Genomic DNA, 57671 nt, shown 5'->3' with positions numbered 1-57671 from the left:
AATGAAACTGATCCAAACTACGATGTAAAACAACTTGCATTGGAATGTGCGACAAAAAGAATGTATCCAGATATTTTAAATTATGATAAATTAGTTGATTTAACGGGAAGCTTTAAAGTACCAATGGGATGTCGTTCTTTCTTACAAGGATGGAAAGACGAACAAGGAGAAGAAATCAATGTTGGTCGTATGAACTTAGGCGTTGTTACTCTAAATCTCCCTAGAATTGCTATGGAAGCTCATGGTGATGTGGATAAGTTCTGGACACTTCTTGCTGAACGCTTAGAAATTATGAAAGATGCGTTAGTTTACCGAGTTGAACGCTGTAAAGAAGCAACACCTGCCAACGCACCGATTCTCTATATGTATGGAGCATTTGGTAAACGTTTAGCTAGAAAAGACTCTGTAAACGAATTATTTAAAAATAAACGTGCGACTGTTTCGTTAGGATACATCGGCTTATATGAAGTCGCTTCTGCTTTTTATGGCGGCGAATGGGAGTCCGATCCAAAAGCCAAAGACTTTACGATCTCAATTTTGAAAGATTTAAAAGCACATGCAGATAAATGGGGCAATGATTACGGTTATCACTTTAGCGTTTATTCAACTCCAAGCGAAAGTTTAACGGATCGCTTCTGTCGCTTAGATACTGAAAAATTTGGTGTGATTGAAAATATCACAGATAAAGAATATTATACAAATAGTTTTCACTATGATGTACGTAAAAATCCAACACCGTTTGAAAAGCTAGATTTCGAAAAAGATTATCCACAATATTGTTCTGGTGGTTTCATCCATTACTGCGAATACCCAGTTTTACAACAAAACCCGAAAGCATTAGAATCCGTTTGGGATTATGCCTATGATCGGGTTGGTTATCTAGGAACCAATACACCAATCGATCATTGTTATGAATGTAACTTTGAAGGAGATTTCAATCCAACCGAACGCGGTTTTGAATGTCCACAATGCGGCAATCACGATCCTAAATCATGTGATGTTGTCAAACGTACCTGTGGCTATCTTGGCAATCCACAAGCAAGACCCATGGTTCATGGTCGACACAAAGAAATTTCGTCACGTGTAAAACATATGAAGTAACATGTAAACAGGAGACAGAATCGAGAAAACGATGCTCAATGCAGCACCTTGCAGGCATCGTTTTTAGTTGAAAGGATGACTAAAATTGAGAAATCCTAAACCACAAGAATGGTTAGCAGATGAGCTTAGTCAAAATTATATTGGTGATTATAAAGCGTTTAACTTTGTAGATGGTGAAGGCGTACGAAATAGCTTATACGTCAGTGGCTGTTTATTTGCTTGTGAAGGTTGCTTTAACCAAGCAGTTCAAAATTTCCGTTACGGTAAACCCTTTACCAAAGAATTAGAAGATAAAATCATCGAAGATCTATCTCATGATTATGTTCAGGGACTGACTTTATTAGGCGGAGAACCCTTTTTGAATACAGCCGTTTGTTTGACCGTTGTAGATCGAGTTCATGAGGAATTTGGCTCTAAAAAAGATATCTGGTCATGGTCTGGCTACACATTTGAAGAGTTATTATTAGAATCTAAAGACAAGCTGGAACTGTTAAATAAAATCGATATTCTCGTAGATGGACGATTTGAATTATCAAAAAGAAATTTAAATCTCCAATTCAGAGGTAGCAGTAATCAACGAATTCTTGATGTCAAAAAATCTCTAGCCTGTGGCAAAGCTGTGATTTGGGACAAATGCCACGATGCCGAACAAGCGTATGAACAAATAAAAAAAGGAACGTTGATTTAAAATCAATGTAATGCTGATTAAGAAATGATGCAAGAACCAGTGATCAAGTTTCTTAATCGGCTTTACTTTTTCTGGAATCAAGTTTTTATGTGAACGAAGCAGAATATCTACTTTATTATTAAAAAATAGAGCAAGACAACACTAAAAAAACGAGTGTTGTCTTGCTCTATTCTTGTCTAAATGGAGCTTTCTTTAAAAAAAGCAAGAATTTCTGAACGAATTTTACTATGATCGACAATAGGAGTCGGATAATCGTCACCTAGAGAAACCCCAGAAGATTTTTGAATGTCAACTGGCATCTTATTGGGTTCATGAATATATTTATTTGGTACATTTTTCAATTCCGGAATAAACTGACGAATAAACTCTCCATAAGGATCAAATTTTTCACCTTGTGTCGTAGGATTAAAAATTCTAAAATAAGGTACGGCGTCTGTTCCTGTAGATGCTGCCCATTGCCATCCGCCAATGTTACTTGCTGCATCATAATCAATCAATTTTTGCTGGAAATATTTCTCCCCCATCCGCCAATCGATCATTAAATCTTTTGTCAAAAAAGAAGCGACGATCATTCGCAAACGATTATGCATCCATCCCGTTTGATTAAGTTGTCTCATACCAGCATCAACAATTGGGTAACCAGTTTGTCCATTTTTCCATCTCTCAAAGAATGGTTGATTATAACTCCATTGTAATTGTCGATACTGGTCTTTTATTTCTTGTGTTTTTTGTTTAGGATTTTCAAAATAAATCATATTATAAAAATCACGCCAGCAAAGTTCTGAAATAAATGTCTGCCGACCATCCGAATCAGGTTCAGCATTTAGCGCATGCCATACTTTACGAATTGATAATTCACCCGTTCTCAAAAATCTTGATAATTTACTTGTTTGGTCTGAAAAAGGGTAATCTCGTCCTTTTTGATAATTATGTAGATGATGCTTTATGAATTCTGTTAAATACTCCTCAGCCACGGTCTCACCACATTCATAATCAAAGGGCAAGTCTATTTTTTTTATGATTTGCTTAAACTGATTTTCTCCTTCACTAAATAATGGATGTGTAAGCTTTGCAAAAGATCTGTTAAGCTTTGTTGCTCTTTGATACGGTCGCTTAGGCATTGTCAGCCATTTACGAAAATAGGGCGTAAATACTTTATAGTTTTCACCTGTCGGTTTTTTAATCTCCTCTACACCATGCAAATGACTATCTTGATAAGAATAAACTTGAATCTGATGCTCTTCAAAAAAAACAGTCATTTCTTGATCTCGTTGTCTGCCAAAGCCGCGTTCATCTTGATTAAAATATACTGTATCCCAATCTTGAAAGGTCTTTTTTAGGACTGTAAAATTTTCTTTTATATTTCCATATAAAAAATGAATCGCAATATTATGTTTTTTAGCATGCTCATAAAAAGTAAATAAACTAGAGAAAAAAGCATCCTGATTGTAACTGTTTTCCAAAAATTGTAATGGATTTAATTGAAAAAGGCAGATGAGTTCATCTGTATCTTCACTATTTTCTATCATCTTATCAAAAGCGGTGTTGTCGTCTAAGCGAAGATCTTTACGAAACCACATAATTGTTTTGCTCATTGGCTTTTTTCCTTTCTTATTTATTAATAGGTCATAGTGTGCGTACCAATTTATCCTTAAAATTTAAAGCTGTTTTTTTAGACCAACTAGTTTCAATTCTATCGTTTAATTCTTTAATGTTTCACCTTCTTCAGGCTTTTGTTTTTCCCACAAAGGTAAAACCATATTCTCATAAGCCATTGGATCAAGGTTCGTCAATGTAATCCCTAACAATCGAATCCCTTGTTCCAAACCAAGAATTTCTTCCCATATCAAATTTGCTTGATAATACAATTCCTCTTTTTTAGAAATATATTCTGGAAGTGTTTGACGTTTCGTTACAGTTGTATAATCTGCATATCGGACTTTTAAAACAACTGTTTTCCCGTGTTTTTGGACTCGTTCTAGTGATTCTTCTACGCGTTCAGCCAACTGGCGTAGCTGAGCAGTTACTTGTGCTTCTGTTGTCAGCGGCGTGCCATATGTATGTTCTTTTCCCACAGATTTACGATCTCTTGTTATATTTACAGGAGAATCATGGATTCCTCGTACTTTTCGATAAAGTGAATAGCCCATCTTACCAAAATTACGGATCAATTCCATCTCATCTTTACTATACAAGTCTTCACCAGTAAAAATGCCTAAATCATGCATTTTTGGTACAGTCTTTTTCCCTACTCCGTGAAATTTTTCGATAGGTAAAGCTTTCAAAAATGTTTCAGCTTCATCTGGCATCACAACAGTTAAGCCTTTAGGTTTTTGAAAATCAGAACCTAATTTTGCCAAAAATTTGTTATAACTAACACCTGCTGAACAAGTTAAGTGAAGTTCATTCCAGATGTCGTATTGTATCAATTTAGCGATCTTGATTGCTGATTTACTGTTTATTTTATTTGTCGTTACATCCAAATAAGCTTCATCTATGGAAACAGGTTCTATTATATCTGTATAACGATGGAAAATTTCCCTTATTTGATGAGAAATTTCGGAATATTTTTCGTAATTGCCTGGCTTAAAAATCGCATCGGGACATAATTCATAAGCTTTCTGGGCACTCATTGCAGAATGAATACCAAATTTACGCGCTTCATAATTTGCAGTAGTCACAACACCTTTACCACCTGTGTCGCTAGGATGACGAGCAATCACTAAGGGGTGCCCCACTAGTTCAGGATGATCACGCTCTTCCACAGAAGCAAAAAAAGCATCCATATCAATATGAATAATCTTACGTGATGTATCCTTCTTTAAGGGAAAACGTAACTCACTGATCATAATTCCCCTCCTCCTTTCAACTATGTGCGGTGTGTCGTTTGAGACTTACTCAACTTTAAGAAAAATTCCCTTTTTGCTATCATCAAGCAGTTTATCGATCTTTATTTTAGCAGTTTTCGAAACAGTTGATACTGAAACGATTTTATCGGACAATCTTACCAGGGGGTCGACAAATCTGATTTTCTTCTTTTGCTGGATATCATAATCTTCCTCGCTAGAACAGATACTGTATTTCGGCGGTCGATCCATCTTCATCAGTAATTGCCTAATTTCTGTCGAACCTGCTGATTTCAGTTTCTTAAGAAATGCTGAATCTGTCATCATCAAATCAGCCCGGGTAATATCTTTACTTGCTAGACCAATTTGGATGGCTTTTGACATCCACTCATAGCTGCAAATATTTTGAGGATCATAAAAAAAATCGATTACTATTTTTCGATACTGTTCTATAAACCAATTGGCCTGATCAATCGACTCTAAAACAATTTGGTTCTCAATGATTTTGATTGATTTCAAAAAACACTGAATTTCTTGTAATGGAACAGAAAAATAACGATAAACTTCTCGCAATGTGTAATCAATCCGATCACAACATAATAATGGCGCTTTTCGCTCTAATAATTCCCATTGTTCATCATCAAATAAAATCTGACGATAATCAAATTCATATTGTTTTAATAAACCTGGAATTGCTGATTCTTCAATCCATTGGGCTTTGATTTGCTCATGATAATCGTCTGATTTATTCAACAACGCCATATCGATCACATGTGAAAATGCAGTGTGGGACACATCATGTAGTAAGCCTGCGATCTGTTCTTTTACTGTTCCACCGAGCTTCCTGATTAACAACATAACACCGATAGAATGTTCGTACCGCGTTTCATTCCAAGTTGAATTTATCAAAAATGCTGGTCCTGCCATATGAACATCCTTTAAACGCTGCATCTCTTTTGATAAAATCAATGTCGCTAGAACTTCTTCAACTTCATATGAACCATATAAAACATCATGAACAATCATTTTTTCTCCTTCAAAAATCAAGTATTTTATAAATATTATATACGAACGTTTGTTCATTTACAACTAAATTCATTCTATTGCAATTGCTATCTTTTTTGCATTGATCAAAGATATTTAATGCGTTATCATAAGGGTTGGTTGAAAATTATTGTTAGGGGGAAATCAATATGAAAAAAATGGTATTCGTTACTTTGGGTTTAATTTGCTTCTTATCTTTGAGTGCTTGTTCAGATAAGAAAGATACGACAAAAGAAAGTACTGGCAGTACAACTGTAGAGGAGAAAATAACAACAGATAACTGGCTTCTCGTCGGTAATTATCGTTCAGATGTTTTCACAGAAACAGATGCTATGAAAGATCTAGCTAGCTCCGCTAATTATACGGCGCCGCTAAAAGACTCTACTGAATTACTTTTAATGAATAGTGACAACACCTTCTCAATGTATGCTGTCAGCAATATTGAAAAAAAAGTTGAAGTGAATGGTCACTATATCGAAAAAAATGGTGTTTATAGTTTGACTTATGATACGTATAAATACATTTCTTCTTTTGATCCGGATACTATTGTTGATAAAAGTGATACTATGAAAAATAGTTTTAATTATTTTGTTGAACAAGATTATCTCTATGCTTTTGGGTCTTCAAATGAACAACCAAGTTTTACTGTCATTCAAAAGTACACAAAAATATCTGAAGACAAAGCGTCTGACCGTATTAAAGAAATTGATGCTGCATCATTTGAGTAACTGTATTTATAAAAAATAAAGAAGTAACCTAGCTTTTAAAGTTTAGCTAGGTTACTTCTTTTCATGTCTTTAAATCGCATTTGCTCCTCTTTCACCGGTTCTGATTCGAATCGCTTCTTCAACATGATAAACAAATATTTTGCCGTCTCCTACTTCTCCAGTTTGGCAAATAGCTAAAATCAAAGAAATAATTTCTTCTACTTCTTCATCTAAAACAACAAAACTGACTTTTACTTTAGGCAACAATGTCGTGATGATTTCTTGACCACGTACATATTCTTTCAGACCTTTTTGATTCCCAAACCCTAAGACTTGGCTTACTGTCATACCTAGTGCTTCAAAACTGTGGTCCATTCTGACTTTTAATTCTTCTAATTTTTCCTGCTGAATGATTGCCTCTACTTTTTTCATCTCTCTTCCTCCTAAGAATCTAGCCCCATAAATGTTGGATAAGCCGTTTCATCATGTTCGATGCGATCCAAGCCCAATGCTTCTTCTTTTGCTGAGACACGGATTGGCATAAACAATTGAATTGCTTTGATAATAATAAAACTAGCTGCTCCAGAAAATACGATCGTAAAAGCAATACTAGCAACTTGAGCTACAAATAATTCAGTCCCGCCATAAATCAGTCCAGTTTTTCCTCCCACAGCTGGATCTGCAAATATCCCAGTCATGATCCCACCAAAAATTCCCCCGACACCATGACAACCGAATGCGTCTAGTGCATCATCATACCCAAATTTATGCTTAACGAACGAAATAAAATAATAACAAAACGGGCTTACTAATGCTCCAAGAACAAAGGAGCTCCAAAGAGAAACAAAACCGGCACCTGGTGTGATCGCAACTAATCCTACGACAGCCCCCGTACAAGCACCAACAACTGTGGGTTTTCCAATCGCTAACTTTTCAATCAGCATCCAAGAAAGCATACCGCTTGCTGCAGCCGTATTCGTCGTAAGCATTGCATGGATCGCCAATCCATCAGCCGCCAGTGCAGATCCTGCATTAAACCCAAACCAGCCGAACCAGAGTAAGCCTGCGCCTAATACCACAAAAGGAATATTATGAGGTCGGTATTCTATTTGTCGATATTCACGACGTTGTCCTAAAACGATCGCCAATACAAGACCTGCAATCCCCGAACTAATATGAACGACATTTCCACCTGCAAAATCGATCGAGCCTATTTTATCTAAAAAACCTCCGCCCCACACCATATGAGCCATCGGATAATAAACAACGATTGACCAAATAGCTATGAACAAAAAGATCGCGGAAAATCGCATCCGCCCAACCACAGCACCTGTGATGATTGCTGTGGTGATCAGCGCAAACATCATTTGAAATCCAGCAAACAATCCTTCTGGAATCGTTTCTCCGGTTGTCATTGAAACATGATTAAAAAATAGCTTATCAAAATTTCCAACAAATAAATTTTCTCCACTAAAGGACATAGAATAACCCAGAATGATCCAAAGTACTGACGCTAATCCCATTACACAAATCACCATCATCATTGTGTTAAGAATATTTTTTCTGCGCTCCAACCCTCCGTAAAAAAATGCTAAGGCTGGTGTCATCAAAAAGACCATTGCAGAACAAATCATAATAAATGCAATATTTCCTGTTTTCATAAAATCCCTCCAATTCAAAAATAAAGCCAACCTTCATTTTAGCTTTGTCGGTAATTTTAGCATCGTTTTTTGAATTATCCTAACAAAAAAACCTTGATTCAGTAAAATAATTTCATTTTTCTGACAATTCACGTTATAAAAAATAACATCTATACCAATAGAACGTTTCCATTACCTTGTAGACTGTTATTGACTAAACCGATTGCAAAAAAATAAACTGACTTTTTAACATCAGCTTATCTTTCACTAATCAATCCACATGAAATTCTTTATAAACAGCTTGCTTTTTCAACCCACGAAGCTTTGCAACTTCTTTGATTGCTTCTTTTGAAGAACTACCTGAATTCATCAATATTGCTATATGTTCCTTGATAGGAAGTTCTAAATCCGCATTTTCTACTAATTCTGTTCCATCTGCCCCCTCAACTAAAAGACAACACTCCCCTTTTAGCGTGTTTTCAGCCAAGTAATCACTTAATTCTGACAAAGTTCCTCTAAGATATTCTTCATGAAGCTTAGTCAATTCACGACAAATCACAGCCTTTCGATCTTCACCAAAAATTTCTGAAAAGTGCTTTACAGTCGCAGCAATTCGATGAGGAGATTCATAAAAAATCTGGGTCGGGATTGCAGTCTTCAGCTGTTCTAAAATCTCAACTTGCTCTTTTTTCTTTCTAGGTAAAAAACCATAAAATGTAAACGGCTGTGGAACAAGACCCGAAGCAATCAATGCTGTCAGCCCCGCAGTAGGACCAGGCAAAGCAATCACTTTGATTCCAACTTCGATACAGGCTTCAACCAATTCATGACCTGGGTCACTAATTGACGGCATTCCAGCATCACTCACTTGTGCAATTATCTCACCAGCCTCTAAACGTTCGATAAATTGTGGTATTCTTTCCTTATAATTATGTTCATGAAAACTAATTTGAGGCGTTGTTATTTCAAAATGATTCAGTAATTTTTGTGTGTTTCTTGTATCTTCACTCGCAATGATCGTTGCTTCTTTCAAAATCTTGATACAACGAAAGCTCATATCTTCCAAGTTTCCGATTGGGGTCGGCACTAAATATAGTTTTCCATCATTAGATGAATCAAAACTTTTTTGTTTTTGCATAACGGCTCCTTCTAAACGCTAAGATTGATTATTGTAAAAAGGCTGAGACAAATTTTGTCACAGCCTCTCAATTTGATTAAACTTTATTTGTATCTCTCTCCATAAATAACATCTAAACAAAAAGCACATTCTTCATCATTTTCACGACGTGAACCATATAAAATATTGCAGACATGAAATCCTTCTTCATAAAGCTTTTCCAAATTCATACGAGATTTAGAAAGTTCCTGCTTAGCTGGATCATTTGGATCGCTAGCTAATTTAGTCAACTCCTGCAAATGTTCACGTAAGCGTTGATTTTCGATTTCAAGAGTTGTATTTTTTTCAACTAACTCATGAAGTGCTTCTTTAATCTCTGATAATTGTCCCAAAGTTCCTTGTAGATCCGTCTCTAAAGAACTCAGACCATCATATAAAGAACGTTTATCCATTGTGATCACCTTTTTCGGCTTGAGCTTTTTCTGTTGCTTCTTTGATTTCTTCATAATCATATTCTACTGCAATTTCACGTCCAACTAAACGAACTTTGACGATACGGCTCAATAAATTCAACCCGACTACTCGCCCCTTGCCATCTGGTGTGATCACTTCTTTACCATAGTCTGGTAATTCTTTCTTCGCAGCTTCGTATTCATCATTTTCGTATTTCAAGCAACACATCAAGCGCCCGCATAAACCAGAAATTTTTACTGGATTTAATGATAAGCCTTGATCTTTTGCCATTTTGATCGAGACTGGCATAAAATCACCTAAAAAAGTCGAACAGCATAATTGTCTGCCACAAGGACCGATTCCACCTAAAATCTTCGCTTCATCTCTCACACCGATTTGGCGTAATTCGATTCTTGTACGAAAAATTGCTGCTAAATCTTTTACTAGTTCACGGAAGTCGATTCGACCATCTGCTGTAAAATAAAAAACCATTTTGCTGCGGTCAAATGTATATTCAACACGAATCAATTTCATCTCTAATTCATGCGCTCGAATTTTCTCTTTGGCCACACTTAGTGCAGCTTTTGCATCATCCACATTTTTTTGTTCTTTCTCTAAATCAGTTTCTGATGCTTTATTTAAAATGGGTTTTAAATCCTCGGGTAAGTCTTCCGGATCAATAGATTTTTTCGGTATCGCAACTGTGGCAAGCTGTTTAGATTGCTGTGATTCCACAAGCACTTTATCATTGTAAAAATACTCTGATTTTCCAGGAGCAAAATAATAGATATGACCTGCTTCACGGAAGCGAACTCCTACTACTTCTACCATTTTCATCCTCCTATTTATGTTTTAGGGTGAATCATACGTAATACTAATTGTTCGCAAACACTTTGAAAACTAACATTAGCTTCCCACTTTTGTCGCGCTTTTAAAATCAGTTCAACTCTCTGTGCTTGTTGTTCTATTACACGTTTAAGCTGTTCTTGCGCCACACTTTCAGTGAGTTGTTTACGGTAATAAGCAAGTAATAAATCAAAACTCAACGCTTGTTGATCTTTTTCTTTAAAGACTTTAATCAGCCTTTTTTGAACATAGACAAAAGCCTGTAAATCATCTTTTATCATGTAATCAAACCACTGTTGAGTAATTTCCCTAGCTTCATTAAACCATTCATCTTGAGAGATTTCAACTGCTTTGTCAAAACTATTTGTCAACTCTGCCAAAAGATTTGCTGTATTTTTATTGATTCCTGTTTCTGTCAAAGCATGAACTAATTTTTCCTTAACTAAAGGTTGAAAATGAAGAACCTGACAACGCGATTGAATCGTCGGTAAAATCTTGGCTAAAGAAGTTGTCTCTAAAATTGCTAAAACTTTACCTTCCGGTTCTTCTAAAAATTTTAACAAGCTATTTGCTGCACCAACACTCATCTTATCCGCTTGTTCGATCAAAAAGACTTTCTGAGCTGTTTCCACGCCGCTTTTACTAAACTCTGCTTTCAAAGCTCTAATCTGATCGACTTTGATTGTTTGACCATCTGGTGCGATTTGTAATACATCTGGATGTTCATTTTCATTGATCCGCAAGCAATTATTACACTGATTGCAGGGATTATTGTCAGTCAAATTTGTACAGAAAATGTGTTTTGCCATCCATGAACCAAACTCTTTTTTACCAGTTCCTGTATCGCCTTCAAAAAGATAAGCATGGGCAAGACGACCATGCTCAAAACTTTTTTGAAGTTGCTGGTAAAGCAGCGGCTGCTGTTCACTTAAAACCTGTGCTTCATTCATCTTAATATTGATGGAACCCTTCTACTGGGAGAACAAAGACTGTTGCCCCTCCTACCTCAACCTCGACAGGATAAGGCACTTGTCCATCCATCGTAATATCTAGTGTTACAGGAGTTGACACATATTGTTTACGAGATTGACATGTTTTTTTGATCAATTCCAATGCTTCTTCTACACGATCATCATCGATCCCAACGATAAATGTACTATTTCCAGCTTTTAAAAAGCCGCCTGTTGATGAAAGTTTTGTTGCACGAATATTAGCATCAATAAATTCATTGGCTAAACGGTTACTATCTTTATCTTGGACAATTGCTAAAATAATTTTCATATTCGGTCACCTTCCTAGTTTCTAAAATATTCTGGATAACGTTTTACGATTGCTTGAAAGGTTGCTTCTACAACATCTTCCAAACTCATTCTGGCATCGATTTTCGTGATTCTTTCTGGGTTTTCTTCTACCAATTTCAGATATTCATGACGAACTCGTTGATGAAACTCAAGCCCTTCTGAATCTAATCGGTCGATTTGTTGTTGGCGATTGTTTTTAATACGATTCAATCCAGTATCAGAATCTACATCAAGATAAATCGTAAAATCAGGTACCGTCCCTTCAATTGCAAATTCATTGATTGCAGCAATTGCCTCAACACCAATACGTCGCCCAGCACCTTGGTAGGCTAATGAGCTGTCTACAAATCGGTCACATAAAACGATTTTACCTTCTTCTAATGCAGGTAAAACCTTTTCCATCAAATGCTGACGTCGAGCAGCTGCATAAAGCAACGCTTCTGTCCGCTCATCCATCTCCTGATTTCTCGGATCTAAGATAATTTGACGAATTTTCTCAGCAATGGGAATACCGCCAGGTTCTCTTGTTTTAATAATGCTTCTTTCTGCTGCCAGATCTAATCTTGGGTATAACTCATTCAATACGCTTGTTTTCCCTGCGCCATCTGGTCCTTCGATCGTTATAAAAATACCTTGCACTTTACTAATCCCCTTACTTACTTTGATTCCTTTTATCTATTATACTTTATCTGTCACAATCAGTCTAATTGAATTCCTCATAATTAATATTTTCCTGATGAATAAATAAAACTGAGATGAAAAGCCTAACAGACTTCACCTCAGTTTTTACATTTTACTCATTCAAAACGTTTTAAACTCTCTTACTTCTATCCAAAAGAATAGTACCACTGATCCCTAGACAAAGACTACCGAATAAAAATAAGTAGTTCATTGCGTTTTCCCCAGTTTTAGGTAATATTCTGTCATTAGATTGGTTCCCATTATTTTTCTTTTCGTGGCTTTCATTACTGTTCTTTTTTGATGGTTCCGTTTTTTCTTCTTTTTGATTTTCAACAACGACTTCTACTGGTTCAGTTTGATTCGACGTTATTTCAAAGAAAATTGGTTTTTCATTTAGTATATATCCGTTTAATGCTTTCGTTTCTAGAAATTGATAGTTGCCTGGTGCTAACCCCTGAACGAAAAGTTGACCATTTTCGTCTGTTATAAGCTCCTTCTGTAATGGATTGCCCCTATCATCTTGAAGCTCAAATACGACACCTGCCAATCGTTCTTTCGTTGTTTGATCCACCTTGATCAGCCGAACTGATCCAACTGTCTGTTCAGCTATATTTATCACTTGTTTAAAAGCAATCTTGTTTTGAAAATCATTTTGGGATACTTTTATTGGTGTAGCATCAAGAATGAACCCAACAGGTGCTTTTGTTTCTATTAAAGTATAATCTTCTTGCAGCAAATCATTTATTTCACCTAAGCCTTGATCATTTGTGCTAATTTGACCGATACGTTCGTTCGTTGAATCTTTATAAACATCAAATTCTGCACCAGCTAAAACACTTCCCTCTTCCGAAGTTTTCATTACTTGAATAGAAAATACTTCCCCTGTTCCGGTACCACTTCCATCGGAGTATTGGGTATTTACTTTTTTAGAAGCAATTGTTGTTTGATTGCTTTCTAACGTAGCAATATTAGAAAATTCTTCTTGATCTTGGGGTTGGTGATCGATTGTCGTGTCATAAGAAATAAGATAGCCTATTCCTTTAGGCATATCACCAAAATCTACTGTAAATCCATTTGGAAGATAATCGACTGTCACTTGACTGGTAATATCAACTTTATTGATTGGATTATCAAAAATTCCTTTATCCCCATCAGGAAATTCCGCTGAAATCACTTTGATCGATCCTGGAACTAATGTATAGTTATCTGTTTGAAAAGTATCGGTAACCACAGCATTAGGAAACTCCTGTCCACTTGCATTTACTCGTACTTCCCAAAAAAGGGTACGTGAATCTGATGAAAACCACGACCATTTATTGATCACTTCATTCGGATCATCTGTGGCTTTTTCAACTTCTACTTCGGTTGAAACTTCGTTTGTTTTATTGATTGGAAACACCAGCTTGATCGTGCCATATTCATCAATTATTTGTGTGTCAAATCGACTTAAAAATTGCAGTGTACCTTTTACATTTGAATGGGTTTCTACAAATTCGGTATACGTCAGCAAAACTGTTTTTGATTCCTTATCTGCAACTGCAATAGCCACAACAGATCCACTTTCATCCAACACATCAAAGGTCAAACTATTCACTAAATCTAACTCAACAGGTAAGTCGATCAACGTCGTATCACCTTTTTTGGCGCTTCCATTTGGAATACTCCAATCCATATGAACTTGGATGATGTCCCACGATTTGAAAGAGGTTTGGTCTTCTCCTTTTTCATTAGTGATTTTTACATTTTGAATTGTATCATTAAGTTCTTTTGCTTCAGTCGTCATTGTAGATAGTTTCATTGAGCCAAACACGACCAAAATAAATGCAATACTTAAAACTAGTAATTTAATGGACGTATAAAATTTTTTCTGCATTTTCCCCACTCCTACTATGAATTCATTTTTTTATCACCTAATTATATGATATTTTTTTCAAATAAATGTCTTTATTTTTCCGGAAAATATCATTTTTGAAACACTTCCTTTAATTAAATGCAAATAGATGTTCTTTATAGTGAAACAAGAGGTATAATTATTTTAGAAGTACCAATAAAAAACTAGGAGTGAGTTATTTGGAAAAATTATTTGCAGCAGTTGATGATTATTTCATTGAAAAGTTAGTGGAAAAAGACCCCATTTTTGATCAAATCCTTGCTAATAACCAAAAGCACCAATTGCCTCCCCATGACGTTTCACCTTCTCAAGGAAAATTTCTTTATCTTCTTGCACGAATCAAAGGTGCCAAAAGAATTCTAGAAATTGGAACACTTGGAGGCTATAGCACTCTTTGGTTTGCTAAAGCACTAGACAAAGAAGGACAGGTTATCTCTCTTGAATTCGACAAAAAGCATGCTGAGGTTGCTTCGGAAAATTTAGCCCTTGCTGGTGTTTCTGCTAAAACAACGATTTTAATTGGTCCTGCTTCCGATAGTTTAAAAAGCATGGTAAAAGATCAGACACCACCTTTTGATTTGATTTTTATTGACGCAGATAAAGAAAATAACTCAGTTTATTTAGACTACGCCTTACAACTAGCTCGCTCTGGAACCATTATTATTGGGGATAATGTGGTGCGTGATGGTGCAGTCATTGACCAGAATAGTATTGACAGTAGAGTATTAGGAGTTCGATCTTTTGTAGATGATTTATCTACTTCATCTAAACTGACTTCGACAGCGATTGAAACAGTTGGAGTAAAAGGGTATGATGGTTTTACCATCAGTATTGTAGAATAGTAAAAGAAGATGGCTCAAAAGTTTAAAAACTTTTGAGCCATCTTCTTTATATTTAAAGTTCCCGACGTCCCTCTACAGCTTTTAATAGAGTGACCTCATCCGCATACTCGATATCACTGCCGACTGACAAACCATGAGCGAGCCTTGTTACTACAATCCCTGCTGGTTTGATCAAACGTGAAAGATACATCGCAGTCGCTTCACCTTCTGTCGTGGCATTTGTAGCTATAATAACCTCTTTGACCTCATCATCATGAAGACGTTGAATCAATGATGCAATATTGATATCTTCTGGACCTGTGCCTTCCATTGGAGATAATACACCATGAAGTACATGATAAAGACCATGATATTCCCGCATCTTCTCCATTGCCATGACATCTTTTGGTTCTTCTACAACTAAGATAATACTACGATCTCTTGTCGTATCCTGACAGATTTCACAAGGATCTTCTTCTGTGATATTACCGCAAATACTGCAAAAATGCAGATCACGTTTCACACTGATCAACGCTTTAGCAAAAGCATTAACATCTTCTTCTTTCATATCAAGTGTATAAAAAGCCAAGCGTACGGCTGTTTTTTGACCGATACCTGGTAATTTCATATAACTTTCGACTAGTTTAGCTATGGGTTCTGGATAATGCATGGCTTTCAAATCCTTTCAAACACAGACCATTCTTGGTTGGTTTTAAACTATGTATTCATTACGAGACTAAAGTTTATTATACCATTTTTTATAGATGATTTTATAAAAATTAGCTTTTTAACTTCTTTTAAAACAGATTTCCAATTATCTAGAAAAAAAGAAGACTGTCATTAACAGATTGCTTATCAGAAAAGGTAAATATTCTTTATTTAAATGATTAAAGGCACGATTTTTGATATACATCATCAAAAATCGTGCCTTTTAAAACTACTTGAATAGAAATAATTTCTATCCTAAAATCCTGGCATTCCTTTAGTATATTTACCCATTGTCGCCTCTGTTTCTTTTTCTACTTTAGTCAATGCATCATTCACAGCCATAATGACTAAATCTTGCAGCATTTCTACATCTTCTGGATCAACAACCTCTTCTTTAATTGCGATATCTTTCATTTTGCGATCGCCAGTAAAAGTTGCAGTCACCAATTGATTGGTAGCTTCTCCCACAAATTCACGTTCATTTAATTCCGCTTGTGCTTTTTCCATATCTTTTTGCATTTTTTGAACTTGTTTCATCATTCCTTGCATATTTCCCATGCCTCGCATCATAACTATCGTCTCCTCTTAATCGTTTATTACTTCAACGAGCGCTTCGCCAAACATTGCGATTGCTTCGTCTACTACTTGGTTATTGACTTCTGCTGTTGGTTCTTCTTCTGCTAACAAATGATTTTCTTCATTATTAACAAGTCGATCTTCATTCGATTGTTCTCCTGAAGTTTCTTTGTTTTGGCTGATGAATGACTGACGTAGTTTCGGCCAGCTTTCTTTTGTGATACAAATCATATCAGGCGCGTAATTGTTCACCAAACGGCTTAAATTATTATGAACCGCTAGCTGCATTTCCTCATCTTCCATCGCTCGACCACAAACGATCTCATACTCAAAGGCAATCACTAAACCATTGGGCCCTGCTGCAACTGGCTCACTGGCTTTCAGCATCGCTCTTTGTGTTACCGACATCATTTGTAATAAGTCATCCCAGACATTTTTTACATTCATCAAATGATCTTTAGTCGCTTCATTCAATACTTTGTAAACAAGCTCTGTTGGAATCCGCAATGTATTTTTACTGCTCGTTGCACGTGTTGTTTTAACAGGTTCAGCTTCTTTAGCTACAACACCGTTTTTCTTCAATTCTGATAGTTCTTTTTGTAAGTGTTCGATTTGTTGCTGTAACATTGACATCTCAGCAGTTGCGACTGGTTGCGCCCCATCCAAAACTTCCACAGTTTTTTTTACAGATTTTGCCAGTTTCACCGTAGCTACTTCAAGGTAGATATTCGCATTGTTCGTAAAACGGATATCATTTTGCGTATCACTTAAAATTTGGATCATTTGATAAATTTTCTCAGCCGCAGTTTGGCCTGCTAACACTTTGAAATTTTCTGTTAGATTACCGACTTTGTCAGTTAGCAAATTAGGTGCTTGTTGAAACATAAGCAAGTCCCGACAATACAATAGTAAATCTTCTAAAAATCGTCGTGCTTCTTTACCGGAACTAAGGATGCTCTCCAATACTTCCAGCGCTTGTTCGACATCTCCTGAGACACAGCTAGAAATATATTGATCCATCATTTCATAGGTCAGACTACCTGTCACTTGCATTGCGTCAGTCAAAGTAACTTTTTCATCGCTGAATGAAATCGTCTGATCCAGAATACTTAAAGCATCCCGCATCCCGCCTTCGGCTGCACGTCCAATCACATATAAAGCCTGCTCTTCAAACTCAACATTGATTTGTTTTAGAATAAAGCCGAGATGATCAACAATATCTTGCGTACTGATTCGTTTGAAATCAAAACGTTGTGTTCTAGAAATGATCGTCAACGGAATTTTGTGAGGTTCTGTCGTCGCTAAGATAAAAATAACATTTTGCGGCGGTTCTTCTAAGGTTTTTAGTAATGCGTTAAAAGCACCCGTCGACAACATATGTACTTCATCGATGATATAGACTTTATATTCTGCTTGTGTCGGTGCATATTTTGCTTTATCACGGATATCACGAATTTCTTCTACTCCGTTATTACTCGCCGCATCGATCTCGATTACGTCATTCAGACGTCCTTCGGTGATCGCAACGCAAGTTTCGCATTCATTACAAGGTTCTCCATCTATGCTATGTTTACAGTTGATTGCTTTGGCAAAAATTTTCGCCGCACTTGTTTTTCCGGTTCCTCTTGGGCCGGTAAACAAATAGGCATGCGAGGTTTTCTTTTGGATGATCGCATTTTTTAACGTCTGCGTAATTGCTTTTTGTCCAACAACATCATCAAAACGCTGTGAACGCCAGACTCGATACAAAGCTTGATAAGCCATAATTTACCCCTCCCTCGAAATTTCACTATCTTCTATTATACGTGATTTTTATGGATAAGGCATTAAAAAAAGCGAACTCATTAAAAAATTCTTTCAAAAAAAAAGCCCTGACTCTCGTCAGGACCTTTAGCATACATTAAATATGTGTATCTGTTTCTTCATTTTTTACTAAACCATCATTGGCACGGAACATTTGATTGTAACGTTCTTCATCTTCTTGATTGTCTCTGATCACTTTTGAAAGTGTAAATGATGAAGATATCAATCCAACTGACCCCATTAAATAGTAGCCTTTAACCATCAATGGTTCTTTTAGTGTGTACAACCCAATCAACATCAATGCCACGAAAAAGGCAAAAGATCCCCAACTTAGAAAGACAAAAGCAGGTGTGTTTCTGTAAGCTTTCTTTTTCATAATTCTCTCCTTTAAAATTAATAATACTTTTTTAGTATAGCATTACTATTTATTAAATGACAATCCTTATTTTCATTTCAAAAAAATAATTGACTTTAAAAACCAATTAAAATAACAAATCAAACATTTAAATAAGCAATATCTTTGGGTAAAACAAGTCGTCTTTTATCAATGTATTTTCGTAAATCCGTGATATTTTTAAATGACGGAATATCTTCTACGATCATATTAACTTCTTCATCGACCGCTTCAATCGCATAATTTGATACATACAAGTCATAATTTTGATCAGAGCTATTTATCAATTGATCATAAAAATGACTTTCTTGAACCGATAAATTCACTTTGTTTCGGAAGTTTTCTTTTAGGATTGTGCTAAGAAGCTGTGCATGTTCTTTCCCTAAATCGCTTAAGACTAGAACAGATAACTGATGCCTCATCTCATCAGTGAGTTTACCTAGATCTTGCCAGCGAATCGCCATCTCATGAAGAATACCATCCAAATACATTGATTTCCACGGAAATTTCATTTTGACTTCCAGCACACCTAAAGCCTTTTTAACAACTTCTGTAAAAACAATGAAATTCTGCTTGATTGCTCGACTTGAGTAAAGATAGCGATCATACACCATAAATTTTTTATACGGGAACATCTTATGTTTGGCATAGATATACTCAATCAAGCGAACAATGCTTACTCTGCTTTGTTCTGAAATAGAGATAGAGAGTGCTTCCTTGATCGTTGTTACTAAATTTTCTGCTTGATGGATAACATTGACTTTCTCCTGCTCATTGTCCCAACCAAAATCCCACCAAAAAATAGAATAACAAAAATCTTCGTACCAATTATCAGGAATAACCACATTTAATGGTGCAGCTATTTCTTCTACATCTGCTTGATATTTTCTTACATCTATCGTCGTTTTTACAAAACTATTGATTGGATCTTTTCGATTCTGAATTAAAAAGCCTTGTCGCTCTCTAATAATTGTAACAGCGATCGAATAAGCTAAATGAACGATTTGACTATCATTCAGTTCTAATTCAAATTTTTTATTGATCTTATTGGATAACTTAAATATTTTCTCTCTATCTAGATGAAAAGGCCACTCTCGAATACCGTAAACCTCAATAAAATAGCAAGTAAAGAAGTAGCGAATCTGGCGTTCATCTTTTCCATGAACAAAATACGGTGAACGACTCATCTGAATATTTCGATCTTTCAATGCTGAACTGATTACATTAGACAAACGATATAAACTAGAATTACTTAAAAATAATTTTTTCTCCCAAAATGCAGCCGGCTGCATTGGTTCAAAAAAAATTGACTCTAATAAAGAAAAAGCATTCGATTCTTGCATGATTTCAATATAAATTTCATGGATCGACCTATGCGGTGAAGCAATCAGTCGAATTCCATGTTTTCTGGATGTCTCTATTGTCAGATAATCTGACCATCGATCTTCTATGTACTGACAATCCAACATGATTGTTTTCTTTGAACAATCAATACTTTCAGCAAGATAATCCGAGGTGATCCAGCTATTTGGTCCATTCAATAAGTTCAACAACAACACTCTTCGATGCATAGATGGCGATAACAATCTCTCCATGACTTCTCCTCTTTTCACCTTTATTCTATTTATTCTTCAAATTTTTCCTCTAGTTGAGAATTTTTTGAAGAAATCCCCGTTTAACAATAATTATAGCATCTTCTAACCCTTTTTTGAATTAATCTAAAGCGCAACTCAATTGGTTTATTTAAAAACCGGTCTTATTATAAAAATATAAAAACGCGGATTTAAAATTTATCGATAAATGGAAAGTCTCACCACACATTTTGGAGGGATTCTACATGAAAAAAAACACAATCAAACACACCATTATCATCGGCTTCATCAGTATTTTAGGCGTTGCTTTATTTATTGGCGGATACATTTTCACTGATGCGTCTAGTAGAGCAAACCAATTAGCTAGTACACCTAAAAAAGCCAAAGTCACCTTAGTAAAAAATGTTCCGACAGATAAAGAATTGGCTAAACTTGCAGCTGTTCCTAAGAAAAAACAAACGAAAGAAAAAATTGTTGCTGTGAACACTACTCAAGATACCATTGCGCCGAAGATCAATGTACCTGAAGAAACTGTTGAACAAAATTCTCAAGTCAATATTTATGAAGAAGTCACTGCCACTGATAACAAAGATGGAGATATTACAGCCAAAGTAGCAGCAGACGAAACGCTAGATACATCTGTTGTCGGCACACAGACTATACATTTTACTGCAACTGACAGCAGTGGTAATACAGGAACTGCTGATAGAACATTTCATGTTGTACCTAAGAGTGAACCTGTAGAAACTCCGGTTCCACAACAAGCCGAAGCTCCCGCAGCACAAGTAAATGTTCCTGCTGAGCCCTCTCAAGCTACACCTGCTAGTGCGCCTGTTGCACCAGCTGAACCCACTTATGGAGCGATGACCATCACAATGAACGGTCAAACAATTCCTTATCAAAACGGCGGGCAAGGTAGTGGACAAAGCGTGATTGATTCTAACCCTGGTGGTGTTGCCTCTACTTGGGGAGGTGCTGCTGTTCAATCAGGCGATGACGGACAAAATACTCATTTTATCGGTCATAACCCAGGAGCATTCTCAACAGTCTTTTCATTGGGAGCTGGCAGTCAAATCGTTGTAACGGATGCAAATGGCACCCCGACTACTTATACAGTTAGTACCTTGTTGCAATTAGATGATTATGGAACTGAAATAGGTTCTGGAACAAATTACTGGGATCTTACAGTCGGCACTGACGGCGGCGAAAGAATTACTCTTCAAAGCTGTATCAATGATGATGTCAACTTGTTTGTTATCGCTTATAAATAAAAAAGAGCATCAACGGATTTATTTCGTTGATGCTCTTTCTATTAGTTCAGTAGCAATCGTTATTTTTCTTGCTACAGGTGTCTGTTCGTGAATTAATGAGAGTATCGTCTCAACTGCCAATTCACCCATCCACTCTGTATGGACTTTTATTGTCGTAAGTGGTGGACTAACGTATTTCGCCACACTTATATCATTGAACCCAATTACAGAAATATCCTCAGGCACTTTAAGTCCTGCTTCTTGAATCGCTTTTAAAGCCCCCACAGCTAAGGCATCACTCGACGCAAAAAAAGCACTTGGATAGTCATTTGGATACTTTTCCAAAAAGTCTTTCATCACTTCATAACCCTTAGCAACAGTAAATGGTGTTCTCAAAACATAGGATTCATTAAACAATTTTTTTTGCAACAATATCTCTTTAAAAATCGTCAATCGTTTATCTTCAAGTGGTTTTTGGCTTCCTAAAGTGTACTCTTCCCCAGAAATCATGCCAATTTTTTGATGACCGTGTCGGATCAAATAAGTTAAAACAGACGACATGCTTTGCTGAAAATCGATAACTAAAGAATTGTATCCTATATCTAAAGCATCAAAATCTACAAACAAAAGATTGTTATTGATTTCAAATAAAGCATCAGCTTGTTCCGTGGTAAACTTTCCTAATGCAAGAATACCATCAGCTTGCTCGCTATTTAGCTCCTCTAACGAACGTTTAATTAGCTCAAGCCCAAGTTCCTCTGCCTTTTTCTCAATTCCCAACCGAATGGATAGATAATAAATATCTTCTAGCTCTTCTGCTTCATCATACCATTGAATAAATAAAATTTTAGCCTTCGTATTTTTTGTGCTTTTTTTGTGTTTCGTGTAATTTAATTCTTCTGCCGCTTCAAACACTTTTTGCTTAGTCTCGATACCTGCTGAAAGATCAGGATCATAATTTAATACTCGTGAAACTGTGGCTGGTGAGACTCCTGCTAATTTTGCGATATCCTTGATCGTTGCCATCTTTTCACCTGCCTTCTTTATTATAAACTATCAATAAATCGTTTAAATGCAGCTTGTCCTTCTGTTGTCCGTTTATAAACTCCTGCATCAGCTAATACCTGAGCAAAAATTTGTCCCACTTCTTTTTGGATGATTTCACTTGCATTTTCTTCACTGAAGCTATATCTTTCTTTCATTTGATCAGCCCATTGTTTATGGTAATCTGCGATATGATTTTCTTTAGCTAAAACATAATTTTCTACTTCTTGCAGCTCATCTTTTAAACGTGGCGGCAATACTGCTAACCCCATTACTTCGATTAAACCGATATTCTCTTTTTTAATATGTTGAACCTCTTGATGAGGATGAAAAATACCATCTGGGTGTTCAACAGAGGTATTGTTGTCACGTAAAACCAAATCCATTTCAAATAATTGCCCCTTGCGGCGGGCAATAGGAGTTATCGTGTGATGAGGTGTTCCATCTGCCGAAAATGCTTGAATCGATACATCCTCATCAGAATAGTTCCGCCATTTTTCTAAAATCAACGAGGCTGCTTCAACTAAATCTTCTGAATTAGGACTTTGCAAGCGAATCACAGACATCGGCCATTTAACGATTCCTGCATTCATTAAAGGATAGTCACTTAATTCAAAGTATTGCTCGATCTCTGCTTTTTCCATCGGGAAAATATGACGTCCAGCTTGATAATGATCGTGAGTCAAAATCGATCCTCCTACAATCGGTAAATCAGCATTAGAGCCCACAAAATAATGAGGTAAGACTTCGATGATCCTTGTTAATCGTTTGAAGGTTTCCTTTGAAATCACCATAGGACGATGCTCTTCTGATAGAATAATTGAATGCTCATTGTAATAAGCGTAAGGTGAATACTGAAACCCCCAACTTTCGCCATCTAGATTCATTCGAATGATTCGATGATTGGTCCTAGCTGGATGATTGACCCGACCTTTGTATCCTTCATTTTCCATACACAAAACACATTTAGGATAATCAAGCTGACTGTTTTGGCGTTCAGCTGCAATTTGTTTTGGGTCTTTTTCTGGTCTTGATAAATTGATCGTGATCTCTAGTTGACCATATTCTGTTTCAACAGAAAAAAGATTATTTTTAGCAATTGCTCTTGTTTTGATATAGTCATTCTCTTGGCTTAGTTTATAGAAGTAATCCGTCGCATCAACTGGATCTTTTTCGTAATATTGAGCAAAAAGAGCATTGACGACCGAAGGCGGTGGTGTAAGAAAATCCATCAATTGTGCTTCGAAAATTTCTAAATCCGTTGTTTCCTCTTTCACTTTTCCATTTTTTATAGCTTGAGCAACTAGTTCATCCAATAATTCCAATGATGACTTTGTCACTACTTTTGGAGAAATTGGTTCTAACGATTCTTCTCCAATTACGCCCAACACACGATTTTGCAAATAAAGCCGATCTAGTTCCATCCATCCACCTGCTTGAATTGCTAACGTCACAAAATCTGTAATAGTTTGACTAATTGACACAACGTTTCCTCCTAAATATAAAAGCTAAATAGGCTCATTTTGCTCCGATTAAAAATATGAGCGCTCTTTAGACTATATTTATTTTTTATTTTTGTTCAATGAGACTGCCTTTTAAACTAGAAAGAATCATATCCTTTTGGATGGCTGACATGCCAGTCCCAAGCAGTTTGAATGATCTGTTTGATATCTGTCACTTGCGGTTGCCAATCTAAAATCGTTTTGGCTTTTTCACTAGAAGCAACCAATTTACTTGGATCTCCTAAGCGACGCGGTAGTACTTTAGCTGGAATTTCTTTGCCAGTTACTGCTCTTGCTGCTTCTAGCATTTCTTTGACTGAATAACCAGTGTTACTACCTAAGTTGAAGACATTACTTTCGTTGCCTTTTTGTAAGTAGTCCAGCGCTGCAATATGAGCTGCGATCAAGTCTTCAATATAAACATAGTCACGAATACATGTACCATCTGGCGTATCGTAATCATCGCCATAAATCCCTAGGTACTCTCTTTGGCCTAACGCTGTTTGTAAAATAATTGGAATCAAATGCGTTTCTGGATCATGATCTTCACCAATTGAAGCATCTGATTTAGCCCCTGCAACATTAAAGTAACGTAGCGCAACATAACGCATACCATATGCTTTGTCACACCATTTCATCATCTTTTCCATCATTAATTTACTTTCGCCATATGGGTTTTCTGGATTTGTCGGCATCGTTTCTACAATTGGCATCTCTTTAGGCTCACCATAAGTCGCAGCTGTTGAAGAGAATACAATGTGCTTAACACCAAATTCTTCCATTACTTCCAACACGATTTGTGTGCCTTGCACATTATTGTTAAAGTAAACTAGCGGCTTTTCTACTGATTCACCGACTAATGAACTTGCAGCAAAATGGATCACGCCATCGATTGTTTCTTTTTTGAAAACACTCTGCATAAACGCTTTATCTCTAATATCGCCTTGATAAAATGTAGCTTTTTCATGAACAGCCTGTTTGTGACCAGTCTGAAGATTATCGACAACAACTACCTCATACCCTTTTTGAATCAATTGATCCACTGCATGGGAACCAATGTAGCCTGCCCCGCCTAAAACTAAAATTGACATGTTACTGCCTCCTTATTGATTGTCTGCGAAATGAATATCCTTTTTTTCGTATTCCTTATTTTACAGCTTTCTAGCTCCGTCATCAACATTCGCAACATAAAAGTCTGCTGAGTAGCCAATTTGCTCTTGATACGTTTGTCCAACATTCTTAATAAAACGTGCCAAGTCTGCTTCTTTTACTAAAGCAATTGCACAACCGCCAAATCCTGCTCCTGTCATCCGAGCACCTAATACACCAGGTTGTTTCTGAGCTGTTTCTACTAAAGTATCGAGCTCAATCCCTGTTACTTCGTAATCATCTTTTAAAGAAGCATGAGACTCATTTAATAATTGACCGAAACGATTTAAATCATTTTTAACAAGTGCTTGTTTTGCTTTGATCGTTCGTTGATTTTCAGTTACTGCATGCTTTGCCCTTTTAATCAACGTTCCGTCTTCAATGGCTGCTTTATTTTGTTCAAAGCACTCTTCTGTTAATTCTCCTAATGATTCGATTGATAAAATAGTTTGTAAGCGACTCAAAGCGAGTTCACATTCTGCTCGGCGTTCATTATATTTTGAATCCGCCAATTCTCTACGTTTGTTTGTATTCATGATTACAATCACATGCTCACCAAATTCTGCTGGCACCAGCTCATAATCTAGTGTATTTGTATCCAACAAAATAGCGTGATCTCGTTTCCCCATACCTATAGCAAATTGATCCATGATCCCCGAATTCACACCAATAAAATGATTTTCTACACGTTTTCCTGTAATCACTAAATCCAACATTTTAATATTTAACGCAAATAAATCATTTAAAATAACCCCAGTCAACAATTCGATTGAAGCAGATGAAGAAAGACCTGCACCATTTGGAATCGTTCCGTAAAAGAGAATATCAACACCCTGTTCGATAGAATACCCTTGCTCAATTAAATAGGAAATCATTCCTTTGGGATAATTCGTCCAATCATGTTCTTTCCTATAAGCTAAGTCTGTTAATGAAAATTCAATAATACCTAACTCAGAAAAATTTTCCGAATACAATCGAATCATTTGATCCTCTCGTTTTCTAGCAACTCCATATGTTCCGATTGTAATCGCTGCTGGAAAAACAGATCCGCCATTATAATCTGTATGTTCCCCAATCAAATTGATTCTTCCTGGAGCAAAGTATATTTCTGCAGAAGCAATTCCAAAAACAGAATGAAATAACTCTTTTAATTCATTTTCCAAAATTTTCACCTCTCCATTCTTTTTAGTAAATTTATTATAAAACATTTACTAAACATTTACAAGCTTTTTTCGTAAAACGGTTACAAAACTACTTTTTAAATGACTCGAAAAGTCCATTGCTCCTCTCTATTGGATTTTTTTCTTACTTTAGTTCATAATAGAAGTGTCTAAATAACAGAGAGGAGAATGTATATGAAAAAATTTATTTCAGGTATGCTTGTAGGAACAGCCGTGACATGTGCTGCGGTTGTAGGATTTGCAGCTACAATCAAAAAAACAGTTCTTGATCCAATCGAAGAAAAAGAAGATATGATTGAGGAAAACCGTAAAAAAGCAATGCGTAAACGTATCTCTCGATAAAGGGCTAAGTGAACAAAACGCTTAATTCAACTAAAAAAACAAAAGAAAACAACTGTTTACATATCGTTGTTTTCTTTTGTTTTTATTTTGCCTTCAAAAATGTTTCTCGCAATCAAATCTGCTTCCCTTAAATTCCAAGGATCCGTTCCTGGTCTAGAAGTAGTTGCGGTTAGCCAATGAACGCCTTCTGTTGGAATTCCATAACAAAATAATCCAGTGATCACTTTTCCTGCTTTTGATTGTATTTGATTTGTTTTTGCATCTACTAAAAGTGCACCCGTATAATAAACATCACCTGATCCTAATTTCACCTGATGTAAACTTGCCGTTTGATCTCTTAAAAGTTGCTGAACTAGTGGATTCAAACTAAATTGGTTAGCTATTTTGGGCAATCTAGCCTCTATCAAAAAATGCGTTTTGAATTTTTGTAATGGGTATTTTTTTGAAAACCCGACGAACCAATCTGCTTCTGTTGTTACCTGCATTTTTGGTCCCAGCAGTGTCACCACTCCAGCATTGATCAGTGCCTTAAGTTCAGCAGTTCTTTCAACAGGAGGACCAATAGATAAGAATGCATTTAATGGCGTAAACCAATCCCACAGCCATGTTTTATACTCATCATTTGAAAACAGTTCATGATCTTGCATAAAACGAACTTCATCCCGCAAATCTTTCAAACTATCTAAAGCAGCCGCAAAAGGTCCAGATATCGTCCCTTTTTTTGCTTCCTTAAAATCCCAATTCAAATAATCAATAATGAATTTCTGAAAAGAATCTTCATCTCCTACATTTTGATCTGGACATTGAATAGCAGACCAATCCCAAAACTCTTTTTTATGAATTCCATATTTTTCAAGGATCGTATCCGCGCCTCTTGTACGAATAAACTCTTCATTAAAACGTGGCTGATTCACATTCGGATATTTAGCAGCGATCAATGCCGAATAATAAGCAAATTCTATTTCTTTTTTTAAAAGCTCAAAAAACTGCTCTGCAGAAAAATTCCCTTTTCGCTTAAATTTATTCAAACTTTTTTCTTTTAGAAAACGTGGCTGATATTCTTCCCCGTAGCCTTTTTGGTTAACACCTCTAGCATGGTATGGAATACCCCGACTTGATCCCGCAATAATTTTAGGTTCTTTACCAGAAGGAAAATAAATCAATTCTCCCTCTTTTTCTCGGAACTCTCCACCACGATCACTTGTCAGCAAGGTAAGATAATCATAAAAAACTAAACCCAACCCTCTAATCAAAACAGGCGTGTTCTCGGTTATTGCTTCAAGGTATGCATCCGCTGCATTTTTAGGTGAAGAATAAAATAATCGATGATCACTTGCAAAAGCAGCCAGCTCTTTCTCGTTTCCAATCAATTCATTTTCTTGATGGCCTAGTGCTAAAATAACCGTGTCTACTGTTGTTTCTACCGCTTTTGTATACACTAAAAATTTATCCTCTTGCATTTTCACAGCCCGAACGGTGTCTTTAAAAAATTTTACTGAGGTCTGCTCTGTCATCCTGGTTTGAACATATTCATAAAACCACTTTTGATATAATCCATAAAAAACGCGTGAGCAGTGGTCGTTTGGTCCTAAGTTTTCACACTCTTCAAGTAAGATAGTTCTATTTTCAAAATTATGTTTTTTGATAAACTCAGTCGCCTCACTTTGAGCCCATTCATATAGATTCGGACCTTTAGCGACGGGGCCTTTTGTACTCAATGTTTCATCTGTAAATAACGTGACATGTGAGGCAACTGAATTCATCAATAAGGATAGTGGTTGATCTTCTCGCCACACCTTTCCCCCTGGACCATACGGATCAAACATTGTGATCTGAATCACCTGTTCTTCTCTTGACCATTCAACTATTCTCTCAAAAATCGAAAGTCCTCGAGGGCCGCCACCAACAATCGCTATTTTCATACTTTTCCTCCTTTCACTTTATTCTTTGTTCATTCATTGATTTACTTTTTCTAACATTTCCTGAAGGACAACTGCATTATTATGTACTTCATCTTTTGCCCCATAAACTAAGGTAACTATGGGGTGTTTGTTTATAATTTGAATAAGTCTTTGGCATGCGTCATTCGCTTCACCAGCATTTAATTCAATTAGATATTTTTCTTTAAATTGGGAAAATTTATCGGGTTCATGATTGAACCATTTTCTAAGCTCATTGCTAGGTGCAATTTCTTTTAACCACAAATCCAAGTGTTCTTTTTCTTTTGACACACCTCTAGGCCATAAACGATCAACTAGTACTCGGTAACCATCTGTGTCTTCAGCTTCTTTGTATGCTCTTTTGATTCGGATCATGCTGATCACCTCTTCTTTATTTTATCCTAATTAATAAAAAAAGAAACGATTTACGATTTTGATCTCGAAGAAAAAGCACAGAGAAGTAAACGTTGTCCAGTTTTAAACACTCGTTTATCTCTCTGTACTTTATTGATTAAGCATTTTTCTTTTTTGTTTTACCAGTCCAGCCTTCATAGCCGCCTTTTAAAATATATAAATCTTTGTAGCCATTTTTACGTAATTGATTCGCCGTACGAATACTTAATGATTTTTTTTGATCATAAATGTAAACAGGTTGATCTTTACGAATTGAATTCATCGTTGTTTTGATGGTTGTGTAAGGCATGTTTCGTGCACCAAGAATATGACCTGCATCAAATGAGTCTTTTTCACGGACATCAATGATTTGGGCTTTTCTCATACCTTCTTTAAATTCTTCTTCTGTGATTGTTTTGGCAGAGCGTTTTGCCATGATTCTAAGATATAATTCGTTGATCCCCATTGCTAGTAAAATTGTTAATAAAATTCCATTGATAATCCATAAAACGTTCATTCCAAAATCCCTTTCTTACTCTTTCTCCATGAATTGTAATGCAAGTGAAGCAGCACCGATAACGCCTGCTTCATTCCCTAATTGGGCAAGTTTAACTTGCGTGCTATTACGAACTTCCGGGAAAGTAAATTCTTCAAAATATGTTTGAACACGGCTGCGTAAAAATTCACCTGCCGCAGAAACGCCACCGCCAATGACCACACTAGATGGATTCAAGGTATTCCCTACATTACCGATTGCAAGACCTAAGAAATAACATACACGATCGACCACCATCAAGGCAAATGGATCATCAGCCTGCGCATACTCAAAGACGTCTTTACTTGAAACATCTTGACCGTCATCAATAGCTTGTTTTAACTGAGAATCACCCGCATATTCTTCCGACATATGACGAGCAACCCGAACTACCCCTGTAGCACTAGAGACAGTTTCTAGACAGCCACGTTTACCACATGTACATTCAAACCCACCAGGATCAACTGTTACATGTCCAATTTCACCAGCACAGCCATTAACACCATGTAATAAATTGCCTTCAGCTATAATACCGCCGCCAACACCTGTCCCAAGTGTGATGAACACAACATCTGGATTGTTTTCGCCAGCACCTTTCCAGCGTTCACCTAACGCCGCTACGTTGGCATCATTATCTAAAACAAAAGGAATTCCTGTTGCTTCTTCGATTTGTGCTTTTACATTTTGCTTTTTCGTCCAGTTAAGATTATAAGCACCAACTACTGTGCCTTTTTTAATATCGACACTCCCAGGTGTGCCCATGCCGATCCCAATAAAATCATCATGCTTCATCTCATAAAGAGAAATTCGGTGATTGATTGATTCGATGATATCCGGCACGATATGACTGCCTTCATCTAGAATATTGGTTTCAATACTCCATTTTTGCTGAACATCTCCATCTGTTGTTAAAATCGCAAACTTAATCGTTGTTCCGCCTAAATCAATCCCAATCAATTTCTTATCCATTTACTCGGTTCCTTTCTCAGTCGCTCTGCTTTCTTCAATTCGATGTTCTCGTTGCAAAACACTTCTCGCATGGAGATACGTGTCTCTATCAATCAAGTGACCTTCATAAATATTTTTCAATTCAATCATCATCAACTCGATATCATAAATTCTAGCACCTACATAAATATAAATGCCGAATTGTTTAAATAACTGCTGTACATCATATAGCGTTTCCATTAAATGCACTTCCTTATTATACAAGTAAACCGAATTTTTTAAAACCCAAGACTAGACAAACACCTAACAAAAATACGAAAATGATTCCAGAAATGATTCGTTCATGAATATTGAACTCATCAGAACGATCTGGTACAGCTAAAGCAGACGCAACTAAAAGCCCACCAATCAAGCCTCCGATATGGCCCATGATGTCCACAGAACTACTAAATAAGTTAAAAATCAAGTTGATTCCAATAAAGGTCGCATAGCGCTGAACCATAAATGAAATCGCAGGATTATTTCTAAAATGACGACCAAGAATAATGAACGCACCAAATAATCCAAACAAAGATGTGCTAGCACCCGCTGAAATACTATTTGGTGAACCAAAGGTAAAACTAATAATATTTCCAGCCACACCACTCAATAAATAAATCAAGAGATAGCGCCAATGACCATAAATACTTTCTACTTGAGAGCCCACATAATAAAGTGTCACCATATTTACAACAAAATGCAGCCAACCGATATGTAAAAACATCGGAGTAAAAAAGCGCCAATATTCATGTAAATAAAGAATTTCACCTCGCGACATCGCTCCCCAGTTGACCAAAACCTGACCATTTTCAGATCCACCTGTCAGTTCCATCCCTAAAAAAACAATCGTAGTGATTCCTAGTAACATATAGGTTACTAGTGGTTGTTTCAATATTCTTTTAATTTTCATCTGTGTTTGATAATTCATGTGTTCCTCCTAGCTGATAAATAATCGTTTTACAGGCAAGTCAAACGTTTCTGCCTGCCAATCTTCTTGAATCTGTTCACTGAATACCAAACTGCATGTTTCCCCTTGATAGTGCTTTAGGAAACGATCATAAAAACCTCCGCCAAACCCAATTCGAAAGCCGTCATGTGTAAAAACGATCCCTGGTACCACGACTAAATCGATTATTTCATTAGAGACAGCAGATGCATCTTGCGGCTCTTCCACACCAAATGCTGTTTTTTCAAAAACAGTTTCAGGCGTTACAGTATGAAATGTCAGCGTTCGATTTTTACCAGTGATTGGCATCAACATCTGCTTTCCTTCTTGCCAACCTCTATGAAGTATAATATGCGTATCAAATTCAAAAGCAAGTGGTTTAGTGATTGCGATCGTTTTCGCATTTTTCCAACATGGATCGTTAAATAGCGTCTGACTAATTTTGTGTTCTTTTTGCTCTTTCAATTCTGGATGTTCTTGAAGCCATTTCAAGTTTGCCAAACCGAGTTTCCTTAGTCGCGTTTTTTCCACAATCAACCCTCCCTGATCAGAAAAATCCTCCACAAAAAATTACTTTACTTTTTCACTTTTTTATCTTTTTAACCTTACTTTGTAGTGTATATAAAAACCCATTAAATAGCAAACAGATTTCTAGTCTTTTACGTCAAGATCTAGTCTTTTTTGCAACCAATTACTAATCGCTTTATAGACCTCATCTTTTTCTTCTTCCAGTAAAATTTCATGACGCAAATCAGTAAACAAAACAAGAGACACATCTTTGATTCCAGCCTCATCAAGTTCTTTTGCAACTTTTCTAGGACCTTTACCAAAATCCCCTACTGGATCTTGTTCCCCACTGATTACTAAAATCGGTAAATCTTGGTCGATATTTTGTGCCCAGCCATTCCGATTTGCTCCATCAACTAATCGAAATAACGTATAAAAACCGTTATTGGTGAATGTAAAACCTGTTAACGGATCTTCTTCATAACGTCTTACATTTTCTTGATTTTTACTTAACCAATTAAAGCTTCCAGCTTCTGGAAATTGCTTGCTAAAAGAGCCAAAAGCCATATGATCCAACCATTTATTTTGTTTTTCTGGAACAGTTAGATTCAAGCCTTTCGTTAGAGAAAGGGCTACTGATAACATCGAAGCATTTTTACCTGTTCCCATAAAAATAGCACCGCTGATGTCAGATTTATATAGTTGTAAATAATTGCGCAAAGCAAATGAGCCCATACTATGACCCAACATAAAATGAGGCAAGTCTGAATAAGTATGTTCGATCCACTCTTTGACCTGATGAATATCTTCCAGGACAAAAGTTACTGGCTCTCCTTGTGCGAAGTATCCATGTTTTGGTTGATCGCTTGCTACAGATTCACCATGCCCTAAATGGTCATGGCCAACCACAATAAAACCTAAATTATTTAAATATTTAGCAAAATCATGATAACGCTCAATATATTCTGCCATTCCATGGATGATTTGAACCGTTCCGATTGCCTCTTTATCAGGTTCCCAACAGATAAAATGACTTGTAGTTGTTTGATCGGATGACAAAAAAGTATTATGTTTCATATTCTTCCCTCTTCTCAATTGATAGTATTTATTATAAAGTATTCTTAGTAAATGAAATAGTCTAATGTGCATTTTCTTTTAAGATTATTTCTTATTTAAGCGGAGGAAGAATAAAGATGAAAATTCAACTCATTGGCGCCTCTGGTACTGGAAAAAGTACTTTGGGAAATTATATTGCTGAAAAAAAGCAGATCAAGTGGATCGATACGGATGACTATCTTTGGAAAGATGAGAATTTTTCTGAGAATTATCCAATCCAGCAGCGCTTAAAAATGTACCATGATGATCGTGAAACATTCGAGCACTTTGTCGTTTCAGGCTCAGTATTTTCTTGGAATCCTACTGGTTTTACGGATCGAGATCTTTTAGTTTTTCTCATGTTAGATGACGAGCAACGATTCCAGCGTTTAATAAAAAGAGAAATAGTTAGAGGCGGTATTGACTCACTCTGGTTAGATGAACAAGGACACCAAACCAATGACTTTTTAGAGTGGTGCAAAACGTATTATACCGCTCAAACGCCTTCTGATATTGGGACATTTGCTGAGCATAATTATCAAATCGCCCATTCCAAAAGCCCAGTTTTAAAACTCGATAGTAATCAATCTTTAGAAGTTTTATATCAATCAATCATGGATAGCCTAAAAAATATCCCTTAATGACTCAAAGTCTCCCACAAAAAGTTAAATCAAAAACCTAACTTTTGTCACTATATTTACTATTACAATAACGAATACCTAAAAAGAAAATGGACTGAAAAAATCCCATCCAATTTTTAAACTAACTCAATTCGCTACTTAACGATCAATTTTAATGCACTCAAAAAGGAGTGGGTTTCTCCACTCCTTTTGAGTAACTTAGTAGGCATCCAATTTTTGTTTTTGTTTCTCGAATGTTTCAGTAATTTTCTTTCCAAACTTTCCTTTGACTGCACCTTGTAACCCAGTAGTTGTTTGAGAAATTGAAGCCTTTGCTTCTTCTAATGTAGATTTACCTTCTGTTTTAACCTTATTTTTTTTACTGTTACTTTGTTGCAATGTCGCCATTCCTATTGCTCGAACATTCGTTTTTTGATTCTCTTTTTCAATTTTTTTTAAGAGATCATTCAACATCTCTAACATGTTTTAACTCCTATCACTTTATTTATTTTCTTCTATCAACTTTCGGAGGTCTCTATAATATTTTTCGTCAACATCTTCTTGCTTTTGTATAATTGCCTTACGTTCTTCACTTAATATCTCGAGATATTCCTCTTCTCTTTGTGCAAATTCTCGTAGTGCTTGATTCAGCGGTTCATCGTCTATGGCAAAATCTTGCAGATAATAGTACAAAGATTTCCGTGACTCCTCAAAAAGCTGTTCCCCTTTTTTTCGATAAGCCTTGATGTCTTGCTCTTGTTCTTCCAATTCTTGACGTGCTCTAGTATAATTTATTTTCAGCTTCTCTTCATCCAAAAAGAACACCCCACTTCTATAATCGGACCTTTAATTGTTGGGCTAACTCTTGATCTTTTTGAACAACAAGGTCTATTTGCCCTTTGATTTCATTTGCTAATATATCAAAACTTTCTCCAATTTCTTTTGCTTCATTTATTTTCTCTCTATATTCTTCACTGGGGTCACTAATCACAGTTGACTGAGTAGTACCAACACTTGATAATGCTTCTTCAATTTCAGATCCACTTAACTTCGACGCACTACCTCTTGCTTTGGTTAAGCCGGTATTCCATAATTTTTCAGCATCTTCTATTGCTTCTTGGTAGAGAATTATTACGTTAGCCATTGCCAGTTTCAATGAACGCGAAGCTGTTTCTACTACTGAATTAGCCTGACTCGCGTCAAGATAAAATTGTTCATTTGATGATAATCCTCCACCGCTGGATCTAAAAAGCGCTTCAAGAGCTTTCAAGGCATACATACTTGCAACAAATTGTGTCATTAATACACGTTCTGCCTGTTGTCTCATCGCCTTTTTATTGTATTTATTGTTAGGAATGATTAAATTACCATTATCATCAAACTTCCATACACTTAAGCTGTGATAAGTTAACGGATTATCTAGTCCCATTTCAAGACTCACTTTAATTTGTGCCCCAGTTCCATTTCCCATTAAATTCCCAATCGCACTATCACCACGATTACGATAATTGGTTAGCATTCCTGGATTATTTTTGATCCATTTTTTTGCATCAGCAGATAATATGCCATAAGGGTCTGGACCATTAAATCCCACATTCCGCCACTGATTTTCAGATGCAATCATTAATGCCAGATATTCTCCTAAGGAATGACCGGTTGTCGTAATAATAGCATTGGGGTATTTTTCTGATATAATATCTGCAAAATCTTGGGCAGTGATTGCTTGTCCTGCAGTTTCAAGGTAGGGATTTACAGCTAACTGTTTATCTCCTCCAGCAACTGTTTGTATATCAGTTGCACGATCTTTAGCATCAGAAAAATTCGTCCCTGCATAAGCGATAACGACTTGTGAGGTATCTACATTTCCAGCATCATCAACTGGTGCTACTGCCATAGCTTGCATGCCGTTGTCTGTGTTGTCTTCTGCTTTTAAGACTTTGTAGCCTTGCGTTAATTCACCGCCTTTAATAATATCGCCTTCTCTCCATGACTCAATTTTATCCTTCTTAGCTTTATTTTTATCAACTAAATAAACTTCATCAGCTAAATTATTTAAATCTTTTTCATTGATCATTATTGATTACCCTCCGAATACAAAACTTCAACATTCATTAGGTCTTCATCTCCTTTTTTACTTCTTTCTTTCAGATGAAAAGTATCTGGATTAGAGCGAATAGTTGGCTTATTTGCTGACGACAAATTTCTCATAGAAAAATTTAATTTATTAATATTATTAATGTCTGCACTTAGATGCCAAAATCCAGTCTCATTCGTTTGAGTTAATTTTTTAAATTCAATTTTTCGTACACCCTCATAATTTTGAACAATATATAACGCAATTTTTTGCTCTGCACTTTGTTTCTCCTGTGTTTCTTTTTCCTGTTGCTTATCCATATAGTTTTTCCCTCCAATTACTAAACATAACGTAATAATAATTCCCAAAACAAGAACTACTTTTTTATTCATACTATCCACCTTTTCTATAGATCAAACTTTTTTCAACACTATGTACAATAAGAATATCATAATCATTATATTCCTTTGGAATATAAGGCTTGTCTTCTTTACCAGTATCAACCCAATAGGATTGTTCCGCCAACCACCTCAATTTATCGTCAGATGTCATCTTATCCTCTTATAAATTTAATTTCAATTTTTTCCAAATCGACTGGTGCATCTTTTTTATTTTCTGATTTTCTTAATTTTTCGAATACGCTTACGGGATTCAAACCTACCAAACCGTTTGGTGTATCAAACTCCGTCATGTCATTAACTGTTATTCCAGTTTTAAATTTTTCACTTTCATTTAACTCAAGATAAAGAGTTATACTCCCTGTATTATTATCTTTAGAGACTTTCAGAAAAGTAATTTCTGAAATATAATAACTTCTTGCAATCCATGTTGCTACATTTATTTGTTGATTTTCCGTAATATTTACATATTTTTTTCTCATATAAATGCTCCCTCCAATTACTAAACATAACGTAATAATAATCCCTAAAACAAGAACTACTTTTTTATTCATACTATCCGCCTTTTCTATATATCAAACTTTTTTCATAACATTATGTATAATAAGAATATCATAATCATTATATTTCTTACATCTTTTTTTCACTTTAACGCAAATTAATTGATAAATTATACCTTTGATAAATTATGTCTTCTGCTAGAAAGTACTTCTTAGAACACTCAGTCAGTCTTTAGCATCAGAAAAATTCGTCCCTGCATAAGCGATAACGACTTGTGAGGTATCTACATTTCCAGCATCATCAACCGGTGCTACTGCCATAGCTTGCATGCCGTTATCTGTGTTGTCTTCTGCTTTTAAGACTTTGTATTTTTGAGACAAGCCTTTTATATCTGCTGGATTAAAAATTGTACCAGTTTTAGGATGAAATGGTACATCATCTTTTTTTGAATCTATCCACAGATAATCTATTATAGTCCTCTTCACTAACCATATCCTACTCCCCTCCAATTTAGCCTTTTCATTTATAGTAATTCACTTTAAGTTTTTCGACTTTTTTCGCTTCTTCTTTTAGATTTAACTCTATGTTATCACTACCAAAAGCCCATATTTCTTTTTGTTTAATTTTTACAGACGCTCCAACTTTCCATTTAGAATTATTATTTATATAGAAAAAGTAATTTCTATTTTCTGTCGCATCCGATTGGTTTGTTGGTGCTCTATAAAATGTAATTTCTTCTATTTCTTTATCTTCTGGATCTAGATACCTTTCTGAGAACGCCTTTGATATGTTCTCTTCTATTTTTTGATCTAATTCTTTTTTATCCATATAACCTTCCCCTCCAATTACTAAACATAAAATGATAATACCCCCTAAAACAAGAACTGCTTTTTTATTCATACTATCCACCTTTTCTACAAATAAACATTTTTTATAACACTATGTACAATAAGAATAGCATGAACATTCTATTCCTTATATCAATTTTTTTACTTTAACGTAAATTAATTGATAAATTATGTCTTCTACTAGAAAGTACTTCTTAGAACACTCAGTCAGTCTTTAGCATTAGAAAAATTAGTCCCTGCATAAGCGATAACGACTTGTGAGGTATCTACATTTCCAGCATTATCAACTGGTGCTACTGCCATAGCTTGCATGCCATTGTCTGTGTTGTTTTCTGCTTTTAAGACTTTGTATTTTTGAGATAAATTTTCATCTTCAAAAATTTGTCCATCTTTAACAGGTATTCGACCTTCTTTTTTTCTCTTGCAACATCAAAGCTATAAGCTTTATCTGCTAAATAATTATAATCTTTATCTGTTGCCATACTCTCCTCCGTAATTCACATTGACATTACTTAAATCTATAGAAATGTTTTTTTTTGCTCTCTTTTCTAAATGAAAATCATTTTCATTGTAAGCTAAATGAAAATCATCCTTCTTTTCTAATGTGTTAAGATCAAATTGGACAACTGAATTTGAATTGATAGTTGTAACAACATGCCACGATCCTGTTTCTTTTATCTGTGAAAACTCTCCAAATTCAATCTCTTTTATCTCTTGATAATTCTGAACTATAAATAATGCAATTTCTTTCTTGACTTCTAACTCTCTTTGCTCAGTATTTTTAATCTTCATATAGTATTTCCCACCAACTACTAAACATAACGTAATAATAATCCCTAAAACAAGAACTACTTTTTTATTCATACTATCCGCCTTTTCTATATATCAAACTTTTTTCATAACATTATGTATAATAAGAATAGCATGAACATTCTATTCCTTACATCAATTTTTTTACTTTAACGCAAATTAATTGATAAATTATGTCTTCTACTAGAAAGTACTTCTTAGAACACTCAGTCAGTCTTTAGCATTAGAAAAATTCGTCCCTGTATAAGCGATAACGACTTGTGAGGTATCTACATTTCCAACATTATCAATAGTAGATTATCTTTCTATTTTAATACACGAAAAAAGAAGTGGATTTCTCCACTCCTTAAAAGTCTAACTTTGCAGGGTCACTACAACCACTTAACCCTCATCATAAAGGGTATTTTTTCTTTTATTGTAATGTAATCATAGGGTTTACTGATTGATCCACTACAATTTCTTCTGTTCCATAACGTTCACCTAAAACATACTTAGCCATATGGATCGTACGATCACTCATTCGCTCTAGGTTGGATGCTATATCAATAAATAGCACTCCATCAGCCGCTCGACCTTTACCGCTATTCATGATAGAAATATATTTTTTGCGAAGCATTTTGACCATTTGATCGATCTGTTCTTCTCGACTCAGCATATGGGCAGCCATTTCTTTGTCATCATTTTCAAAAACAACTAAAGAATCACGAATATTTTTCAAAACTTTCTCAAATAAATCGACCACATCTTCATCATACAAAATCAGTGTATCACGTTCAGAAACTTTACCAGCTTTTTTCTCTTTGGCTTTTTGTTTCTTTTCAAGATGGATCGCTTCATTGAGATTTTGAATAATATTCCGGCAATGATCGCCGATTCGTTCTAAATCCTTTGTTAACTCCAACATCATCGTTTGCTCATGACTTTCGGAAATCGTTAATTCTGTTGCCGAAAGTTGTACCAAGTATTCAGTCAAGCGATTATCCGTATCATTGATCGCAGTCTCATACTGGCTTGCATTTTCCTTGTCGATACTGTCTTGTTTCTCATAATAAGATTTTGTTGCTTCAAAGGCACCTAAAACATATTCACCCATTTGTAATAGTTCGATTTTAGCTTGATTCAATGCTAAGGTAGCCGAATTTTGAATAATCGATTCATTTAGATTTGATGGTTTAAAATCAATACTTTTATCTTTACCAGGAATAATTTTCCTGACAAGCCACTCGATTTTGTCGATAAACCAAAACTGGATCAACAAATTAGAAATATTGAATAAACCATGAGCAACCGCGATCTGCATTGCAGGTTTTAAATCCAACAAGCTAGAAATACGTACCACAACCGCTGTAAATGGCGTCAGTAACGTCGTAAAAATAATCGCTCCAACTAGATTAAAGATTACATGAGAAGCCGCAGTCCGCTTCGCAGCGACACTGACGCCTAACGCTGCGATCACAGCAGTGATTGTTGTACCGATATTGTCGCCAAACAAAATTGGCAGTACTGCACCAATTGCTAAACTCCCTTGGCTATACAATTGCTGTAAGATCCCGATCGTCGCACTAGAACTTTGCAAGACCATTGTAAGCAAGGTTCCGATCCCCACACCTAGAATAGGATGATGAGAAACATCTACCATTAAATCTGCAAATTGAGGCAAGGTACTTAACGGTGCCATCCCTTCTCCCATCAACTTTAGTCCATAAAATAAGCAACCAAAACCAAATAAAATTTGCCCTACATTATTGACTCGCTCTCTTTTAGAGAAAAACAGTAAAATCGATCCCACACCAATGATCGGTAACGAATATGAGCTTAAATTAAACCCAATAATAAATGCAGTTACTGTCGTGCCGACATTCGCCCCCATGATTACCCCGATCGCTTGACGTAATGACATAAACCCAACACTGACCAACCCCACTGTCAAAACCGTCGTCCCAGAACTACTTTGAATAATTGCTGTCACGATCAATCCGGCCAATACAGACCTTAGTGGTGTAGATGTAAAAGTGTTCAAAATTTCCCGTAGCGAATCCCCTGCAGATTTCTGCAGACCATCCCCCATATACTTCATACCGAATAGAAAAATCCCTAATCCTCCGAGAAAAGGAAATAATATTTCTTGATAGGACACACTTGTTCCTCCTTTATTTTAAAAGCTGAAGAGGCTTGTTCTGCCTTGTCTGAAAAATAGGAAAAATCGACTGGATGCTTTTTATCACATCAACTCCATTTAAGAGTACAGAAAAACACCCCTCTTGTAAATAAAATATCTGTTTTTTTCATAAGAAAATTAGTTAGTCCTTGATCAACTCATCATAAAAACAAAAAAAGCGCTGAAAGTAATCACTTCCAGCGCCTAAACTTACAATGAAAATCAAACCATCAACATATAAACACCAGAAGCAATAGCCGCACCGATCACAGGTCCAACGATAGGAACCCATGAATAGCTCCAATCAGAATCCCCTTTTGTTGAAATCGGTAATAATTGATGAGCTAAACGAGGACCAAAATCACGTGCTGGATTGATTGCATACCCTGTAGGTCCACCTAAAGACAAACCAATCGATAAAATCAATGCTCCAACAACTAATGGATTTAAACCATCTGTAAAACTATGTTGTGAGAATGAAAGTAATCCTAAAACTAAAACGAAGGTACCAATTACTTCTGTAACCATGTTCGCTGGATAATTACGAATAGCAGGTCCTGTAGCAAAGGTTCCTAAAATCGCTCCTTGGTCTTCTGTTGCTTGCCAATGAGGTAAATAAGCCAACCACACTAAAACTGCCCCAACAATTGCGCCAAGAACTTGCGCTACAACAAACGGTATAACTAAACTCCATTCAAAACTTCCCGTCATTGCCATTGCGATCGTCACCGCTGGATTTAAGTGAGCAGGCCCCATATAGCCTGCAACATAAACGGCAATCGTCACTGCCATCGCCCAACCAAAAGCAATCACGATCCAACCAGATGCTTCGGCTTTACTTTTCTTTAAATTAACTGCCGCACATACGCCGTCACCTAAAAGAATCAAAATCATCGTGCCTAAAAACTCACTGAAAATCTGTGTCATATTTGAAGTATCCATTTTACTTCGTCCCTTCTTTCAATGTACTCAAGTCAGATTCTGCAATTAATTGATTTAGCTCATTGGTATAGTGTTCTTTTTGCTCTTTGGACCAATTATAATAATGACTCATTTCAGAAATCACACCTTCTTTGACTTCATCCAGCGTATCTCTCATAAAGAGCAAATGATTTGTTCTACGTACAAGATAATCCGCAGGTGTCAGTGCCATTTCATTTTCTAATGCATAGTGCAATGCTAAGGTTTCAGCTAAGCTTAAACCTGTTACCACTTCCGTTGTAGAAATTTTTTCAAAAAGTTCTGTTACATTTGAGCCATAAAGATGAGCAAGATATTCTGCTTCTTCTTGGCTCAAACCTTTTTCCATCCCTAATGCGGCCAGATCATTCAACTCATTTTCCACGTTTGCGGCATCAAGATTTCCTCCTGAAACAGGATACGTTTTAGAATCGATCAACTCAAATGTGCAATTAAATTCTTCTTTCAAAATACGTTGGATTTCTTTCAACGCACCTTCTGCCATCTTGCGATAATCTGTGATTTTCCCACCTGATAATGTCAATAATCCATCATCTGAGCGTTCTAGCAAACTACCGCGGGAAACAGCTGAAGGATTTTCCTTGCTTTCAGCCAATGAATCTTCTAAGTGATTCAACACATTTTCGACATCAAAACGTGTTGCTTGCTGATTTTTATATTTCTCAACAATAGTGATAACTTGATCGAAACTTTCATCAGAAACTTTGCCATTATTGCCGCCATTATAATCAGAACCGCCATTTTCTGAAATCAATGGTCTAAGACCAGCCCAACTAGCTTCAATGTCATCGATTGTTACGTTGGCTTTAGGATAATGACTGTTGACGATTTCCAGTAAATAATCAACGTCTTCTTGGGTAACAGTTGGATGTTCATAATCCCCCGTATAATCTGTATCTGTTGTGCCAAAATAGGTTTTCTTCTCTCTAGGAACCACGAAAACCATTCGACCATCATGCTTTCCAGTATCAAAATAAGTTGGTTGAGGTACGTATAATTTGCTGCTGTCCACAACAAGATGAACCCCTTTTGTCGGACGCATTTGTGGCACTAGATTTTCTTTCGTATCTAACCCTCGCACTTTATCTGACCAAGGTCCTGTTGTATTGATTATAACTTTCGCCTTGATGTCAAACTGCTCACCTGTTAGGATATCTTCTGCTTTTACACCAATGATTTTGCTCTGATCATTTTGAATGAATCCAACGGCTTTGACTTTACTGACCATCAGTCCGCCATCAGATGCGGCACGTTTGATATTTTCAATTACCAGACGAGCGTCGTTATTTCTAAAATCAAGATAAACACCGCCGCCTTGCAGACCTTCACTTTTCAACTGAGGTTCTCTTTCCAGTACTTCTTCTTTTGTTAACGTATAATTTTCGTACTTAGTTCCGATCACATTTGCCAAACGATCATAAAGATCCATCGCCACTTTGACCGAAAACATATTAAACGTTGCTTTTGGTTCATCATAAATCGGTAAAAGCATTGGGTCTGGCTTTGGAATATGAGGCGCAATCGCTTGAACAACTGCGCGCTCTTGGACTGTATCTGCAACAACTTCTACATCAAAATTTTTCAAATAGCGTATTCCACCGTGAACTAGTTTAGTGGAACGAGAGGAAGTTCCTTCTGCAAAATCCTGCATTTCGATCAAACCAGTTTTCATACCAGCAGCACTTGCTTGTAAGGAAACACCAGCTCCTGTAATACCGCCGCCAATGATCAATAAATCTAATTCTTCAGACTTCATCTTTTCAATAGATGCTTGTCTTGTTTTAATTGAAAATGACATACCATTCACTTCTTCCTTTATTTTGATTTATGTTTGAACATTTGTGTGGCTGCGACTGCTTGTTGCCACCCTTCATATAAATCATCCCGTTCTTCATCAGGCATTTTAGCTTCAAACACTTGTCCATCTTCATAAAATTCTTTTAACTCATCTAAGTCTTTCCAAAAACCAACTGCTAAGCCGGCTAAAAAGGCTGCACCCAATGCAGTTGTTTCTAGATTTTGAGCTCTTTGAACGGATGTATTTAAAATGTCTGCTTGAAATTGCATAAGCAAATCGTTATTAGCCGCTCCGCCATCTACTTTCAAGATTGGGATAGCGATTCCTGTATCCTTTTGCATCGTATCAATGATGTCTCTTACTTGATAAGCAACCGCTTGCAAAGTAGCTTTTACAAAATCTTCTCTCGTCGTTCCTCTTGTTAAACCAAAAACAGCTCCCCGTGCATCTGAATCCCAATAAGGTGCGCCAAGTCCTGTAAAAGCAGGTACGACATATACTTCATTTTTATTATGTGATTCTTTTGCTACAGCCTCAGATTCAGCAGCAGTTTGAATCATCTTCAAGCCATCACGCAACCACTGAACGGCAGAACCTGCTACAAAAATACTTCCTTCTAAAGCATAATACACTTTGCCATTGATCCCATAACCGATTGTTGTTAATAAATTATTATCAGAAAGCTGAGGTTTTTCACCTGTATTCATCACGATAAAGGAGCCTGTACCATACGTATTTTTTACCATGCCAGGTTCAAAAGCCATTTGTCCAAACAACGCTGCTTGTTGGTCTCCTGCCATACCTGAAATAGGAATTTCACTGCCATAGAAATGATAATTTTTCGTCAATCCATACACTTCTGAATTCGATGTCGCTTTCGGCAGCATTACACGTGGAATATTCAGAATATCTAAAATATCTTGATCCCAATCTAGATCATGAATATTGAATAACATCGTACGACTTGCATTGGAATAATCTGTTACATGAGTTTCTCCGCCAGTCAATTTCCAAACCAACCAAGTATCGATCGTGCCAAATAATAGCTCGCCTTTTTCAGCTCTTTCTTGTGCCCCTTCTACATTATCTAAAATCCAGCGAACCTTCGTCGCTGAAAAATAAGCATCTACGATCAATCCCGTTTTTTCATGGATCATGTCACCATGTCCGTCTTCTTTTAATTGATCTGCAATCGGTGAAGACTGACGCGATTGCCAAACGATTGCATTATAAATCGGTAATCCTGTTAATTTGTCCCAAACAACCGTTGTTTCACGTTGGTTGGTAATACCGATTCCGGCGATATCAGAAGGTTTGACACCTGACTCGATCAAAGCACCTGCGATAACTGACTGAACGGAATTCCAAATTTCATTTGCGTTATGTTCTACCCAACCAGCTTTAGGAAAAATTTGCGTAAATTCTTTTTGAGAACTGCCAATGTTATTCCCTTTTTTATCAAAAATAATTGCTCTTGAACTTGTTGTTCCTTGGTCGATCGCCATGATATACTTTTGTTCTGTCATTGTTGATTCCTCCTAATGTTTAAAATCCGAAGTGTTAGCCCATTTCATTAGATCAAATAAAAACATAATAGACACAAACTCTCTCTTTTTCCTCAGAAACTAGCTACAATTTGAAAACGCTTTATATTTCATGTATTTATAATATACGCAAATGCTTTTATAAAAACGTCATCTTTTTTTTTATTTCAAAAATAAATGAAAGTTTTTCTGAATAAACCCATCCTACTAACGAAAAAGCCAAAAATAAAATAGCGAACTATCTTTGTTTTTGGCTTTTTCCTCTTAACTTATCTTTTATTGTGCAGTTCTCGAATCTTCATTCTGATTTGATTGATATCATAAGACGATCCTAGTTCTGAAAGCACATAAACCTCTTTAGCAGAACGGTAGGAACTGGGCTGCATGATATTTGTGATCATCAGATCGTAGGTCATTTTCGAATCGTAAGGCTCAATGGTCAGGCCATTTAAATTTTTCAAGCTCAAGACCAATACCTGAGTCATTACTTCTTTATACAAATGATCCATCTTCAAATCAATTCCGATTCGAGTTTCACCGACAATTTCAAAATCAATGATTGCAAGAACACTAAGATACTTAACAAGCGACCATTCATGTAAACTATTGCCTTTTTCATAACGTTCTCCAAAACATTCCAAACTCCTGTCTAAAAGGGTGTGAGAAAACTCCGCCAATTGATGACTGGACAAATTCTGTTCCTTTTGCCAAATATTTTCCCGATCAAACAGCTCTAGCTCTCCTTTGAAAAAGTAAAGCCGACTATGAATCTGAGAGAAATAATAAAAAATCTTCTTCTCAAGGTTCGGGAAAAATTTTTGTGGGCGATAATACAAAATCACATGCTCTAAGACAAACGTATCCGCTAGTGATGTTGGTGTACGTCTTCCTCGAATCAAACTATAATCAGCAAAATCAGATTCCGACAAAACCGACATACTTGTTAAAAAGATAAAATGCAGTAAACTTTCTTCTTCATCGATTTCAAGAGGATATCGACTAAAGAACCGTAAAACAAAAGAACGAACTGTTTGAAAAAAAGGATCTTGTTCATATACTTGACTTTTGCTGTATAATTCTTTAAATGTTTTTGGCTGTACTACGATTCTTTTCTTACTGATCGTCAACCACAAACTGATTTTTAATTTACTATGCTCTTCAAAAGTAAGAGACAACGCTTTTTCTAGTGCTTCGATGATCCTCAGATTTTGAACGGTCAATGTTTTTTCCTGATGGACTTCATAAGGTGTCAAAAACCAATAAATTTGAAAATAAAAATAACGAATCTGCAACTCTTCCCCTTTTAATTGACCATTGCGGATTTTAAGATCGAATTCTTTGAGCAACAAATTTAACTCTTTGATTTTTCTGAATAAAGAAGACTCGCTGATCATAAATTTAGTCGTCAACTGAGCAATCGTAAATTCACGATAATGAAATAAATAATCAATCAACTGAAACTTGATCGATGCTCGAACATAATCTTCTATAACCTTACTAATAGAAAACTGATCTGACATATGGATCGCCACCCATTGCCCGTCATAAAACAGTGAGCAGTCTTTTTCGTATGGTTTCAAATAATAGCCTAGCTCTTTTAAATCACTTTCAAAAGAAGCTTTTGATACTCCTGAATAATCCAATAACTCAGTATCCTTGATCCGGCCACCAGCTAAGATCACCTTCTTTAAAATCCCAATTTCTCTTGCTTCTTTTTTATCTAATAAGGCTTCAATCTTCATCCGCTTCACTCCACAAACCTTCAAAACCTAGCTGGTTCGTGATATCTATCACGTTGGAATAATAAGGATGATATAAAAAATCTTTTTGATAAAAAGCTTCTAAGGTTTGCCCCGTTTGGATTCCAAGTGCCAATGTATTGATTTTCTCCAAGATATCCGCTTTTGAAACCAATTGCGCACCTAATAATTTATGACTTTCTTTTTCATAAATAATTTTACCGAAAATTGTTTCACTACCAGAAAATAAAGAGCTTTTTTGCTGAACATGAGCAACCGAAATAGGCTGGTCATGAAATAATCCTTCTGCTTCCGTCAATCCTGTACTCGCTATATAATAGTCCACAAGTTTTGTCCCGATCGTCCGAATTGAGCCGACAAATGGCGTAGTTGCTTCTACAAGATTTTGAGCAACAACTAGTCCCGTTCTTACGGCATTGTTCACTAATGGGATGTAAAATGTTTCCTTAGACAAACTGTACGGCACTTGAATACAATCACCGATCGCAAAAATATCTGCTTGGGACGTTTGCAAATACTCATTCACAAAAACGGTCTGGTCCGTGTGTGTTCTGATGTGTTCATCTAAATAAGCTAAGTCAGGGCGAACATTCATCGCAAAAATAGCACTATCACATACTAATTCAGATTTTTTTGTTTCGATCAAAAGACCTTCGTCCGTATCCGTGACTTTTTCTACGGTTTCATCAAAATGAAACATCACACCACGAGCGGCCATTTCAGCTTGTACCGGCTGAATCATTTCTTCATCGAAATACTTAAAGAGCAAATAATCCATCCGCTCAAACAGATGCACTTCTTTGCCTTTTTTTAGCAACGTATCTGCTGCTTCTCCGCCAATTTGACCACCGCCGATCAGTGCTACTTTATTACTATTTTCTAAGTGGTTGATCGCATCCAACACCCCAGGTAAAAATTTATATTTTAAAACCTTTTCTGAATCACTACCAAGAATTTTCTGCGACCATTGACTTGAACCTGTTGCTAAAATCAATTTATCAAATGACATAAAAAAGTCTTCATCCTGTTTTTCATATTTGATGATATGCTGTTTTGAGTCCATGCCAACTACTTTTGCACTCATCAGCAAAGTAATCTCGTTGTCGATTAATTGTTGTTCCGAAATAAACTGAGCCGTTTCGATCGGGTCGATCCTCTCATTAAAATAAAGATTGATACCGCCTGGTAAGTAGCCGATGGTTTGTTGTTTCTCGATTAAATGGATTTCAGCTGTGGGATATTTTTTTCTGATCGCTAAAGCAGCTGATACTCCAGCAAATGAAGCACCAATGATTACGACTTTCACAGTAAAACCTTCTTTCTAAGTAAACCGTTTTCCTAAAGAATAGCATACCCCTACTCTTAACGCATAGAAATAAGCTGATATATTTCATAGACAAAAAAAGATCTGTCTGCTCAGTATAAAAAGAGCAGACAGATCACGTTCACTTGTATGATTCCATTTTACTTATCTTTCATAAAATCTTGAATTGCTTGAGCATTTTTTTGTTCATCAAGTTCGATCACGCTTCCTGATTCCGTATAATCATTAAAATTCCATGATCCTTCTACTGGAACTGAAAGTGATTTTAAGGGCTTCACTTTTCCAGAAAGAAAATCCTTCGCCAAATCGATCAATAAACTTGTTGGTACATTTGTATCGATTTTGCCGACCATTTTCCCAGCAACTTGAGGAAGTTCCCAGACTGGAATCAAATCTTTAGATTGCTCAACTAGCGCATCCATCACTTGCTGCTGGCGTCTGATTCGACCGAAATCGCCTTCTTCATCCATTCTAAAACGAGCATACTGCAATAAACTATTCCCATGCAAGGTTTGCTTTCCTTTCAGAATATCCACACCATCTAAGTTAATATCTTTTTCAGCATCGATTGTTACCCCTTTTGGATAAAGTTCATCAATGATGTCACTAAATTCTTTAAAGTCCATGACAACATAATAATTGATCGGTAAATCAAAGTTGGTTTTCAAGACATCTTTTGTCATTTGTGCGCCGCCATATGCATAGGCTGCATTTATTTTATCTTGCCCGCCATCAGGGAACGTTACATAGCTATCCCTCATGATTGAAATCAATTTAGGCTGTTTGGTTTTCCCGTCATAGTGAGCGACCATCAACGTATCTGAGCGTCCTTGGTCTTCATCATCATCTCTAGAGTCATTCCCAACGACCATGACCGTTAGTTCTTTGTCACTCGTTTGTTCATCACCCGTAAAATTTTGGTTCTTATTAGGAAGTTTTGATTCACTCTCCTCTTTGGCTGTTTGGAAGGAAATCGCCGCATAACAGCCTGCGCTTACAATCACCAGCAGAATTGATAACAGGGTAATAATCATTATTTTTACAGATTTTTTCATTGTTTATTCCTTTCTACAGCTCTATTCATTTCTTGGATAAAAGAAAAATCCCCGCACCAAGAAAACTCAGCGAAGGGATTAGATTACAAAGTTTAAATACATGGCATTCGCCACTTACTTATAACTTACCATGATCTTCTCTTCGTTGAGTTTTAGCACTATATAACGTAAAAAGCATTGCTTTTAGCTACTTTGGAAAACGCCTTAATTCGACGAATTCTGTCCTACCCGTGCCTGTCTTTCGACATTTCTGAGCAGTAGCCTATGTTTATATAGGAGCCTCACCTAACAAGTATTTAATTCATTTTAAACTATAAGCGTATCGTATCACAAAGTCAAATTAAATTTTATATAAGAGACTCACTTTTACAACTATGTTATTTAATTGAAAGTACATTACATCTAAAGCTACATTAGATACCCTACATAATAAACAAATATTCCAAACTAAAAAATCTTTACATTTTCTTAAATAATAGCTATTTTCTATCAAATCGTAACTTTCCATAGACAGACAAGGGTTTATCTGTTTCAATGTTTAAAGGACCTAACATTGGGAGGATAAATATGGAAAATTTTTTAGAGAAACAACAAGAATTCTTTTTCAGCTTTTTAACAGATAGTATCGATAATTTTCTATTAGATCATTCTGATGATACCTTTTATGTATTTGCTTTAGACTGCACTATTTATGAAGAAGGTGAAATCAACCTTTACTTTAATACCGTAGACCTTTGGCAAGAAACAACCGATTATTATACAAGTAAAGGTCATACTTCATCACAGTTAGAAGAAATGAAATATAATGCTCGTGACTGGGATGAAAATCAACGTTTTGCCACTCTTCATCTATTTGACGATTGGGTGGAAGACGAACAAGATATTGAAACAGTTCTCGACTGGCTTTGTCAGCAAATAGTGCTCTTAACAGATAGTGAATCATTCGAGCGTATTCCTAAAACAGAAGATTTCAAGGTATTGGTTTACGATCATGATGAAAATCCATCTGACTCACAAGAAAGATTTGAAAAAATCGGAATGTCTGAACTTTTTCAAATAGAATAATAAAAAAGCCTAACTTTTGGGTCTCACAACAGATTGCAAAAGCAGGCTTTTCTATTTTCTTGAAGTTTGTCTTCACCAGCTAAAAAGAAAATGCTAACTCTTCCAAATTAAAAAGTGTTACCAGAATTTCATTTACTTTCTCTGCTAATTTTTTCTCATCTCTGATCTGATCATTTGTTTCGATCTTTGTTGCCTCATTTGAATAAGTCAGAAAATCATATTCTTCTTTAAGTGTGATTTGATAATCAGCTTTTTTATATAATGTATAATCATCAATCTCATCCATTTGATATTCGCGTTTGTAACCATTTTTTAACACAATCGCAGTTAGCAACGTGTTGACCGTCAAAGCTTCTAAGAGAACTGTTTCTTCATCTAATTTCAATGTATAATTTTCATCTTCAATAATGCCGCAAGCATTACAGCCTCCATCTAATAAGTTGACCGTTCTAGTGATTATCGCTCTTTTCATCTGTACAACTCCTTCCTTCTATTTCTAAACACATTATATCAAAAGCAAAACGCTAATGAGACACTATTTTTCCTAAAAAAAATCATTACACACAAATAAGGCTTTTTTTAAATAAAATAAATAGTAAATGACGATAATAACAAATATATTTTAAACATTATGAGAAATTACTCATATATATTTACTTTATATTTACTTTAGATAATAATATAGACAAGCTACTGTTCATAAAACAGTAGCAAAAAAGAGGAGGTATTTTTTATGAAATTTTTTAAAGGTATGATGGTTGCAGGTTTAGCAATCAGTTTATGTTCTGCTAGTTTAGCAACAGTATCAAGCTCAGCAGATGCAGCAACAGTGGTGGAGTCAAATTACAATAAGACAGTTACTTTATTCAATAAAGCGGACATCTTAGCGTACACAGGTTTATCATTAACTAGTTCAAATGTATCATCTGTTTATAATGAATTAGTTAAAGCAAGTACATGGGAAGCTGCAGGTTATAGTTCATCACAAGCAGCTGTGATTGCAAGAGATTTTGGTAGAAACTATTACAAATCAGTAAACCTGTTGCAAAAAATGACTTATCAAAATGATTTACATCTTAAAGTTATTTTAATCACTAAAGGCTATGTAAAAGCAGAGTTCGGTTTACAATCATACTATGTTCCAGAAGCGCCAGTTACTCCAGAAAAACCTGAAGAACCTGAAGTTCCTGAAACTCCTGAAGTACCAGAAACGCCTGTTACTCCTGAAAAACCAGAAACACCTGCTGAACAATCTGATTTGAAAAAATTAGAAATTCAAATTAAGTATACTACTGGACAACAAATTCAATTACAATATCAAGTGAATTCTAACGGCACGATCAAAGCTCAATACCAAGATAAATCAAACAAAGTTCAACTACAAGGTAGTGCAGCTGAAGAAAAAATCGAAGGAATCATCGCTGGCTTAGACTTGAAAAATGGTAGTGAAAAAGAAATTACTTCACACATTTTAAACAAATTGGGTCGTGGTTCAAGCTACAAACAATTCCAGTATCAAGCTCAATTTAACGACAATAAACAAGTTAAATTTAAACTTAAATAAGCAATAGAATAATCAATCATCAAAATTAAAAGACCTCTTTTCTATGTTGTAGAAAAGAGGTCTTTTAGTCACTTAATCTGTTTCTTTTTCCGCCACAAAATGTATGACTGAATCAATACTAGTACAACCAATAAAATAATTAGTAAAATCAACCAAAACGGTACTTTACTTTCCACCTTAGGTCCCTTGTTTTCTTCATTGATCTGTTTTGCCTGTTCTCTTGTAATCTCAAACTCATTTTCAAATGTCCATTTTTTACCATCTTGCATAATCTGAGTATTACTAATATATTTTCCAGCTGCTAGTTGTCTTTTGATTGGTACTGGGAAATCCATTACAGAATCAGGTGCCATTTCTAGCCCTTCTTTTTCTAATTTGATCAAAGGAGCTTTATCTCCTTTTTTTTGGATAGTAAATTTTAGATCCATTTTTTTTGAGATTGCTGCATTTTTATTCCGAATAGAATGGATCACAGATATTTTCTTACCTTGCTTTGATTTCGCTACCTTGACTGAATCCATTTCATAATCTGGTAAAATCGTGACATCCGTTTCATTCAGCACAACGCCAACAACATAATGAAATCTTTGTTGGATGGTCACATCTTTATTTTTTGTTTCAGCCTCAGATAGATTTTTGGTAAAACGTAATCCACCCACTATAACACCATCATATTTCTCTTTTGGTATCTTCAAATGAAAGCGAGCAATTTTCGTTTCATACGGCTGTAAAGAAATAGTTGTTTCTAGTACTTTAACCAAAGATTCAAAAGGATATTTCAAGGTTTTATCTTTGACTCCTTTTACCGTATAATCGATCATCCCTTCTTCTGTTGTCGTAGCATTTATTGCGTTGATCGACACTGAGATCGGCGTATCTTCTGGATTCACTAGCTTGACTTGTAATTCTTGTTCCTCTTGCGGCTGCATTTTTAAATCAAAATAAGATTTATTGAAATCGATTTGATTCTGGGGAATCACAGCTTGTACATAAAAACTATTTGTTTCATTACTCTTTTCCTGCGCTAAAATGGTCTTCGCATTGAATAAACCAAATAAAAAAATAAGTCCGACTGAAAATAATATCTTGATGCCCTTTAACCTATAGCAACTATACATATAAATCACACCCTTCAATTTAATCATAAAAAGAGAGCGGAACATACTAATGCTCATTCCACTCTCTTTAAATCACTGTTTGATGTTATGGTGCATCGGCTAATGTCCAGTCGATTGTAGAAGTGTGTTTTCCAAGAGTTGCCATTGCGGCTGGTACATCAAGTGTTACACCTTTACTTTGAGCGTCCGGCCAAGTAAAAGACCATGTCCCTGCCCCAGCACCTGCTGCGGCAGTTGCAAATGGTGACGCAGTTGAAGCGCCACTTGTTAATTTGATTGTATTAACAGGTGTTGGTGCATCAGCATCACTATTCGTTTCAGCTTGGGTATTTTTAAAATTCAAACTAGCATTTGGCAATGAAGCTGCAGCAGAACTATTTTTAAATCCATTCAACTTCCCACTAAGTTTCCAACCAGCATTTGTCCCTCTGGCATCTGAAACAACAACATTGATTGCTTCTGGATTTGTCGGAATGTACGATGCATCATTCACTGAAATCGTTTGTGACGCATAACTGATCGTAGAAACTGCTTCTAAGGTTAAAGCACCTGGGGTAAAAGTGACATCCAAATCAGTTGACTTATTAATATCAGCAGCTGATGCAGATTGTCCTAAAAATAATGTACCAAAAACAACTGATAATAATAAAACTTTTGAACTAGTAGTAACGCATCTTGAACTCTTCATTTTATACACCCTCTCTTTATTGGTGAAGCTTATATTTATTTGGCACCGACAGAAACAATCGTTCTACCGCTTGAAGCTGTTTCAGTGCCAAGTGTTGCCGTTGTATTAAAAGTAATTGATGTGCCAGCTGTTAATTGGCGACTTGAAATATCTAACGTGAACGTACCGTCTGAATTAACAGGTGATTCTTCGTACACATTACCAGGAAATCTTACTCTAACTTTAAATTGAGTTCCTTCTGGAGGATTAACGATTTTTACAGACCCTTTAATCATTGTATCTCCAACAAAAATTGGCATTACAATGGGTGTTGAAACAACATATCCTTCTAGTGAAGGAATCTTGCCAACCGCAAAAACTACGCTTTCACTATTTTTACCTGTGAAGGACAGTGGATGTTCTGCAATCGTAACAAGTCGAAGTGGATTGCCCTCTTTTAGATTTTTATCAGCTACAGAAATGGAGTAAGTACCATCTTTTTCAATCGCTACTTTTCGAGATGAACCATCTAGAAATTGAACTTGGATAAATAATTCAGTCCCTGTTGGAGCATTCTTTGTGTCAACGGAACCTGTGATAAACTTACTGGCCTCATTTACAGTTTTAAATTGTGGCTTTGGCACTTGGTAGCTTTTCAATGGGTCAAGGATCACTTGCTTGATTTCAGGCTCACTGATTTTTGTTCTTTTGCCATCACTTGCTTCTACCACTACTTTTAATTGGTCATTCCCTTGAGGCTGATACTTGCCAAAAGGAATCGTAAAGCTTCCATCTTCATTGATCAATCCAGTTAGACTGGTGTCATCAGGTAACACGACCTTCGCTATAAACGTCACACCATTTGGAACTGGTTGAGTTAAATCAACCTTGCCTTTAAGACTTGGCATCCCTTCTAGAATATCTGCAGTTACTGGTTTTGCAACAACATAATGTATAAAGGGATCCGCTATTACTTGCTTGATTGTTGGTTCACTGACTTTTGTTTGTTTTCCATTACTTGCTTCAATGACAATGTTCAATTGATCATTACTTTGCGGGCGATAGTCACCGAATAAAATTGTAAAATTACCAGTTCCATCTACTGATCCTGTCAACCTAGTTCCATTCGGTAATTCTACTTTCGCTTTAAATGTTACATCTTCAGGTATGGGTTGATTGATCACCACGTTTCCATTTAGGCTAGTTACGCCTTCTACAATATCTCCAACAATTGGTTTTGCGATAGGATAGTTAACAAAAGGATCCGCTATTACTTGCTTGATTGTTGGTTCGCCATTTTTACTATATTTACCGACAGTTGCTTCGATCACAATTTTTAATTGATCATTCCCTTTAGGCTCATAATCACCAAACGGAATCACAAACGTCCCATCTTCATTGACCGTTTCAGATAATATTGTTCCATTTGGTAATTCTGCTTTCGCTTTAAACGTTATACCGTCTGGACTCGGTTTTGCTATAACTACACTTCCGCTAAGACTAGCCATTCCTTCTTTAACATCTTCAACATTAGGTTGTGCGATTGGATAGTCCACAAGTGGATCCTCTTCCACCTTATCGAAATAGAGATTGATTGCATCACCATTTGCATGAATCGTGTTTAGTAATTCTAAATCGATCACTGGTTTATTAACCGCCATCGCAGTCACTTTTGCTTTCTCAGCTGTTACGTCTAAAACTTTAGTAGTGAAATTAAAATCAACATCTCCAAGAACATTAGCTTGTAGGGCTTGTGTTAAGACATCAGATGTTCCATTCGCTATTTTCCCTACAAGATCAAGTAAACTATTGACAACTGGTTTTAATAACTCAAGAACTGGATTCAAAATAGCTAAAAGTCCAGTAAATTTTAATCCAGCAACAGCTTCTTTCAATGGATCAAATAACTTTGCATACGTTGTACGAACATATTGTCCTAAACCATCTGTGAAATCGACCATCACATATTTTCCATCTGGTGATAACTGCCCTTCAACCGTCGCCTGATAGCTACCTAAATCTTGAAGAGAGTTCAGCCCTTCAAACGCTTTTTCCAAAGAATCCAGCTGTAAGCCTAAAGGCTTCGCGAGCCCCAAGAGTCTGGTTACAAGCCCGCCTACTTTTAAGACCAAATCTTTGACTACCGGAACATCACCTGGAACGATCGGTAGTAGTTTAGCATTGGCGTTGATCAAAATCGGTCCATTGATTTTTCCTCGTAATTCTTCTGGAATCGCAAAAACAATGACTTTCGGTGAAGCCAATCCAACATCAGCAACTGCAGTTCCTTTAAAAGAAAGATCTAAATTATATGTAGAATCAGCATTTTTTTCCAACTTAACGCCATCATTGATGACTGTTCCATTGTTGGAAGATAATTGTGTTCCTTTTAAGATACTAACATCTGCTAAATCAGCGGGACTTGCCGCTTCCATAGCACTTACTTCATACTGAGTTTTGTCTCCAATGAAAGGGAGAGAACTTGGTATGATTGCCGCCGCCAACAAAATTGTAACCCCCACTAACGAAACTTTAGAACGGTAAAACCTTTTCATGATTGCCTCCTTGATTTAACGCATAAAGAGTTCTTAGTCTAGGAAAAAGAAATCCTATTGCGAGATGGGATAAAAGTGAATAGCTTATTCAACTTTTAAACAAATTTATCTATTTACTTCTAGGTTAACCTGCTAGACAAATCAGTAATACATGATTGCATTGTAAAGAATACTATCTATATAATTTTATTTCAACTATTACGATTGTATTCATGCTTGATAAATGCTTTTAAATGACATGTTTTATTGATGTAAAGTGAGTGGGAGCAGAAGCAATCCCTTCGGAAATAAACACTCCTGTCCCAACCTCTTTACAAACAATCCACTTAAATAAAAAAATATCCATAGTTCTAAAGATTGTAAACCAGTATTCAACTAGTAAAATAACGAATATTTACTAATCAAAAAATGTAGAAAATTTCCATTAAAAGCCTTTTTAATAACCTATGTGATATAATAATTCAAAAGAGAACACACTTGAAATTGGAGGCATCATTATGGACTATCAAAAAATACTTACATTTTGGTTCGATGAATGTGAACCTAGTCAGTGGTTTAAAAAAGATTTAGTCTTTGATCAATTGATCAAAGACAGATTTTCAGGTATTCATGGAAATGTTTCTCAAGGTGAAAAAGCTTCTTGGCGAAAAACTATTACAGGACGTTTAGCTGAAATCATTGTATTAGATCAATTTTCACGGAATTTATTCAGAGATGAGCCTAAATCTTTCGTTTATGATGGCATGGCTTTAGTTTTGACTCAAGAAGCCATTGCGACAGGCAAATCAGCACAATTATCTACGCAGCAACGTGCATTTTTATATATGCCCTTGATGCATTCTGAATCCTTAGTGATTCACGAAGAAGCGATGAAGTATTTCGGCGAAACTGGTATGGAGTCTTATCTTGAATTTGAAAAGAAACATCGTGACATTTTGATTCGCTTTGGACGATATCCACATCGAAATGAGATCCTAAATAGACAATCAACTAGTGAAGAGATTGCCTTTTTAAAAGAACCTAACTCTTCATTTTAATCATAAATTTAGAGAAAACGGATTACATCACCCTCTCCATATAGATGTCCATGAAACAAAGTGAGAGATTGAGCCATGACTCAAAGAGTCAAGCCCAATCTCTCGTTTTCTTTATAATGTCCAATCAAAGTTGTAATGTTTTTTCAAGTTAAATTCCTGCTGACTTTGTTCAAGAATCCCCAAAAGCTGATCCTCAGGAAACTTGTCAACATTCAAGGTTTTCAAATTGATATAATAATAAAGTTCACTTTCCTCTTCAAACAATAGGGCATACTCATCATTAAAGTCCAGACGATCAAAAAATCCTGAAACAACAATTTGTTCATCCTCACGTTCGATAATCAAACTATCCCTTTTGGCTGATGTTCTTGAAAGACTAACACTATTTGCAATATTAATAACATGTCCTGTACTTGTCGCCCCCTTTTCTATATTGTTTTTTGGAAATATTTCCTGATACGCTTCACTATACAAAAAGGCAATAATTATTCCAATAACCCCAAAAAACATAATAATTCCTATCACTTTTTTTACCATATACTCACTCTCCTTTTTCTGTAAAAATATAGTCATACTCTCTAAATTTTAATCAAACTACAAAATTATGTAGTTTAATATTGAACGTTATTTTATTTAGACACATCAGCTAACCAGTAAAAATACCTCCATTTAACTTTATCAAATAGATTCTTACTATTTGATAATAACTCATCT

Annotated in this window: 60 protein-coding genes, 1 pseudogene and 1 riboswitch (1 of these 62 running past the window's edge); of the genes and pseudogenes, 10 read left to right on the top strand and 51 right to left on the bottom strand. The window is 36.0% G+C overall.

Going from position 1 to position 57671, the window contains the following annotated elements:
• Window positions 1–1101 carry the 3' portion of an anaerobic ribonucleoside-triphosphate reductase gene (gene nrdD / locus A5821_RS16430; protein WP_086312043.1) on the top strand. Its footprint begins 1092 nt before the window's first position, so 1101 of the gene's 2193 nt are visible here — the last part of the coding sequence; its start codon lies off the left edge, out of view; its stop codon occupies window positions 1099–1101.
• Window positions 1102–1186: 85 nt separating this feature from the next.
• Window positions 1187–1789 carry an anaerobic ribonucleoside-triphosphate reductase activating protein gene (nrdG, locus tag A5821_RS16425; RefSeq protein ID WP_086312042.1) on the top strand — a complete coding sequence of 201 codons (603 nt, stop codon included), beginning with the start codon at window positions 1187–1189 and terminating at the stop codon, window positions 1787–1789.
• Between the two features lie 176 nt (window positions 1790–1965).
• Here the strand turns inward: nrdG and A5821_RS16420 are convergent, their stop codons facing one another.
• The 3 genes from A5821_RS16420 to A5821_RS16410 form a co-directional block, all read right to left on the bottom strand.
• Entirely contained in the window at window positions 1966–3384 is a 1419-nt protein-coding gene (locus A5821_RS16420) for a cryptochrome/photolyase family protein (RefSeq protein WP_086312041.1), read from the bottom strand.
• 105 nt (window positions 3385–3489) lie between these two features.
• Entirely contained in the window at window positions 3490–4638 is a 1149-nt protein-coding gene (gene dinB, locus A5821_RS16415; RefSeq protein WP_086312040.1) for a DNA polymerase IV, read from the bottom strand.
• 45 nt (window positions 4639–4683) lie between these two features.
• Window positions 4684–5661, bottom strand: a complete 978-nt coding sequence (locus A5821_RS16410; protein ID WP_086312039.1) for an HD domain-containing protein — start codon at window positions 5659–5661, stop codon at window positions 4684–4686.
• A 167-nt stretch (window positions 5662–5828) separates the two neighbouring features.
• On the opposite strand from A5821_RS16410, the gene A5821_RS16405 reads away from it, so the two are divergent.
• Window positions 5829–6407 carry a hypothetical protein gene (locus A5821_RS16405; RefSeq protein WP_086312038.1) on the top strand — a complete coding sequence of 193 codons (579 nt, stop codon included), beginning with the start codon at window positions 5829–5831 and terminating at the stop codon, window positions 6405–6407.
• 69 nt (window positions 6408–6476) lie between these two features.
• Here A5821_RS16405 and A5821_RS16400 read toward each other — a convergent pair whose 3' ends face one another.
• The 9 genes from A5821_RS16400 to A5821_RS16360 form a co-directional block, all read right to left on the bottom strand.
• Entirely contained in the window at window positions 6477–6818 is a 342-nt protein-coding gene (locus A5821_RS16400; protein ID WP_086312037.1) for a P-II family nitrogen regulator, read from the bottom strand.
• Between the two features lie 11 nt (window positions 6819–6829).
• Window positions 6830–8047 carry an ammonium transporter gene (locus A5821_RS16395; RefSeq protein ID WP_086312036.1) on the bottom strand — a complete coding sequence of 406 codons (1218 nt, stop codon included), beginning with the start codon at window positions 8045–8047 and terminating at the stop codon, window positions 6830–6832.
• A 250-nt stretch (window positions 8048–8297) separates the two neighbouring features.
• Window positions 8298–9164 (bottom strand): 16S rRNA (cytidine(1402)-2'-O)-methyltransferase, encoded by an 867-nt coding sequence (gene rsmI / locus A5821_RS16390; protein WP_086312035.1) that lies wholly within the window; start codon window positions 9162–9164, stop codon window positions 8298–8300.
• Window positions 9165–9247: 83 nt separating this feature from the next.
• A complete protein-coding gene (locus A5821_RS16385) occupies window positions 9248–9595 on the bottom strand; it encodes a DNA replication initiation control protein YabA (RefSeq protein ID WP_010773302.1) in 348 nt (115 codons plus the stop codon).
• A complete protein-coding gene (locus A5821_RS16380; RefSeq protein ID WP_086312034.1) occupies window positions 9588–10427 on the bottom strand; it encodes a PSP1 domain-containing protein in 840 nt (279 codons plus the stop codon). Before A5821_RS16380 ends, A5821_RS16385 begins: the two co-directional genes overlap by 8 nt.
• A 14-nt stretch (window positions 10428–10441) precedes the next feature.
• A complete protein-coding gene (gene holB, locus A5821_RS16375) occupies window positions 10442–11392 on the bottom strand; it encodes a DNA polymerase III subunit delta' (protein ID WP_086312033.1) in 951 nt (316 codons plus the stop codon).
• A gap of 1 nt (window position 11393) precedes the next feature.
• Window positions 11394–11723 (bottom strand): cyclic-di-AMP receptor, encoded by a 330-nt coding sequence (locus A5821_RS16370; protein ID WP_010760520.1) that lies wholly within the window; start codon window positions 11721–11723, stop codon window positions 11394–11396.
• 14 nt (window positions 11724–11737) lie between these two features.
• Window positions 11738–12382 carry a dTMP kinase gene (tmk, locus tag A5821_RS16365; RefSeq protein ID WP_069645447.1) on the bottom strand — a complete coding sequence of 215 codons (645 nt, stop codon included), beginning with the start codon at window positions 12380–12382 and terminating at the stop codon, window positions 11738–11740.
• 172 nt (window positions 12383–12554) lie between these two features.
• Window positions 12555–14297 carry an LPXTG cell wall anchor domain-containing protein gene (locus A5821_RS16360; protein WP_086312032.1) on the bottom strand — a complete coding sequence of 581 codons (1743 nt, stop codon included), beginning with the start codon at window positions 14295–14297 and terminating at the stop codon, window positions 12555–12557.
• A 188-nt stretch (window positions 14298–14485) separates the two neighbouring features.
• Between A5821_RS16360 and A5821_RS16355 the strand changes: the two genes are divergently transcribed.
• On the top strand, window positions 14486–15157 hold the full coding sequence (locus tag A5821_RS16355) for an O-methyltransferase (RefSeq protein ID WP_249921800.1): 672 nt from the start codon (window positions 14486–14488) through the stop codon (window positions 15155–15157).
• A 52-nt stretch (window positions 15158–15209) separates the two neighbouring features.
• Here A5821_RS16355 and recR read toward each other — a convergent pair whose 3' ends face one another.
• The 5 genes from recR to A5821_RS16330 all read right to left on the bottom strand — a co-directional run bounded on the left by recR (window position 15210) and on the right by A5821_RS16330 (window position 20212).
• Entirely contained in the window at window positions 15210–15806 is a 597-nt protein-coding gene (gene recR / locus A5821_RS16350) for a recombination mediator RecR (RefSeq protein WP_086278733.1), read from the bottom strand.
• A 293-nt stretch (window positions 15807–16099) separates the two neighbouring features.
• Window positions 16100–16414 (bottom strand): YbaB/EbfC family nucleoid-associated protein, encoded by a 315-nt coding sequence (locus A5821_RS16345; protein WP_086312030.1) that lies wholly within the window; start codon window positions 16412–16414, stop codon window positions 16100–16102.
• Window positions 16415–16429: 15 nt separating this feature from the next.
• On the bottom strand, window positions 16430–18184 hold the full coding sequence (gene dnaX / locus A5821_RS16340) for a DNA polymerase III subunit gamma/tau (protein ID WP_086312029.1): 1755 nt from the start codon (window positions 18182–18184) through the stop codon (window positions 16430–16432).
• A 136-nt stretch (window positions 18185–18320) separates the two neighbouring features.
• Window positions 18321–18599 carry a YiaA/YiaB family inner membrane protein gene (locus A5821_RS16335; protein ID WP_086312028.1) on the bottom strand — a complete coding sequence of 93 codons (279 nt, stop codon included), beginning with the start codon at window positions 18597–18599 and terminating at the stop codon, window positions 18321–18323.
• A gap of 119 nt (window positions 18600–18718) precedes the next feature.
• The gene (locus A5821_RS16330; RefSeq protein WP_086312027.1) at window positions 18719–20212 is read right to left on the bottom strand and encodes a helix-turn-helix domain-containing protein; all 1494 of its coding nucleotides are present in this window, start codon (window positions 20210–20212) and stop codon (window positions 18719–18721) included.
• Window positions 20213–20454: 242 nt separating this feature from the next.
• On the opposite strand from A5821_RS16330, the gene A5821_RS16325 reads away from it, so the two are divergent.
• Entirely contained in the window at window positions 20455–21480 is a 1026-nt protein-coding gene (locus A5821_RS16325) for an immunoglobulin-like domain-containing protein (RefSeq protein ID WP_086312026.1), read from the top strand.
• Between the two features lie 18 nt (window positions 21481–21498).
• Here the strand turns inward: A5821_RS16325 and A5821_RS16320 are convergent, their stop codons facing one another.
• The 4 genes from A5821_RS16320 to A5821_RS16305 all read right to left on the bottom strand — a co-directional run bounded on the left by A5821_RS16320 (window position 21499) and on the right by A5821_RS16305 (window position 26317).
• Window positions 21499–22485, bottom strand: a complete 987-nt coding sequence (locus A5821_RS16320; RefSeq protein WP_086312025.1) for a LacI family DNA-binding transcriptional regulator — start codon at window positions 22483–22485, stop codon at window positions 21499–21501.
• 20 nt (window positions 22486–22505) lie between these two features.
• Window positions 22506–23987 (bottom strand): UDP-glucose--hexose-1-phosphate uridylyltransferase, encoded by a 1482-nt coding sequence (galT, locus tag A5821_RS16315; RefSeq protein ID WP_086312024.1) that lies wholly within the window; start codon window positions 23985–23987, stop codon window positions 22506–22508.
• A gap of 116 nt (window positions 23988–24103) precedes the next feature.
• Window positions 24104–25096 carry a UDP-glucose 4-epimerase GalE gene (gene galE / locus A5821_RS16310; RefSeq protein ID WP_086312023.1) on the bottom strand — a complete coding sequence of 331 codons (993 nt, stop codon included), beginning with the start codon at window positions 25094–25096 and terminating at the stop codon, window positions 24104–24106.
• Between the two features lie 60 nt (window positions 25097–25156).
• Entirely contained in the window at window positions 25157–26317 is a 1161-nt protein-coding gene (locus A5821_RS16305) for a galactokinase (protein ID WP_086312022.1), read from the bottom strand.
• Window positions 26318–26509: 192 nt separating this feature from the next.
• Between A5821_RS16305 and A5821_RS16300 the strand changes: the two genes are divergently transcribed.
• Window positions 26510–26677: a DUF3042 family protein gene (locus A5821_RS16300; protein ID WP_010760505.1), complete on the top strand. Its 168-nt coding sequence runs from the start codon at window positions 26510–26512 to the stop codon at window positions 26675–26677.
• A gap of 56 nt (window positions 26678–26733) precedes the next feature.
• Here the strand turns inward: A5821_RS16300 and A5821_RS16295 are convergent, their stop codons facing one another.
• The 8 genes from A5821_RS16295 to A5821_RS16260 form a co-directional block, all read right to left on the bottom strand.
• Window positions 26734–28599 carry an FAD/NAD(P)-binding protein gene (locus A5821_RS16295; protein WP_086312021.1) on the bottom strand — a complete coding sequence of 622 codons (1866 nt, stop codon included), beginning with the start codon at window positions 28597–28599 and terminating at the stop codon, window positions 26734–26736.
• Window positions 28600–28632: 33 nt separating this feature from the next.
• Window positions 28633–28992, bottom strand: a complete 360-nt coding sequence (locus tag A5821_RS16290) for a DUF488 domain-containing protein (protein ID WP_086312020.1) — start codon at window positions 28990–28992, stop codon at window positions 28633–28635.
• A gap of 136 nt (window positions 28993–29128) precedes the next feature.
• Complete coding sequence (locus A5821_RS16285; RefSeq protein ID WP_086312019.1) at window positions 29129–29527, bottom strand: rhodanese-like domain-containing protein; 399 nt, start codon at window positions 29525–29527, stop codon at window positions 29129–29131.
• 15 nt (window positions 29528–29542) lie between these two features.
• Window positions 29543–30514, bottom strand: a complete 972-nt coding sequence (locus A5821_RS16280; protein ID WP_086312018.1) for an ROK family glucokinase — start codon at window positions 30512–30514, stop codon at window positions 29543–29545.
• Window positions 30515–30733 (bottom strand): YqgQ family protein, encoded by a 219-nt coding sequence (locus tag A5821_RS16275; protein ID WP_010760500.1) that lies wholly within the window; start codon window positions 30731–30733, stop codon window positions 30515–30517.
• 16 nt (window positions 30734–30749) lie between these two features.
• Complete coding sequence (locus A5821_RS16270) at window positions 30750–31460, bottom strand: rhomboid family intramembrane serine protease (protein ID WP_086312017.1); 711 nt, start codon at window positions 31458–31460, stop codon at window positions 30750–30752.
• A 9-nt stretch (window positions 31461–31469) separates the two neighbouring features.
• Window positions 31470–32009: a 5-formyltetrahydrofolate cyclo-ligase gene (locus A5821_RS16265; protein ID WP_086312016.1), complete on the bottom strand. Its 540-nt coding sequence runs from the start codon at window positions 32007–32009 to the stop codon at window positions 31470–31472.
• A 120-nt stretch (window positions 32010–32129) separates the two neighbouring features.
• Entirely contained in the window at window positions 32130–33062 is a 933-nt protein-coding gene (locus A5821_RS16260; protein WP_086312015.1) for an alpha/beta fold hydrolase, read from the bottom strand.
• A gap of 116 nt (window positions 33063–33178) precedes the next feature.
• On the opposite strand from A5821_RS16260, the gene A5821_RS16255 reads away from it, so the two are divergent.
• Window positions 33179–33721, top strand: a complete 543-nt coding sequence (locus A5821_RS16255) for a shikimate kinase (protein WP_086312014.1) — start codon at window positions 33179–33181, stop codon at window positions 33719–33721.
• A 198-nt stretch (window positions 33722–33919) separates the two neighbouring features.
• On the opposite strand, the gene A5821_RS16250 is transcribed toward A5821_RS16255, so the two are convergent.
• The 17 genes and pseudogenes from A5821_RS16250 to A5821_RS16170 all read right to left on the bottom strand — a co-directional run bounded on the left by A5821_RS16250 (window position 33920) and on the right by A5821_RS16170 (window position 48951).
• Window positions 33920–34183 carry a hypothetical protein gene (locus A5821_RS16250; RefSeq protein ID WP_086312013.1) on the bottom strand — a complete coding sequence of 88 codons (264 nt, stop codon included), beginning with the start codon at window positions 34181–34183 and terminating at the stop codon, window positions 33920–33922.
• A gap of 18 nt (window positions 34184–34201) precedes the next feature.
• Window positions 34202–34516, bottom strand: coding sequence for a hypothetical protein (locus A5821_RS16245; RefSeq protein ID WP_086312012.1), 315 nt, complete (start codon window positions 34514–34516; stop codon window positions 34202–34204).
• A 16-nt stretch (window positions 34517–34532) separates the two neighbouring features.
• Window positions 34533–35774, bottom strand: coding sequence for a lipase (locus A5821_RS16240; protein ID WP_249921799.1), 1242 nt, complete (start codon window positions 35772–35774; stop codon window positions 34533–34535).
• A complete protein-coding gene (locus tag A5821_RS16235) occupies window positions 35774–36166 on the bottom strand; it encodes a Csa1 family protein (protein WP_086312011.1) in 393 nt (130 codons plus the stop codon). The genes A5821_RS16240 and A5821_RS16235 overlap by 1 nt, the downstream gene beginning before the upstream one ends.
• A gap of 1 nt (window position 36167) precedes the next feature.
• A complete protein-coding gene (locus A5821_RS16230) occupies window positions 36168–36326 on the bottom strand; it encodes a hypothetical protein (protein WP_170922904.1) in 159 nt (52 codons plus the stop codon).
• Window position 36327: 1 nt separating this feature from the next.
• On the bottom strand, window positions 36328–36726 hold the full coding sequence (locus tag A5821_RS16225) for a hypothetical protein (protein ID WP_086312010.1): 399 nt from the start codon (window positions 36724–36726) through the stop codon (window positions 36328–36330).
• Between the two features lie 174 nt (window positions 36727–36900).
• Window positions 36901–37167: pseudogene (locus A5821_RS17615) on the bottom strand (hypothetical protein); the annotation flags it as partial.
• 25 nt (window positions 37168–37192) lie between these two features.
• Window positions 37193–37573, bottom strand: a complete 381-nt coding sequence (locus A5821_RS16215; RefSeq protein ID WP_086312009.1) for a hypothetical protein — start codon at window positions 37571–37573, stop codon at window positions 37193–37195.
• A gap of 286 nt (window positions 37574–37859) precedes the next feature.
• Window positions 37860–38003 (bottom strand): hypothetical protein, encoded by a 144-nt coding sequence (locus A5821_RS16210; RefSeq protein WP_170922907.1) that lies wholly within the window; start codon window positions 38001–38003, stop codon window positions 37860–37862.
• Window positions 37990–38385 (bottom strand): hypothetical protein, encoded by a 396-nt coding sequence (locus tag A5821_RS16205; protein ID WP_086312008.1) that lies wholly within the window; start codon window positions 38383–38385, stop codon window positions 37990–37992. Before A5821_RS16205 ends, A5821_RS16210 begins: the two co-directional genes overlap by 14 nt.
• Before the next feature lie 358 nt (window positions 38386–38743).
• Window positions 38744–40468: a Na/Pi cotransporter family protein gene (locus A5821_RS16200; RefSeq protein ID WP_086312007.1), complete on the bottom strand. Its 1725-nt coding sequence runs from the start codon at window positions 40466–40468 to the stop codon at window positions 38744–38746.
• A 243-nt stretch (window positions 40469–40711) separates the two neighbouring features.
• Complete coding sequence (locus A5821_RS16195; RefSeq protein ID WP_086312006.1) at window positions 40712–41431, bottom strand: MIP/aquaporin family protein; 720 nt, start codon at window positions 41429–41431, stop codon at window positions 40712–40714.
• A gap of 1 nt (window position 41432) precedes the next feature.
• Window positions 41433–43268, bottom strand: coding sequence for a type 1 glycerol-3-phosphate oxidase (glpO, locus tag A5821_RS16190; protein ID WP_086312005.1), 1836 nt, complete (start codon window positions 43266–43268; stop codon window positions 41433–41435).
• Between the two features lie 17 nt (window positions 43269–43285).
• Complete coding sequence (gene glpK, locus A5821_RS16185; RefSeq protein WP_086312004.1) at window positions 43286–44794, bottom strand: glycerol kinase GlpK; 1509 nt, start codon at window positions 44792–44794, stop codon at window positions 43286–43288.
• A gap of 287 nt (window positions 44795–45081) precedes the next feature.
• Window positions 45082–46554 carry a helix-turn-helix domain-containing protein gene (locus tag A5821_RS16180; protein WP_086312003.1) on the bottom strand — a complete coding sequence of 491 codons (1473 nt, stop codon included), beginning with the start codon at window positions 46552–46554 and terminating at the stop codon, window positions 45082–45084.
• On the bottom strand, window positions 46544–47878 hold the full coding sequence (locus tag A5821_RS16175) for an FAD-dependent oxidoreductase (protein WP_086312002.1): 1335 nt from the start codon (window positions 47876–47878) through the stop codon (window positions 46544–46546). The genes A5821_RS16180 and A5821_RS16175 overlap by 11 nt, the downstream gene beginning before the upstream one ends.
• 158 nt (window positions 47879–48036) lie before the next feature.
• Window positions 48037–48951, bottom strand: coding sequence for an LCP family protein (locus A5821_RS16170; RefSeq protein ID WP_086312001.1), 915 nt, complete (start codon window positions 48949–48951; stop codon window positions 48037–48039).
• Window positions 48952–49082: 131 nt separating this feature from the next.
• Window positions 49083–49251, bottom strand: a riboswitch (M-box (ykoK) riboswitch).
• A 267-nt stretch (window positions 49252–49518) separates the two neighbouring features.
• On the opposite strand from A5821_RS16170, the gene A5821_RS16165 reads away from it, so the two are divergent.
• Window positions 49519–50016, top strand: a complete 498-nt coding sequence (locus A5821_RS16165) for a DUF4303 domain-containing protein (protein WP_086312000.1) — start codon at window positions 49519–49521, stop codon at window positions 50014–50016.
• 79 nt (window positions 50017–50095) lie between these two features.
• Here the strand turns inward: A5821_RS16165 and A5821_RS16160 are convergent, their stop codons facing one another.
• Window positions 50096–50488, bottom strand: a complete 393-nt coding sequence (locus A5821_RS16160) for a DUF4809 family protein (protein ID WP_086311999.1) — start codon at window positions 50486–50488, stop codon at window positions 50096–50098.
• A gap of 261 nt (window positions 50489–50749) precedes the next feature.
• Here A5821_RS16160 and A5821_RS16155 point away from each other — a divergent pair, with 261 nt between their 5' ends.
• Entirely contained in the window at window positions 50750–51580 is an 831-nt protein-coding gene (locus A5821_RS16155; RefSeq protein ID WP_086311998.1) for a YusW family protein, read from the top strand.
• Window positions 51581–51648: 68 nt separating this feature from the next.
• Here A5821_RS16155 and A5821_RS16150 read toward each other — a convergent pair whose 3' ends face one another.
• The 3 genes from A5821_RS16150 to A5821_RS16140 all read right to left on the bottom strand — a co-directional run bounded on the left by A5821_RS16150 (window position 51649) and on the right by A5821_RS16140 (window position 55920).
• Window positions 51649–52698, bottom strand: coding sequence for a DUF916 and DUF3324 domain-containing protein (locus A5821_RS16150; protein ID WP_086311997.1), 1050 nt, complete (start codon window positions 52696–52698; stop codon window positions 51649–51651).
• A gap of 85 nt (window positions 52699–52783) precedes the next feature.
• Window positions 52784–53386, bottom strand: coding sequence for a WxL domain-containing protein (locus A5821_RS16145; RefSeq protein ID WP_086311996.1), 603 nt, complete (start codon window positions 53384–53386; stop codon window positions 52784–52786).
• Window positions 53387–53421: 35 nt separating this feature from the next.
• Complete coding sequence (locus A5821_RS16140; protein WP_086311995.1) at window positions 53422–55920, bottom strand: adhesive domain-containing protein; 2499 nt, start codon at window positions 55918–55920, stop codon at window positions 53422–53424.
• A gap of 497 nt (window positions 55921–56417) precedes the next feature.
• On the opposite strand from A5821_RS16140, the gene A5821_RS16135 reads away from it, so the two are divergent.
• Complete coding sequence (locus A5821_RS16135; protein ID WP_086311994.1) at window positions 56418–56957, top strand: DUF924 family protein; 540 nt, start codon at window positions 56418–56420, stop codon at window positions 56955–56957.
• Between the two features lie 111 nt (window positions 56958–57068).
• Here A5821_RS16135 and A5821_RS16130 read toward each other — a convergent pair whose 3' ends face one another.
• A complete protein-coding gene (locus A5821_RS16130; RefSeq protein WP_086311993.1) occupies window positions 57069–57494 on the bottom strand; it encodes a hypothetical protein in 426 nt (141 codons plus the stop codon).
• Between the last annotated feature and the right edge of the window lie 177 nt (window positions 57495–57671).

Origin of the sequence: Enterococcus sp. 7F3_DIV0205, from assembly GCF_002141365.2 — a bacterium.
In the GTDB taxonomy this organism is placed as follows: Bacteria; Bacillota; Bacilli; order Lactobacillales; family Enterococcaceae; genus Enterococcus_L; species Enterococcus_L palustris.
The sequence above is the reverse complement of the archived record's forward strand: the minus strand, read 5'-3'. Positions and strand labels throughout refer to the sequence as shown.

What these genes read in the sequence shown, in the direction of transcription:
- A5821_RS16420 (WP_086312041.1), bottom strand. Translation starts at nt 3,384, where the DNA reads ATGAGCAAAACAATTATGTGGTTTCGTAAAGATCTTCGCTTAGACGAC.
- dinB (WP_086312040.1), bottom strand. Translation starts at nt 4,638, where the DNA reads ATGATCAGTGAGTTACGTTTTCCCTTAAAGAAGGATACATCACGTAAG.
- A5821_RS16410 (WP_086312039.1), bottom strand. Translation starts at nt 5,661, where the DNA reads ATGATTGTTCATGATGTTTTATATGGTTCATATGAAGTTGAAGAAGTT.
- A5821_RS16405 (WP_086312038.1), top strand. Translation starts at nt 5,829, where the DNA reads ATGAAAAAAATGGTATTCGTTACTTTGGGTTTAATTTGCTTCTTATCT.
- A5821_RS16400 (WP_086312037.1), bottom strand. Translation starts at nt 6,818, where the DNA reads ATGAAAAAAGTAGAGGCAATCATTCAGCAGGAAAAATTAGAAGAATTA.
- A5821_RS16395 (WP_086312036.1), bottom strand. Translation starts at nt 8,047, where the DNA reads ATGAAAACAGGAAATATTGCATTTATTATGATTTGTTCTGCAATGGTC.
- rsmI (WP_086312035.1), bottom strand. Translation starts at nt 9,164, where the DNA reads ATGCAAAAACAAAAAAGTTTTGATTCATCTAATGATGGAAAACTATAT.
- A5821_RS16385 (WP_010773302.1), bottom strand. Translation starts at nt 9,595, where the DNA reads ATGGATAAACGTTCTTTATATGATGGTCTGAGTTCTTTAGAGACGGAT.
- A5821_RS16380 (WP_086312034.1), bottom strand. Translation starts at nt 10,427, where the DNA reads ATGGTAGAAGTAGTAGGAGTTCGCTTCCGTGAAGCAGGTCATATCTAT.
- holB (WP_086312033.1), bottom strand. Translation starts at nt 11,392, where the DNA reads ATGAATGAAGCACAGGTTTTAAGTGAACAGCAGCCGCTGCTTTACCAG.
- A5821_RS16370 (WP_010760520.1), bottom strand. Translation starts at nt 11,723, where the DNA reads ATGAAAATTATTTTAGCAATTGTCCAAGATAAAGATAGTAACCGTTTA.
- A5821_RS16360 (WP_086312032.1), bottom strand. Translation starts at nt 14,297, where the DNA reads ATGCAGAAAAAATTTTATACGTCCATTAAATTACTAGTTTTAAGTATT.
- recR (WP_086278733.1), bottom strand. Translation starts at nt 15,806, where the DNA reads ATGCATTATCCAGAACCCATAGCTAAACTAGTCGAAAGTTATATGAAA.
- A5821_RS16345 (WP_086312030.1), bottom strand. Translation starts at nt 16,414, where the DNA reads ATGATGCGAGGCATGGGAAATATGCAAGGAATGATGAAACAAGTTCAA.
- dnaX (WP_086312029.1), bottom strand. Translation starts at nt 18,184, where the DNA reads ATGGCTTATCAAGCTTTGTATCGAGTCTGGCGTTCACAGCGTTTTGAT.
- A5821_RS16335 (WP_086312028.1), bottom strand. Translation starts at nt 18,599, where the DNA reads ATGAAAAAGAAAGCTTACAGAAACACACCTGCTTTTGTCTTTCTAAGT.
- A5821_RS16330 (WP_086312027.1), bottom strand. Translation starts at nt 20,212, where the DNA reads ATGGAGAGATTGTTATCGCCATCTATGCATCGAAGAGTGTTGTTGTTG.
- A5821_RS16325 (WP_086312026.1), top strand. Translation starts at nt 20,455, where the DNA reads ATGAAAAAAAACACAATCAAACACACCATTATCATCGGCTTCATCAGT.
- A5821_RS16320 (WP_086312025.1), bottom strand. Translation starts at nt 22,485, where the DNA reads ATGGCAACGATCAAGGATATCGCAAAATTAGCAGGAGTCTCACCAGCC.
- galE (WP_086312023.1), bottom strand. Translation starts at nt 25,096, where the DNA reads ATGTCAATTTTAGTTTTAGGCGGGGCAGGCTACATTGGTTCCCATGCA.
- A5821_RS16300 (WP_010760505.1), top strand. Translation starts at nt 26,510, where the DNA reads ATGAAAAAATTTATTTCAGGTATGCTTGTAGGAACAGCCGTGACATGT.
- A5821_RS16295 (WP_086312021.1), bottom strand. Translation starts at nt 28,599, where the DNA reads ATGAAAATAGCGATTGTTGGTGGCGGCCCTCGAGGACTTTCGATTTTT.
- A5821_RS16290 (WP_086312020.1), bottom strand. Translation starts at nt 28,992, where the DNA reads ATGATCCGAATCAAAAGAGCATACAAAGAAGCTGAAGACACAGATGGT.
- A5821_RS16285 (WP_086312019.1), bottom strand. Translation starts at nt 29,527, where the DNA reads ATGAACGTTTTATGGATTATCAATGGAATTTTATTAACAATTTTACTA.
- A5821_RS16280 (WP_086312018.1), bottom strand. Translation starts at nt 30,514, where the DNA reads ATGGATAAGAAATTGATTGGGATTGATTTAGGCGGAACAACGATTAAG.
- A5821_RS16275 (WP_010760500.1), bottom strand. Translation starts at nt 30,733, where the DNA reads ATGGAAACGCTATATGATGTACAGCAGTTATTTAAACAATTCGGCATT.
- A5821_RS16270 (WP_086312017.1), bottom strand. Translation starts at nt 31,460, where the DNA reads ATGAATTATCAAACACAGATGAAAATTAAAAGAATATTGAAACAACCA.
- A5821_RS16260 (WP_086312015.1), bottom strand. Translation starts at nt 33,062, where the DNA reads ATGAAACATAATACTTTTTTGTCATCCGATCAAACAACTACAAGTCAT.
- A5821_RS16255 (WP_086312014.1), top strand. Translation starts at nt 33,179, where the DNA reads ATGAAAATTCAACTCATTGGCGCCTCTGGTACTGGAAAAAGTACTTTG.
- A5821_RS16250 (WP_086312013.1), bottom strand. Translation starts at nt 34,183, where the DNA reads ATGTTAGAGATGTTGAATGATCTCTTAAAAAAAATTGAAAAAGAGAAT.
- A5821_RS16240 (WP_249921799.1), bottom strand. Translation starts at nt 35,774, where the DNA reads ATGATCAATGAAAAAGATTTAAATAATTTAGCTGATGAAGTTTATTTA.
- A5821_RS16235 (WP_086312011.1), bottom strand. Translation starts at nt 36,166, where the DNA reads ATGAATAAAAAAGTAGTTCTTGTTTTGGGAATTATTATTACGTTATGT.
- A5821_RS16230 (WP_170922904.1), bottom strand. Translation starts at nt 36,326, where the DNA reads ATGACATCTGACGATAAATTGAGGTGGTTGGCGGAACAATCCTATTGG.
- A5821_RS16225 (WP_086312010.1), bottom strand. Translation starts at nt 36,726, where the DNA reads ATGAATAAAAAAGTAGTTCTTGTTTTAGGGATTATTATTACGTTATGT.
- A5821_RS16215 (WP_086312009.1), bottom strand. Translation starts at nt 37,573, where the DNA reads ATGAATAAAAAAGCAGTTCTTGTTTTAGGGGGTATTATCATTTTATGT.
- A5821_RS16210 (WP_170922907.1), bottom strand. Translation starts at nt 38,003, where the DNA reads ATGGCAACAGATAAAGATTATAATTATTTAGCAGATAAAGCTTATAGC.
- A5821_RS16205 (WP_086312008.1), bottom strand. Translation starts at nt 38,385, where the DNA reads ATGAATAAAAAAGTAGTTCTTGTTTTAGGGATTATTATTACGTTATGT.
- A5821_RS16195 (WP_086312006.1), bottom strand. Translation starts at nt 41,431, where the DNA reads ATGGATACTTCAAATATGACACAGATTTTCAGTGAGTTTTTAGGCACG.
- glpO (WP_086312005.1), bottom strand. Translation starts at nt 43,268, where the DNA reads ATGTCATTTTCAATTAAAACAAGACAAGCATCTATTGAAAAGATGAAG.
- glpK (WP_086312004.1), bottom strand. Translation starts at nt 44,794, where the DNA reads ATGACAGAACAAAAGTATATCATGGCGATCGACCAAGGAACAACAAGT.
- A5821_RS16180 (WP_086312003.1), bottom strand. Translation starts at nt 46,554, where the DNA reads ATGAAGATTGAAGCCTTATTAGATAAAAAAGAAGCAAGAGAAATTGGG.
- A5821_RS16170 (WP_086312001.1), bottom strand. Translation starts at nt 48,951, where the DNA reads ATGAAAAAATCTGTAAAAATAATGATTATTACCCTGTTATCAATTCTG.
- A5821_RS16165 (WP_086312000.1), top strand. Translation starts at nt 49,519, where the DNA reads ATGGAAAATTTTTTAGAGAAACAACAAGAATTCTTTTTCAGCTTTTTA.
- A5821_RS16160 (WP_086311999.1), bottom strand. Translation starts at nt 50,488, where the DNA reads ATGAAAAGAGCGATAATCACTAGAACGGTCAACTTATTAGATGGAGGC.
- A5821_RS16155 (WP_086311998.1), top strand. Translation starts at nt 50,750, where the DNA reads ATGAAATTTTTTAAAGGTATGATGGTTGCAGGTTTAGCAATCAGTTTA.
- A5821_RS16150 (WP_086311997.1), bottom strand. Translation starts at nt 52,698, where the DNA reads ATGTATAGTTGCTATAGGTTAAAGGGCATCAAGATATTATTTTCAGTC.
- A5821_RS16145 (WP_086311996.1), bottom strand. Translation starts at nt 53,386, where the DNA reads ATGAAGAGTTCAAGATGCGTTACTACTAGTTCAAAAGTTTTATTATTA.
- A5821_RS16140 (WP_086311995.1), bottom strand. Translation starts at nt 55,920, where the DNA reads ATGAAAAGGTTTTACCGTTCTAAAGTTTCGTTAGTGGGGGTTACAATT.
- A5821_RS16135 (WP_086311994.1), top strand. Translation starts at nt 56,418, where the DNA reads ATGGACTATCAAAAAATACTTACATTTTGGTTCGATGAATGTGAACCT.
- A5821_RS16130 (WP_086311993.1), bottom strand. Translation starts at nt 57,494, where the DNA reads ATGGTAAAAAAAGTGATAGGAATTATTATGTTTTTTGGGGTTATTGGA.